The 55283-nt window shown below is 64.5% G+C and carries 59 protein-coding genes, 2 tRNA genes, 1 pseudogene and 1 riboswitch (1 of these 63 running past the window's edge); of the genes and pseudogenes, 30 read left to right on the forward strand and 32 right to left on the reverse strand.

Going from position 1 to position 55283, the window contains the following annotated elements:
• The first annotated feature begins 120 nt into the window (after window positions 1–120).
• Window positions 121–981: an SRPBCC domain-containing protein gene (locus BLS91_RS20675; protein ID WP_241982983.1), complete on the forward strand. Its 861-nt coding sequence runs from the start codon at window positions 121–123 to the stop codon at window positions 979–981.
• 201 nt (window positions 982–1182) lie between these two features.
• A complete protein-coding gene (locus tag BLS91_RS20965) occupies window positions 1183–1371 on the forward strand; it encodes a DUF4913 domain-containing protein (protein WP_338061590.1) in 189 nt (62 codons plus the stop codon).
• 28 nt (window positions 1372–1399) lie between these two features.
• On the opposite strand, the gene BLS91_RS19955 is transcribed toward BLS91_RS20965, so the two are convergent.
• Window positions 1400–1738: a YciI family protein gene (locus BLS91_RS19955; RefSeq protein ID WP_233197237.1), complete on the reverse strand. Its 339-nt coding sequence runs from the start codon at window positions 1736–1738 to the stop codon at window positions 1400–1402.
• A 145-nt stretch (window positions 1739–1883) separates the two neighbouring features.
• Here BLS91_RS19955 and BLS91_RS12550 point away from each other — a divergent pair, with 145 nt between their 5' ends.
• The 3 genes from BLS91_RS12550 to BLS91_RS12560 are packed head-to-tail and all read left to right on the forward strand — an operon-like array spanning window position 1884 to window position 4263.
• On the forward strand, window positions 1884–2216 hold the full coding sequence (locus tag BLS91_RS12550) for a YciI family protein (protein ID WP_092341111.1): 333 nt from the start codon (window positions 1884–1886) through the stop codon (window positions 2214–2216).
• The gene (locus tag BLS91_RS12555) at window positions 2201–3433 is read left to right on the forward strand and encodes an RNA polymerase sigma factor (protein ID WP_276326806.1); all 1233 of its coding nucleotides are present in this window, start codon (window positions 2201–2203) and stop codon (window positions 3431–3433) included. The genes BLS91_RS12550 and BLS91_RS12555 overlap by 16 nt, the downstream gene beginning before the upstream one ends.
• Window positions 3433–4263, forward strand: a complete 831-nt coding sequence (locus BLS91_RS12560) for an alpha/beta fold hydrolase (protein ID WP_092341112.1) — start codon at window positions 3433–3435, stop codon at window positions 4261–4263. The genes BLS91_RS12555 and BLS91_RS12560 overlap by 1 nt, the downstream gene beginning before the upstream one ends.
• 467 nt (window positions 4264–4730) lie before the next feature.
• Here the strand turns inward: BLS91_RS12560 and BLS91_RS12570 are convergent, their stop codons facing one another.
• The gene (locus BLS91_RS12570) at window positions 4731–5273 is read right to left on the reverse strand and encodes a Rossmann-fold NAD(P)-binding domain-containing protein (RefSeq protein WP_092341114.1); all 543 of its coding nucleotides are present in this window, start codon (window positions 5271–5273) and stop codon (window positions 4731–4733) included.
• A 236-nt stretch (window positions 5274–5509) separates the two neighbouring features.
• Between BLS91_RS12570 and BLS91_RS12575 the strand changes: the two genes are divergently transcribed.
• Window positions 5510–6409 (forward strand): arginase family protein, encoded by a 900-nt coding sequence (locus BLS91_RS12575; protein WP_092341115.1) that lies wholly within the window; start codon window positions 5510–5512, stop codon window positions 6407–6409.
• A gap of 282 nt (window positions 6410–6691) precedes the next feature.
• On the opposite strand, the gene BLS91_RS21055 is transcribed toward BLS91_RS12575, so the two are convergent.
• The 3 genes from BLS91_RS21055 to BLS91_RS12590 form a co-directional block, all read right to left on the reverse strand.
• Window positions 6692–6805, reverse strand: a complete 114-nt coding sequence (locus tag BLS91_RS21055) for an LOG family protein (protein WP_198412705.1) — start codon at window positions 6803–6805, stop codon at window positions 6692–6694.
• Between the two features lie 297 nt (window positions 6806–7102).
• On the reverse strand, window positions 7103–7507 hold the full coding sequence (locus tag BLS91_RS12585) for an NUDIX hydrolase (protein ID WP_092341116.1): 405 nt from the start codon (window positions 7505–7507) through the stop codon (window positions 7103–7105).
• Between the two features lie 358 nt (window positions 7508–7865).
• Window positions 7866–9050 carry an FAD-dependent oxidoreductase gene (locus BLS91_RS12590; RefSeq protein WP_092341117.1) on the reverse strand — a complete coding sequence of 395 codons (1185 nt, stop codon included), beginning with the start codon at window positions 9048–9050 and terminating at the stop codon, window positions 7866–7868.
• Between the two features lie 37 nt (window positions 9051–9087).
• On the opposite strand from BLS91_RS12590, the gene BLS91_RS12595 reads away from it, so the two are divergent.
• The 3 genes and pseudogenes from BLS91_RS12595 to BLS91_RS21315 form a co-directional block, all read left to right on the forward strand.
• On the forward strand, window positions 9088–9645 hold the full coding sequence (locus tag BLS91_RS12595; protein ID WP_159433856.1) for a TetR/AcrR family transcriptional regulator: 558 nt from the start codon (window positions 9088–9090) through the stop codon (window positions 9643–9645).
• Window positions 9646–9997: 352 nt separating this feature from the next.
• Window positions 9998–10384, forward strand: a complete 387-nt coding sequence (locus BLS91_RS12600; RefSeq protein WP_092341119.1) for a hypothetical protein — start codon at window positions 9998–10000, stop codon at window positions 10382–10384.
• 122 nt (window positions 10385–10506) lie between these two features.
• Window positions 10507–11321: pseudogene (locus BLS91_RS21315) on the forward strand (transposase); the annotation flags it as partial.
• 764 nt (window positions 11322–12085) lie between these two features.
• On the opposite strand, the gene BLS91_RS12610 reads toward BLS91_RS21315, so the two are convergent.
• Entirely contained in the window at window positions 12086–12292 is a 207-nt protein-coding gene (locus tag BLS91_RS12610) for a helix-turn-helix domain-containing protein (RefSeq protein ID WP_092341121.1), read from the reverse strand.
• 196 nt (window positions 12293–12488) lie between these two features.
• Window positions 12489–12564, reverse strand: a tRNA-Arg gene (locus tag BLS91_RS12615).
• A 69-nt stretch (window positions 12565–12633) separates the two neighbouring features.
• Between BLS91_RS12615 and BLS91_RS12620 the strand changes: the two genes are divergently transcribed.
• A complete protein-coding gene (locus BLS91_RS12620; RefSeq protein ID WP_092341122.1) occupies window positions 12634–13020 on the forward strand; it encodes a hypothetical protein in 387 nt (128 codons plus the stop codon).
• Window positions 13021–13051: 31 nt separating this feature from the next.
• Here the strand turns inward: BLS91_RS12620 and BLS91_RS12625 are convergent, their stop codons facing one another.
• Window positions 13052–14182 (reverse strand): 3-isopropylmalate dehydrogenase, encoded by a 1131-nt coding sequence (locus BLS91_RS12625; RefSeq protein ID WP_092341123.1) that lies wholly within the window; start codon window positions 14180–14182, stop codon window positions 13052–13054.
• 134 nt (window positions 14183–14316) lie between these two features.
• Between BLS91_RS12625 and BLS91_RS12630 the strand changes: the two genes are divergently transcribed.
• The 8 genes from BLS91_RS12630 to BLS91_RS12665 all read left to right on the forward strand — a co-directional run bounded on the left by BLS91_RS12630 (window position 14317) and on the right by BLS91_RS12665 (window position 22171).
• Window positions 14317–15765, forward strand: a complete 1449-nt coding sequence (locus tag BLS91_RS12630) for an aldehyde dehydrogenase family protein (RefSeq protein WP_233206078.1) — start codon at window positions 14317–14319, stop codon at window positions 15763–15765.
• Between the two features lie 27 nt (window positions 15766–15792).
• Window positions 15793–16566: an SDR family NAD(P)-dependent oxidoreductase gene (locus tag BLS91_RS12635; RefSeq protein ID WP_092341124.1), complete on the forward strand. Its 774-nt coding sequence runs from the start codon at window positions 15793–15795 to the stop codon at window positions 16564–16566.
• Window positions 16567–16809: 243 nt separating this feature from the next.
• A complete protein-coding gene (locus BLS91_RS12640; RefSeq protein WP_092341125.1) occupies window positions 16810–18099 on the forward strand; it encodes an ABC transporter substrate-binding protein in 1290 nt (429 codons plus the stop codon).
• A gap of 71 nt (window positions 18100–18170) precedes the next feature.
• A complete protein-coding gene (locus tag BLS91_RS12645) occupies window positions 18171–19061 on the forward strand; it encodes a carbohydrate ABC transporter permease (protein ID WP_158252779.1) in 891 nt (296 codons plus the stop codon).
• A complete protein-coding gene (locus tag BLS91_RS12650) occupies window positions 19058–19990 on the forward strand; it encodes a carbohydrate ABC transporter permease (protein ID WP_092341127.1) in 933 nt (310 codons plus the stop codon). Before BLS91_RS12645 ends, BLS91_RS12650 begins: the two co-directional genes overlap by 4 nt.
• A gap of 38 nt (window positions 19991–20028) precedes the next feature.
• Window positions 20029–20787, forward strand: coding sequence for an SDR family NAD(P)-dependent oxidoreductase (locus BLS91_RS12655; protein WP_092341128.1), 759 nt, complete (start codon window positions 20029–20031; stop codon window positions 20785–20787).
• An 11-nt stretch (window positions 20788–20798) separates the two neighbouring features.
• Entirely contained in the window at window positions 20799–21260 is a 462-nt protein-coding gene (locus tag BLS91_RS12660; RefSeq protein WP_092341129.1) for an RbsD/FucU family protein, read from the forward strand.
• 122 nt (window positions 21261–21382) lie between these two features.
• Window positions 21383–22171 (forward strand): IclR family transcriptional regulator, encoded by a 789-nt coding sequence (locus tag BLS91_RS12665; RefSeq protein ID WP_092341130.1) that lies wholly within the window; start codon window positions 21383–21385, stop codon window positions 22169–22171.
• 46 nt (window positions 22172–22217) lie between these two features.
• On the opposite strand, the gene BLS91_RS12670 is transcribed toward BLS91_RS12665, so the two are convergent.
• The 5 genes from BLS91_RS12670 to BLS91_RS12690 are packed head-to-tail and all read right to left on the reverse strand — an operon-like array spanning window position 22218 to window position 28816.
• On the reverse strand, window positions 22218–23651 hold the full coding sequence (locus BLS91_RS12670; protein ID WP_092341131.1) for an amidase: 1434 nt from the start codon (window positions 23649–23651) through the stop codon (window positions 22218–22220).
• 30 nt (window positions 23652–23681) lie between these two features.
• A complete protein-coding gene (locus tag BLS91_RS12675; protein WP_092341132.1) occupies window positions 23682–25451 on the reverse strand; it encodes a dipeptide ABC transporter ATP-binding protein in 1770 nt (589 codons plus the stop codon).
• The gene (locus BLS91_RS12680) at window positions 25448–26308 is read right to left on the reverse strand and encodes an ABC transporter permease (protein ID WP_092341133.1); all 861 of its coding nucleotides are present in this window, start codon (window positions 26306–26308) and stop codon (window positions 25448–25450) included. The genes BLS91_RS12675 and BLS91_RS12680 overlap by 4 nt, the downstream gene beginning before the upstream one ends.
• Window positions 26305–27252 carry an ABC transporter permease gene (locus BLS91_RS12685; RefSeq protein WP_092341134.1) on the reverse strand — a complete coding sequence of 316 codons (948 nt, stop codon included), beginning with the start codon at window positions 27250–27252 and terminating at the stop codon, window positions 26305–26307. The genes BLS91_RS12680 and BLS91_RS12685 overlap by 4 nt, the downstream gene beginning before the upstream one ends.
• A gap of 52 nt (window positions 27253–27304) precedes the next feature.
• The gene (locus BLS91_RS12690; protein WP_092341305.1) at window positions 27305–28816 is read right to left on the reverse strand and encodes an ABC transporter substrate-binding protein; all 1512 of its coding nucleotides are present in this window, start codon (window positions 28814–28816) and stop codon (window positions 27305–27307) included.
• Window positions 28817–29037: 221 nt separating this feature from the next.
• On the opposite strand from BLS91_RS12690, the gene BLS91_RS12695 reads away from it, so the two are divergent.
• A complete protein-coding gene (locus BLS91_RS12695; RefSeq protein ID WP_092341135.1) occupies window positions 29038–29796 on the forward strand; it encodes a FadR/GntR family transcriptional regulator in 759 nt (252 codons plus the stop codon).
• 17 nt (window positions 29797–29813) lie between these two features.
• On the opposite strand, the gene BLS91_RS12700 is transcribed toward BLS91_RS12695, so the two are convergent.
• Window positions 29814–30032, reverse strand: coding sequence for a thioredoxin (locus BLS91_RS12700; RefSeq protein ID WP_233206079.1), 219 nt, complete (start codon window positions 30030–30032; stop codon window positions 29814–29816).
• Between the two features lie 124 nt (window positions 30033–30156).
• Here BLS91_RS12700 and orn point away from each other — a divergent pair, with 124 nt between their 5' ends.
• From orn to BLS91_RS12720, 4 genes are all read left to right on the forward strand, one after another.
• Window positions 30157–30831 (forward strand): oligoribonuclease, encoded by a 675-nt coding sequence (gene orn, locus BLS91_RS12705; RefSeq protein ID WP_092341137.1) that lies wholly within the window; start codon window positions 30157–30159, stop codon window positions 30829–30831.
• A gap of 43 nt (window positions 30832–30874) precedes the next feature.
• A tRNA-His gene (locus tag BLS91_RS12710) sits at window positions 30875–30950 on the forward strand.
• A 39-nt stretch (window positions 30951–30989) separates the two neighbouring features.
• On the forward strand, window positions 30990–31340 hold the full coding sequence (locus BLS91_RS12715; RefSeq protein ID WP_092341138.1) for a metallopeptidase family protein: 351 nt from the start codon (window positions 30990–30992) through the stop codon (window positions 31338–31340).
• 24 nt (window positions 31341–31364) lie between these two features.
• Window positions 31365–32654 carry a D-alanyl-D-alanine carboxypeptidase family protein gene (locus BLS91_RS12720; RefSeq protein WP_092341139.1) on the forward strand — a complete coding sequence of 430 codons (1290 nt, stop codon included), beginning with the start codon at window positions 31365–31367 and terminating at the stop codon, window positions 32652–32654.
• A 2-nt stretch (window positions 32655–32656) separates the two neighbouring features.
• On the opposite strand, the gene BLS91_RS12725 is transcribed toward BLS91_RS12720, so the two are convergent.
• Genes BLS91_RS12725 through BLS91_RS12745 form a run of 5 tightly spaced genes read right to left on the reverse strand, consistent with a single transcriptional unit; the run spans window position 32657 to window position 36462 of the window.
• Window positions 32657–32917 (reverse strand): hypothetical protein, encoded by a 261-nt coding sequence (locus BLS91_RS12725; RefSeq protein WP_092341140.1) that lies wholly within the window; start codon window positions 32915–32917, stop codon window positions 32657–32659.
• A gap of 10 nt (window positions 32918–32927) precedes the next feature.
• A complete protein-coding gene (locus BLS91_RS12730) occupies window positions 32928–33497 on the reverse strand; it encodes an AAA family ATPase (RefSeq protein WP_233197226.1) in 570 nt (189 codons plus the stop codon).
• Complete coding sequence (locus BLS91_RS12735) at window positions 33490–34275, reverse strand: energy-coupling factor transporter transmembrane component T family protein (protein ID WP_174774944.1); 786 nt, start codon at window positions 34273–34275, stop codon at window positions 33490–33492. The genes BLS91_RS12730 and BLS91_RS12735 overlap by 8 nt, the downstream gene beginning before the upstream one ends.
• Before the next feature lie 5 nt (window positions 34276–34280).
• On the reverse strand, window positions 34281–35804 hold the full coding sequence (locus BLS91_RS12740) for an ABC transporter ATP-binding protein (protein ID WP_092341143.1): 1524 nt from the start codon (window positions 35802–35804) through the stop codon (window positions 34281–34283).
• A 4-nt stretch (window positions 35805–35808) separates the two neighbouring features.
• Window positions 35809–36462 carry an ECF transporter S component gene (locus BLS91_RS12745; RefSeq protein ID WP_092341144.1) on the reverse strand — a complete coding sequence of 218 codons (654 nt, stop codon included), beginning with the start codon at window positions 36460–36462 and terminating at the stop codon, window positions 35809–35811.
• 32 nt (window positions 36463–36494) lie between these two features.
• Window positions 36495–36604: riboswitch (TPP riboswitch) on the reverse strand.
• A 43-nt stretch (window positions 36605–36647) separates the two neighbouring features.
• Here BLS91_RS12745 and BLS91_RS12750 point away from each other — a divergent pair.
• A complete protein-coding gene (locus BLS91_RS12750) occupies window positions 36648–36914 on the forward strand; it encodes a hypothetical protein (RefSeq protein ID WP_092341145.1) in 267 nt (88 codons plus the stop codon).
• Between the two features lie 77 nt (window positions 36915–36991).
• Here the strand turns inward: BLS91_RS12750 and BLS91_RS12755 are convergent, their stop codons facing one another.
• From BLS91_RS12755 to BLS91_RS12780, 6 genes are read right to left on the reverse strand one after another with little or no spacing between them, the layout of a single operon-like run.
• Window positions 36992–37318, reverse strand: a complete 327-nt coding sequence (locus tag BLS91_RS12755) for a hypothetical protein (RefSeq protein ID WP_092341146.1) — start codon at window positions 37316–37318, stop codon at window positions 36992–36994.
• A gap of 25 nt (window positions 37319–37343) precedes the next feature.
• On the reverse strand, window positions 37344–38558 hold the full coding sequence (gene dinB, locus BLS91_RS12760; protein ID WP_092341147.1) for a DNA polymerase IV: 1215 nt from the start codon (window positions 38556–38558) through the stop codon (window positions 37344–37346).
• A gap of 33 nt (window positions 38559–38591) precedes the next feature.
• Window positions 38592–39392 (reverse strand): ABC transporter permease, encoded by an 801-nt coding sequence (locus BLS91_RS12765; protein ID WP_092341148.1) that lies wholly within the window; start codon window positions 39390–39392, stop codon window positions 38592–38594.
• A gap of 10 nt (window positions 39393–39402) precedes the next feature.
• Entirely contained in the window at window positions 39403–40329 is a 927-nt protein-coding gene (locus tag BLS91_RS12770) for an ABC transporter permease (protein WP_092341149.1), read from the reverse strand.
• 33 nt (window positions 40330–40362) lie between these two features.
• Window positions 40363–41562: an ABC transporter substrate-binding protein gene (locus BLS91_RS12775; protein ID WP_092341150.1), complete on the reverse strand. Its 1200-nt coding sequence runs from the start codon at window positions 41560–41562 to the stop codon at window positions 40363–40365.
• 39 nt (window positions 41563–41601) lie between these two features.
• Entirely contained in the window at window positions 41602–42648 is a 1047-nt protein-coding gene (locus BLS91_RS12780; protein ID WP_092341151.1) for an ABC transporter ATP-binding protein, read from the reverse strand.
• Window positions 42649–42767: 119 nt separating this feature from the next.
• On the opposite strand from BLS91_RS12780, the gene BLS91_RS12785 reads away from it, so the two are divergent.
• Together BLS91_RS12785 and BLS91_RS12790 are read left to right on the forward strand one after the other, a co-directional pair.
• On the forward strand, window positions 42768–43589 hold the full coding sequence (locus tag BLS91_RS12785) for a FadR/GntR family transcriptional regulator (protein WP_092341152.1): 822 nt from the start codon (window positions 42768–42770) through the stop codon (window positions 43587–43589).
• A complete protein-coding gene (locus BLS91_RS12790; RefSeq protein WP_092341153.1) occupies window positions 43586–44380 on the forward strand; it encodes a cache domain-containing protein in 795 nt (264 codons plus the stop codon). Before BLS91_RS12785 ends, BLS91_RS12790 begins: the two co-directional genes overlap by 4 nt.
• On the opposite strand, the gene BLS91_RS12795 is transcribed toward BLS91_RS12790, so the two are convergent.
• Genes BLS91_RS12795 through gatC form a run of 5 tightly spaced genes read right to left on the reverse strand, consistent with a single transcriptional unit; the run spans window position 44377 to window position 49101 of the window.
• The gene (locus tag BLS91_RS12795; protein ID WP_092341306.1) at window positions 44377–45480 is read right to left on the reverse strand and encodes a VIT1/CCC1 transporter family protein; all 1104 of its coding nucleotides are present in this window, start codon (window positions 45478–45480) and stop codon (window positions 44377–44379) included. The genes BLS91_RS12790 and BLS91_RS12795 overlap by 4 nt on opposite strands.
• A 2-nt stretch (window positions 45481–45482) precedes the next feature.
• The gene (locus BLS91_RS12800; protein WP_134505126.1) at window positions 45483–45749 is read right to left on the reverse strand and encodes a hypothetical protein; all 267 of its coding nucleotides are present in this window, start codon (window positions 45747–45749) and stop codon (window positions 45483–45485) included.
• 3 nt (window positions 45750–45752) lie between these two features.
• Window positions 45753–47258: an Asp-tRNA(Asn)/Glu-tRNA(Gln) amidotransferase subunit GatB gene (gene gatB / locus BLS91_RS12805; protein WP_167552438.1), complete on the reverse strand. Its 1506-nt coding sequence runs from the start codon at window positions 47256–47258 to the stop codon at window positions 45753–45755.
• Window positions 47255–48802: an Asp-tRNA(Asn)/Glu-tRNA(Gln) amidotransferase subunit GatA gene (gatA, locus tag BLS91_RS12810; protein ID WP_092341156.1), complete on the reverse strand. Its 1548-nt coding sequence runs from the start codon at window positions 48800–48802 to the stop codon at window positions 47255–47257. Before gatA ends, gatB begins: the two co-directional genes overlap by 4 nt.
• A 2-nt stretch (window positions 48803–48804) precedes the next feature.
• Entirely contained in the window at window positions 48805–49101 is a 297-nt protein-coding gene (gene gatC, locus BLS91_RS12815; protein WP_092341157.1) for an Asp-tRNA(Asn)/Glu-tRNA(Gln) amidotransferase subunit GatC, read from the reverse strand.
• A gap of 246 nt (window positions 49102–49347) precedes the next feature.
• Here gatC and BLS91_RS12820 point away from each other — a divergent pair, with 246 nt between their 5' ends.
• From BLS91_RS12820 to BLS91_RS12830, 4 genes are all read left to right on the forward strand, one after another.
• Window positions 49348–50283 carry a zinc-binding dehydrogenase gene (locus BLS91_RS12820; protein WP_198412700.1) on the forward strand — a complete coding sequence of 312 codons (936 nt, stop codon included), beginning with the start codon at window positions 49348–49350 and terminating at the stop codon, window positions 50281–50283.
• Window positions 50247–50336, forward strand: coding sequence for a hypothetical protein (locus tag BLS91_RS21185; protein ID WP_369827247.1), 90 nt, complete (start codon window positions 50247–50249; stop codon window positions 50334–50336). Before BLS91_RS12820 ends, BLS91_RS21185 begins: the two co-directional genes overlap by 37 nt.
• 39 nt (window positions 50337–50375) lie before the next feature.
• Complete coding sequence (locus BLS91_RS12825) at window positions 50376–51197, forward strand: aldo/keto reductase (protein WP_092341158.1); 822 nt, start codon at window positions 50376–50378, stop codon at window positions 51195–51197.
• Between the two features lie 241 nt (window positions 51198–51438).
• Window positions 51439–52581 (forward strand): glutathione-independent formaldehyde dehydrogenase, encoded by a 1143-nt coding sequence (locus BLS91_RS12830; protein WP_092341159.1) that lies wholly within the window; start codon window positions 51439–51441, stop codon window positions 52579–52581.
• A gap of 180 nt (window positions 52582–52761) precedes the next feature.
• Here the strand turns inward: BLS91_RS12830 and BLS91_RS12835 are convergent, their stop codons facing one another.
• A complete protein-coding gene (locus BLS91_RS12835; RefSeq protein ID WP_198412701.1) occupies window positions 52762–53274 on the reverse strand; it encodes a hypothetical protein in 513 nt (170 codons plus the stop codon).
• A gap of 217 nt (window positions 53275–53491) precedes the next feature.
• Window positions 53492–55283: the 3' portion of an NAD-dependent DNA ligase LigA gene (gene ligA / locus BLS91_RS12840; RefSeq protein WP_092341160.1), read on the reverse strand. It continues 470 nt past the right edge of the window; the window shows 1792 of its 2262 coding nt (coding positions 471–2262); its start codon lies beyond the right edge, outside the window — the gene reads right to left on this strand; the stop codon is at window positions 53492–53494.

Consider the following 55283-nt stretch of genomic DNA (forward strand, 5'->3'; position numbering starts at 1 on the left):
CTCGGCCGGGGCACTCGGCTGTGGGACGGCCTGCCCAGCCTCGACCTCACCCACACGGTAACAACGGAAGTGGCCGAGAGTGGCACGATCCACGTTAATTTCGCACGATAGGACGTACTCATGACGATCGAACGCCGACTCGCCCGCGCCGGGTTCACCCTGACCCGCGACTACCCCGTTCCTCTCAAGCGCGTCTGGGACGCGTTCGCCGAAGAGGACCAGAAGCGGGGCTGGTACGGCGCCGGCGACACCATTGAGCCCGGTGAGTGGGCGTTAGACTTTCGCGTCGGCGGACGCGACGTCGACGAGGGGACATTTCACGACGGTCTGGTCTCGCGGTACGAGGCCACGTACACCAACATCGTCAAGCACGTCCGCATCATCACGACCTACAACATGTGGCTCGACGGGGTCCACATGTCGACGTCGGTGGCGTCGTTGGAGTTCGAGACGCTCAACGCGGGCACCCGGTTCACGCACGTCGAGCACGGCGTCTTCTTCGACCAGTTCTGGGCCGATGGGCCGGGCCGAAAGGAAGGCACCCGGGGCCTGCTCGAGGCTCTGGGCAACTACCTCGCTGACGCACCTCACGCACTCAGAACCGGCGTTCCGGCTGCGCACACGATCCCCTTGGAAAGCCGTCGGCGCTTGACCAAAATGGAGGAGTCACTAGAGGTCCTAGTGACTCACAAATCAACCACCACCGCGGCGGCAACCACCTTTTCGCCGGTAAACCGGTCTACGTCCAGCGTCGGGAGCTCGACGAGCCGCACGCTGAAGGCCAGCTGCGGGTGCGCGCGCTCGGCCCCGAGCTGGTCTGACTCGCGCACGATCACGAGCCGTGGCGAACACGCATTGTCTGAGGCATCATGCCAGCGCTCTACGTGCCTCCCGGGTTCCGCGCCCATCACTCTTGGTTTCATCGACAAGGTTCCTCATGACATTTCATTCGACGACCTAACGAGCTGTCCCCGATCGTAAGGACCGATACAGCGCGCGTGGGACCTGATGAAAGCTCTTGTTTGATTGCTTTTAAACACGGAGACTTCCCGCTTCCAGACGAGAAACCAAAGGGTCTCTTCACAGGCGATGACCGCCTGCTGGCACTCCCGGCCGTTCCCACTTTCGTAAAGTCCTGCAATCTCGGATGTCGCGTTCTCGCAGGAGAGGGAAGCACTACGCCTGGAACCAACCTTCGGCATGAGCGTGTGGTGGCGCCACCACGCAGACCACCACATGCGGATGCTCCTGTCCCCGGAAGGACCGTTCGCGACCTCTCGGAACCGGAAGAGCGACGGTAACCCGCTCCCGCCCGCCCATCACTTCCGCCGGCATGTTCGCCAGCGTCCGCACGCTGGTCAGCTGATTTAATGACTTCCTACTGAACGATTTCAAGTCGCTAGAGCGGTGGCAAACCGAGGGCGCGCACTTCGACCGCCGCGTAGCGGGCTTCAACGAAGCGTGCAGCAATCTCGATCGCGCGATCTTCGCTTGCGACGTCGATGATGTAGTACCCGCCCACCCATTCGGTGGTTTCCGCGAATGGTCCGTTGGTTACAGAAAGACCGCCGTTAGTGCGAACCACTTTCGCGCCGGGGACTTCCAGCTCGTGCGTGTCGATCAACTCGCCGGTGGTTGAGAGCTCGCCGATAACTGCGCCGTGGGCGGCCTCGAACTCAGCGAGGGCTTCGCTTTGGATCGCAAGTTCGCTGGCTGCACTCGCGTGGATCAGAATCATGTACTTCAATGGGAACTCCTTCAGTGATGTGTTTCTTACTGCGACGTATAGCGAAAGACTATGAGGACACCGCGTTTTGGCGCGCTGTCCTGAGGTGCTCATCCCGTACGTCGAATTCACACAACGACAAGCAAAGGACCGACTTATGGAATACATGCTATTCATCTGCACAGACTCGACGGCGCCGACGACCGAACCGACTGTCCACACCATCGAGGAATGGGTAGCCGAAACCACTGATGGGGGCACCAGGCGTCACGGCGACCGTCTGCGCCCGGCGAATGATGCGACCACGGTAAAACTGCGTGGTGGGCGGCTCAGCGTCACTGCTGGGCCGTTCGCTGAAACGACGGAGTGGATCGCTGGATATGACGTGATCGAGTGCGGCGACCTCGACGCGGCGATTGAGATCGCGGCGAGGCATCCGATGGCCCAGCTCGGTCAGATCGAGATCAGGCCGATGTGGCCGATCGAGTAGCGGATGCTATCGCGCGTGCCTCTGCCGAGGAAACTGCGCGCATCATCTCCACTGTGATTCGGATGACCGGCGACTTCGCCCTTGCCGAGGATTGTGCACAGGATGCGTTTGTAAGGGCGTTCTCTGACTGGCGCAAAGGTGGTATTCCGGACAATCCTGGCGCGTGGCTGACCACGGTGGCCAAGAGGCGGGCGATCGACCTGCTTCGGCATGCGGGCGCGGAAGATCGCGCGCTTCGGCGGGTTGCCGTCGAAGAGTACGAACCGGTCGAGCCCGATCCGGACATTAGTGGAGATTTCGATGATCGTCTTCGTCTCATTTTCACCTGCTGCCACCCCGCACTTCCGATGGATGCCCGCGTTGCCTTGACGCTGCGAACGGTAGCGGGCCTCACTCCCGCGCAGATCGCGCGTGCCTTTCTCGTGACCGAACCGGCGATGGAAAAAAGACTGGTGCGTGCCAGGGCAAAGATTAAGCACGCCGGTATCCCCTACCGTGTGCCACCGCCCCACCTCATGCCGGAACGGCGCGACGGTGTGCTGGCGGTGCTGTACTTGTTGTTCACCGAGGGATACTCCGCTACCGGCGGGGCGGTTCTCATCCGAGTTCCTCTCCTTCGTGAAGCAATCCGGCTCACCCGGCTGCTCATTGAGCTGATGCCCGACGACGATGAAGTTCGCGCGCTCCTTGCCCTGATGTTGCTGCATCATGCGCGTACCGCAGCTCGCACCGACGCTGTCGGAGATATCGTCACCCTCGAAGAGCAAGACAGATCGTTGTGGGACCGGGATGCCATCACCGAGGCCCTCACCATCCTTCGGTCGCCGGTACCGCGCGCAGGCCGATATGGGCTGCAGGCCCACATTGCCGCCTGCCACCTCGAGGCTTCGGATGCTGCACGCACGAACTTCGCGCGCATCGTTGAACTGTACGACGCTCTCGCCGTCATCGATGCCTCACCGATCGTGGAACTCAATCGCGCGGTCGCGGTGGCGATGTCCCAGGGACCAGTAGTCGGCCTAGCCCTTATCGACGAGCTCGTCACCTCGCAGGGCATGGACGACTACTACTTACTCCCGGCGACACGCGCCGATCTGTTGCGCAGGATGGGTCGAAGGACCGAAGCCGCAACCGAATACGAGAAAGCACTTCAACTGGCCCCAGCAGAGGCCGAGAAACGCTACCTGGGCAGACGCCTGGCAGAAACGAGACGCTGATGCGCATCACCCTGACCGACGGGCGAACACTAGACGTTCACGACAGCACCAACGGAGTTCACGCTGCCCAAACCGTTGTCTGGCACCACGGCTCGCCACAAACCGGAGCAGCCCTCGAACCGCACCTGCGAGCCGCGGCGCTGCGCGGCATCCGCTGGATCTCATACGCACGACCAAGCTACGGAGACTCGTCAGCTCAACCCGGTCGCACCGTCATTAACGCCGCAGCCGACGTCGAGCAACTCATCAATGCGATGGGCATCGACCAGATCGCCGTCATGGGCGCTTCCGGGGGCGGCCCACACGCCCTGGCCTGCGCCGCGATTCTGGGTGACAGGGTGTGGGCTGTAGCAACGTTCGCGAGTCTCGCGCCCTTCACGACAGACTTCAACTGGTTCGTCGGAATGGCAGGCGGTGGGCCGTCCCTGCGTGCGGCGCAACACGGAGAAGATGCCCGCGTAATCTACGAACGAACTTCCAAGTTCGATGAAGAAAGTTTCAATTCGCGAGACTACGCCGCGCTGAAATCGGAGTGGACATCACTCAACGCAGACGCGGGGACCGCGACGGCAGCTGGCCCCGAGGGGCTGATCGCTGACGACCTTGCCTTCGTGAAACCATGGGGCGTTGATCTGTCACGCGTCCGGATACCCGTACTCCTCGCACACGGTGGCGACGACCGCATCGTCCCTCCCTCCCACTCCCAGTGGCTCCTCGAGCACCTCCCCAACGCCGAACTCTGGACCCGACCACGAGACGGCCACGTCTCAATTCTGAACGCAAGCACTTTGGCCATGGACTGGTTACGGCAACAGGCCGAAATGCACTGAGGTGCCCCCTTGCGCCCACCCGTACGCGCGCGGGACTGACCGGCGCATACGAGCTCGCGGATAAGACCGGTGCAGGAAGTTATGGCATCGTCAACGACGCCGGCATCCTCTGGCAAGTCGACGCTGACCCCATCATTTTGTGCATCCTTACTCGAACCAACAACCAGCACGCGGAAGGTAACAACGAAGTGATAGCCGAGAAACCGCGACTCACACGCACTATCCAAATCGTGCTCGCTTGGGCGGTCGGAGTAGTTGGAACCGTTACCACAGCCATTTCCTTGATCCCTTCGGTGGCCGTCATCGCCTCAGTAAGTGGCGTATCTTCCCTTGGATTCGCCGCTCCCCTACTGGTCGTGTCCATGATGTATCTCTCCGTTCCCATCCTCATCGCGTTGGCCATCGCGAATACCGGCCGCCGATGGCGGCTCTGGCTGACCATCGCAATAGCGGTCATCGTCTTGCTCCTAGTCGCCCGCTTCGCAGTGGGTTCGCTCGGTGTCTACTGGATTTCGTTTTGAGTCGCGGAGAGCCGTATGCCGCGCGACGTAGTCGCTGGCGCGCACCTCGACGGCGCTGATGTAGCCGGTGTCGTGGGCGGTGCTTATCTTCGCCCATCCGGCCCGGCGAATCAGTCCCTTGACTTCGGTGGTCGTCGCGGGAGAGTGTTCAGACATTGCGCCGGTCGGCGACCCATACGGGTACAGGTTGCCCATCACGACGTTCCGGGCGCCCATGGCGGATGCGGCGGCGATGGCCGCATCGAAGATGGACGGCCATTGTGCGGCCCAGTCGATGTATGGCGGATTCGTGCAGACAAAGATGGTCGAGGCATCCGTTGCAGCTTGCACAAAGGTGGCCGGATCACTGGCATCCAGTACCAGGGTGGTAGGGCCGACGGCGGTAGAGCCTGAGCGGGTCGCGATGGTCACCGTGTAGCCGCGCGCCGCGAGGCGTTCGGCGAGCGGACAGCCGATCAGGCCCGCTCCAACAACGAGGTGCTTGTTCATGGGTCCATTCGCTTCGTCGTCCCTGGCTTCACCTTGGAAGATTCGTCTATAAAATCCGATCGCATTGGCGGCGAGACTTTCGCGCACGTCGCCTGGGCGCTTGCGGACCTCTCGCGACAAATCACTCGTCTCGTAGTGGGTTCGGTTAACGGGCACTTCTGCTTCGGCGGACTTTTATACAGGTACGGCCGTCGGGAATAGTCGACGTCGGTATGAGGACCTGACAGTCTGGGGGCGTGATCACGCTACTATCTGCACCGTCCAACCTGGGGCTTCGACCTCCCGAGCCGGGAAGCGTGCCGGGCACGTCCAAGGCACCTGAGGCACTTCGAGAAGCGGGTCTGTTCCGTCGTTTGATAGTAGACGGCGCTGTCGACGGAGGAGCTGTCCTTCCCGGTCGGTACGTCGATGACGACATCACTCGCGCCGCCGGCCACGTGCGAAACGAAGCTCAGTTGATCTCCCACGCGCGTCGCCTCGCGCGCCGGATCGCTGGAGTCATCGCCAACGGCCGGGCGCCGCTGGTGATCGGAGGTGACTGCAGCCTTCTCGTGGCGGCTGGGCTCGCGCTCCAGAACAACGCGGGCCTCGTTCACATCGATGGGCACACAGACTTCCGTCATCCCGGAAACTCGGATCAGTGCGCCAGCGTCGCCGGAGAGGATCTCGCCGCGGCCGTTGGTCTGCACTGGCCGGCAGTCGCCAACATCGACGGCCGCGGACCGTACTTCTCGCCCGCCAACACCGTTCACATTGGATGCCGCGAGGACGACCAACATGTCGACGAGGTCCGACGCTTCCTCGGCCTCGTCCTACCCGCCCACCGATCGAACGAGATCGGAATGACCGAGACGGCGAGAGCCGCTCGAACCACCATTGGGAGCGCCGGCTACTGGCTGCACCTCGATGTCGACGTGCTCGACCCCATCTTCATGCCGGCCGTTGACAGCCCCGATCCTGGCGGGCTCAACCCGGAACAACTCGTCGAACTCCTTAAGGCGCTCGCCCCCGGAGCGATCGGAGGCCAAGTCACAGTATTCGATCCCGATCTTGATCCCAACGGACGCTACGCCACGCTTTTGGCCGAAATCATCGCAGTGGGCATGGCTGACCTGGGGCATCAAGTGAAGCGATGAAGGTTCGGCTTACGGGGTCGCCGAGTCAGATATTGAACGCCTGCATGGGCGCCACGGTCGCCTTATCACTCTCGGCTGTCGTTCGGCCGTTTGGTAAGACTTTACTGCAGAGGAACCACGGGTGGTGTGCCTCGTTCATTCCATTTATGCGGTGCTGGCTCCTCAGATCGTGAGCTGGTTGAGCAAGTCTTGAGCGTTGTCGGAAATGATCAGCGAGTCCCGGTAGGTCCTCCGGAGAAATCCTGCGTCCACGCCGGCATCGATCGTCGCGATGAGGGGACCCTAGAAGCCATCGATGTTGTACAGAGCGACTGGTTTATTGTGGATTCCTAGCTGCTGCCAGGTCCAGACCTCGAAGAATTCCTCCAGGGTCCCGGTCCCGCCCGGAAGAGCGATGAAGGCGTCGGACTACTCTGCCATGTGGGCTTTGCGCTCTGCATGGACTCAACGATTTCCAGTCGGGTGAGGCCTGGATGGGCCAATTCTCGGTCGACGAGAGATCCCGGCATAACGCCGACGACGGAACCAGCGTGGCTGACGGCCTCAGTCGCGATGACGCCCATCAAGCCAACATTGCCGCCGCCATAAACGATCCCGATTCCGGCTCAGCCAACGTGCGAGCGAGCCGGGCTGCACCTTCAGCAAACACTGGGCGGTGACCAGACGCGGATCCGGTGAAGATTGCGACCTGCATTAGGCAGCCAGAGCGGGAAACACGAATTCAAGGAGCAGCGGCGCGAGTGGAAAATCCAGTTCGGTCGTGACGGTGGGATCTACCCATCTCAGCTCAACAATTTCCGCCGACGCTACCGGCGCTATGACGACATCGCTACGATAATTGGTCGCGTCGACGATTGTGTCCAACTCGTTTGCGGCGGCGGCAGTCCAGCTGCCCAGCAGGGCGAGGTCTTCCTTCGCGACCGTTGCGCCCAGCTCCTCATAAACTTCCCGGAGAGCGGCCGCACCGGAAGTTTCCCCGGGCTCGGATTTGCCACCGGGCAGCATGAAAAAACTTGTACCACGCTTACGGACGGTGAGTATCCTGCCGGCGCCGTCGCGAAAGCACACCGCAGCGACAATGAGCGTTTGAGTAATCATCCCGTCACGCTATCAATCCTCTACCCTCAAGGCGCGCCCCGCAGAGGGTTCCCTTGTGACACAATTCCAGCTTCTTGAAGCGGTGGCCGGTTTCGTGCCCGAACTGCGTCGCTCACCGTCCGTGAAATGAAATTTGGGATTAAGAGTGTGGCGCTAGCCGACCCAGAAGTAGTCGGATTTCGAGCCGTCCTTTGCCCCGGTTGGCGCCTTTCCCGTGACGCCTCCCATTCGATCTGTAATCCTGCTCGAAATGACTTGCCCAGCTTAGTGATAGCTCCGTCCGCACTCAGTCCGGAACCGTCGGGCACTACGAGCACAGATCTTGCGTTTCAGGACAACGAGACTTGGTCTCACACGTTTAATGGATGTGCTCTGGCCTCGCGCCCAGTCCGACGAATCGCCCGGTAAGCCGAGCGGAGGAAGGGTGGTCCCGGAGGAGTTGTAGCGGTAGTGGCAACGGGGTCCCGGGCGCGTGCGTGGATAGCAGCGGTTCCTGTAGTCGGCGTTGAACCATCTGAGTGATGCGCGCCGGCCAGGATCGCCGACGCTGTACGCGTCGGAGGTCGGCGCGGCTGGGCGTTCCGCTGCGCAGCCCGGGTCCTAAGATGCGAGCGGTCGCGACGGCATCCTGAATCGCGAGGTTGATGCCGACGCCACCGGCCGGCGACATAGCGTGAGCTGCGTCCCCTATGCAGAGGAGCCCATCGACACTCCAGTGGCGCAGGCGTTCTAGCCGTACGTTCAGCACTTGCACGTCGGCGGCGGAGATGGCTGCAACGGCTTCCTGCATCCTCGGGGCGATGAAAGCTATGCGCTGTTTCATCTGAGCGATGTCGTCTTCAGAGCCGTTCCAGCTGCCGGCCGGGATCACATGAGCGATCTGGAAGAAATCGTCACGGTCGATAGTGATGATCATTCCGGCGCCCGCTTGGATGAACGGGTAATGCTCATCGGGCCGCTTCGACAGTCGAAACCAGAGCACATCCATTGCCGCCGCGACACCGACCGGAGTTAGACCGGCCTGGGCACGGACAACCGAGTCACGACCGGAGGCGTCGATGACGAGGCGACCACGGACACTCACGTCGCCGTCGGGCGCAGTGCCGGTGACCCCGACGATCCGACCTTCCTCGCTGGATAATGCGTCGATACGAGTCGATCGGAGAAGGCGGAACCCAGGATGCCTCGAGCACGCGTCAGCGAGCAGGTCGAGGAAGTCCCACTGCGGCATGAACGTCATGGTTTTGCGGCGGGTGGGAAGATGACTGAAGTCGGCCAGCACGAGCTCGGTACTGTACCAGCTGAGAGTCACGCGTTCCATGTCGGAGTGAGGTCGGGCGAGGAACTCGTTGAGAAGACCGAGTTCCTCGAGTAGTTCCTGGGTGGACGGGTGAATCGTGTCACCGCGAAAGTCGCGGAGGAAGTCTGCGTGCTTCTCAATCACAGTGACCTTCACACCATTACGGAGCAGCAATAGTGCCGTCGTCATTCCGGCTGGACCGCCGCCGACAATCACACAGTCGGTCTCGAAATTTTTATTCATGCGTACAGAATCCTCCTCAACATGCAATCATGCGAGTGTGGTCAATAACGTACGCGGACGACCCCTCGGTGGAGCCTTCGCCAGAAAACGCCTGCTCGATGCCGCACAGCGCCACTTTGAGGTCGGCGACCTGACCGAGATCTCTTCCCGTAACCTGGCGAATGAAGTCGGCGTCAGCCATACTCTGGTCAATTATTATTTCGGGTCAAGGGATGACCTCATTGCGGCGGCCGTTTCGTTGCGCGTAGCCCCTCACCACGTGATCGCCGCGGCAATAATGCCCGACGGGAAAATTGATCTCGCACGCCTCGCGCGCGGGCTGATAGCTGTATGGGAGCATCCTGAGCAAGGCGAGCAGCTCACCAAGTTCGCCCGCCAACTCATCGCTGGTGGCCCACACGCACAAGCGCTGTCGTCATACCTCCAGCACACCGTATTTGAAACGCTGACGGCGGAATTCGGCCAGCAGCGCGCCCGTCGCATAGCCACAGCGCTCATCGGTGTGATCTTCTCACGCTACGTACTCACATTGCCATCGATGACTGCGATGACCGAAGGGCAGGCCGCGACACATTTGCTGTCGATGATGCGCTGAACGATAGTCGCCTCGTGCGCGACTGGAGACTCAAGCAGTCGACCTACTTGTCAGCCAGAGCTCCGCCTGAGGATCCGCTAGAAGCAACGCACGTTCGAGGGATAGTTGCTGCAGGCTGCTGGCTGTCCAAGTACTGCGTCCCGTTGGGGTTAGTTCGCCTTGGGTAATTATCGAGGGCTGTGCAGCGCACGCGACAGTGCCGCTGCAGCGGCACGCGCCCCTCTCTGTCAACCTTGTTTGAGGCACCGGGACCGTCCCGAATAGTGTCGTAGAAGGCGGGAAAGAGTTCCCTTGACGAACGCAGTAATGACAGGACCCAGCTCGAGCGGGCAGGCTGTAGGGATGGAAAGGGATGGAAGATGTTCCCGATCCCCAAGTTCCCGAGCGTGCACGGCGGCGGACCTACACAGCCAAGTACAAACGCGACATTCTGACCGAGTATGACCGCCTCGATCGGCAGGGCCGCGGGGCGCTGCTCCGACGAGAAAAGCTGTATACCTCCTTGGTCAGCTCGTGGCGTGACCAGCGAGATAAAGGAGTGCTGGTTGCGCTGGCACGGCCGGCAGGAGCGCCACCTGCCAGCATCGCGGACAAGGACGCGGCCCGGCTGCTGAAAGAGAATCTCCGACTGTCGCGTGAGTTGGATACGGCGAGGCAGGTGATCGCGATCCAGGGAAAACTCTCGGCTCTGTTGGATCAACTCTCGACCAACAGCAGCGCGACGAAAACCAAGAAATAATCGACGCCACCATCACCAAACTCGTCCCGCTCGTCGGCACCAGGCACGCATGCCGAGCCGTGCGACGATCCCGGGCTACGCACTAGCGCCAGCACCCCCGCGCACCGCGGCCGCCCTCATCCCCGCGGCCCCGGCCGGAGCCGATGAAGCAGCCTCGGGCACTGACCGAGCCGGAGCGCAACGTCGTTCTGAAGGTCCTGCGGTCGAGCCGGTTCGTGGACAAAGCGCCGGCGGAGATCCAAGCGATCCTCCTCGACGAGGGCACCTACCTGTGCTCGGTGGCGACGATGTATCGCCTCCTCCGCGCTCACGGCGAGACCGGGGAACGTCGCGCTCAGCCGAGCACCCGGCACGCGTCAAGCCCGAACTCATCGCCACCGGACCCAACACGACCTGGTCGTGGGATATATCCAAGCTCAAGGGGCCGGCCAAATGGTCGTACTTCCATCTGTATGCGATCATCGACATTTACTCGCGGTACGTCGTCGGCTGGATGGTCGCGACCCGGGAATCTCACCAACTCGCCGCGCGGCTCCTGTTCGACACCATCGAGAAGCAAAACATTCGTCGAGACCAGCTGACAATCCACTCCGACAACGGGTCCTCGATGGCGTCAAAACCCGTCGCATTCCTGCTCGCCGACCTGGGCGTGACCAAGTCACACTCCCGCCCACATACGAGTAACGACAATCCATTTTCGGAGTCGCATTTCAAGATTTTGAAGTATTGGCCCGAGTTCCCCGACCGTTTCTACAGCCTCGCCGAAGCACGCTCATTCTGCACCGAATTCTACGACTGGTACAACGGCGAACATCGTCATTCGGGTATCGATCACCTCTGCCGCGAATTGCGGCACGGCGACGACCCGGTTCGACTCATGCGTTTTGGGATACGCCTGACGACGAAGCACGCCGGCGCCACTTTGCACGACGAGCGTTCCGCGGATGTGCGCCCAAGGCGGGTCGGCGGTCATATCTATGTCGCACTTTCGAAGCGCAAGCGTCTCGCCGATGCGCGTCGCCGGGCCGAGCATCACCTCGATCAGGTCCCGCACCTGCCCGTCGGGCTTGGGTCCCATCCTGCCCTCTGCTGTGCGCCAGTCGCGGGCCGCGAGGCGGATTGCGGCTACCTGATCCGGCGTAAGCGCCTTCGGGGTGTGCTGGGGCTTCTTCATCCGCGAGGTTTCCTTCACCGGATTGCGTGCGATGATTCCCCGCCGCACGGCAAACCCCAGCACCATGCTGAGGATCGTGCGGGAGTGCTTGGCCCGCGCGTACGAGATCGCGCGCTGCACCTTCAGGAAAAGCTCAATGCGGCCGACGGTCACTTCCCGAACCGTGAAGTGCTCGAAAAAGGGAAGCACAAGCCCGCGAAGCTCGTACTCGTAGACGGTTTTTGTACCGTTCGCGCGGTCGACGTCGAGCATCAGGTCCTCCAGCCAGGCCTCGGCCAGCATTCTGAACGGCGAGCGTGCGTTCGCTGAGTCGCCGACGTTACCGACGTTACCGACGCGCATCCGCGTGGCCAGCTCGACCTTGAGCGCGGTCTCCGCCGCGTTGCGACTCGAGCCGGTAGCGGTGACTTGCCTCGACTGACCGTCCCAGTCGCGAAAACGAGCCATCGCCCGGAAACGCCCTGCACCGACCTCGGTTGTCTTTATCGCGCCGAACGTGCTGATCGGCAGTCGGGGTCGGCCGGCCATCAGCGCTCGCCCCCGCGGCCGCCCATGGACGGGACGGGCTCGTGAAGACCGTCCAGCCACCGAAGAACATCGGAAACGCGATAGCGAATCTCCCGTCCGACTCGAATGCCGGATGGGCCGCGGCCATCGGTACGCAGGTCGTAGATCGCCTGCACGTGCACGCCGAGATACTTGGCGAGCTCGCTCGTCGTGAGTACGGGTTCCAAACCGAGCCCGAGAGACTTGTAGCATCCATAACCCGTAGGTGCCCAAGGTCACACTAGGTGAATCGAACTGGGTCGCGTACCTTCTTTCCGAGCACCCACAGGGGTCGGGCGCCGCGGAATAAACGTTGAATAAGCGTTGAGTGAATCAAGTCTTGCCCCATCAGTGAGGACAAGAAACCCTGGTCAGACTTTTTTTTGGTGCCCCCGGTAGGAATCGAACCTACGACAATCGGATTAGAAGGCCGGTGCTCTATCCACTGAGCTACGGGGGCGGGACTGGTCAAGGTTATCAACCCCTAGGCTGAGCTCACACCAACCGTCCTATCCACTCCAGGAGCACCATGACCAATCAGGCACACCGAAAGTCCGTTGACGGTCAACCGGCGGAGAAACCGCCAGGGAAACCGGCGGGGCCATCGAGCACACTCGGGTCGGTTCTCGGCACCAGCGCACTCCTGCTGCTCAGTGTCGGACTCGCGTGGGTGCTCGGCGTCATGGGAATCTTTCTGGCTGTGACAAACTGCTCAGCCGCCGACTGTACCGGGCTGACAATCGGCTCGGGCATCGCTACCTTCGGCCCAGCGTCAGTTGTTCTCATCAGCATCGTGATCTCGATCGTTCGGATGGTTCAGCGGCGCCGTGCGTTCTGGGTTCCGATCATCGGCATGGTCGTGGCTGTGCTCATGACGGTTCTTGGTGGCACGGTCGTATTCATGACCATCGGCTGACGGACCGCTCAACCACTCGGCGTTCCCCTCCTCAGCGCAGGGCGGCCAGGTCGTCCATGACGGAGTAGCCGGGCACGATCGGCACGGGCGCACTGCTGCGCACGAGCGACGCGATATCGCGGCCCAGCTCGGCGGTCGAGAAGCCCATACCCGGGCCGGCGGTCGCCGGCAACTGGGCCAGAACGTAGACGGCGGCGGCCTCGATGGCCCGCGCAGCGTCGGCCTCGCCGAGGTGGGCGAGGCACATGGCGGTAGACAGTATCGCGCCGATCGGGTTCGCCCAGCCGCGACCGGCTATGTCGGGCGCGGAGCCGTGAATGGCCTCGAACATGCTTGGTCCGGACCCGTCGAGGTTCAGGTTCGCGCTCGCGGCGACGCCGAGGCCACCCTGGATGGCCGCGCCGAGATCGGTAATGATGTCGCCGAACAGATTGTCGGTGACGACCACGTTGAACCGTTCCGGAGTGGTCGGCAGGTAAAAGCAGAAAGCGTCGACGTGCACGTAGTCCACGGGAACGGTCGGAAAGCGCCCGCTGAGGTCGTCGACCGTCGACTGCCAGAGGGTACCGGCCTCGACCAGGATGTTCTTCTTGTGGCACAGGGTCAGCGTGCCACCCCGACGCTCGGCCAGGCGAAATGCGAACTCGACCACGCGCTCAACGCCCATGCGGGTATTGACGGATTCCTGCACGGCCACGGCGTGCGGGGTACCGGCGTGCACGGTCGATCCCCGCCCCACGTAGGAGCCCTCGGTGTTCTCTCGCACGATCACGAGGTCGCAGCGTTCCGGGGTAAGGCCGGCGATCGGTGTAACCACACCCGGATAAAGCTTGACCGGGCGCAGGTTCACGGCCTGCTGAAAAGTGCGTCGCATCTCGAGAATGAACCCGCGTTCCAGAATGCCGGGCGCGACGGCGGGATCGCCCATCGCGCCGAACAGAATGGCGTCCTGTGCGCGGAGCTGCTCCCGCAGGGCCGGAGTCCAGAGTTCGCCGGTGGCCAGGTAGTGCCGGGCGCCGGCTGAGATCTCGATGAGTTCGGTGCTAAAACCGAACACCGACTCTGCTGCCACGAGCACGTCGAGGGAAGCATCAATGACCTCGGGGCCGATGCCGTCACCGCGAATCACGGCCAGCCGGTGGACTCTCGCTGTGCTGGTCATCGTTTCTCCCATTGATAGATTCGTGCCGAGGCAGGTCATTGACCTGATCATCGGCGCTCGATACTCTAGTTAGGTTACTGGTCAGACCAGTAGGAAGACCAGTACCTCCCGTCGCAATGACAGAAAGCGGTCCCGTGACTTTGTTCTCGATTCCCTACCCTGCCGGGCTCCCCATCGGCGAGCGCTGGGTGGATTGCCCCGAGCAGGCGGAAATCGTGTTCCCATTCGACGGCTCTCCCGTCGCGCTGTCGCCGGTCGGCACTGCGGCGCAAGCCTCGCTCGCAGTGGACGCTGCCGCCTCGGTGCGCGCGGAACTGGCCGGGCTGAGCACGGGCATCCGTCGTACCCTGCTCGTCGGTATTCATGACGCGCTCGCCGAGCGCACGGCAGAATTCGAGCAGCTGCTCGTGCTCGAGACCGGCAAACCGCTCGTGGACTGCCGCACCGAGGTGGCCCGCGCCCTCACAACATGGTCGGCGAGCGTCGAAGAAGTCGCGCACCAGCACGGCGAGACCGTTCCCCTTGACCTGCAGCCGAGCGGTGTGGGAATGATCGGCTACTGGACGCGGCGGCCGGCCGGAATCGTCGTGGGCATCACCGGCTTCAACTATCCGCTACTGCTGGCCAGCCACAAACTGGCCCCGGCGATTGCGGCGGGCTGCCCGATCATCATCAAGCCGGCACCGAACACCCCGCTGTCGACGCTGTGGGCGGTCGACCTGATCCGCGGCGTACTGCGCGAACACGGAGTGTCGTCCGCTGCCGTTCAGCTCGTCACCGGGGGCATCGATGTCGGCGAGGCGCTTGTGCGCGATCCGCGGGTGGCCGTGGTGTCCTTCACCGGATCGGCCGCCGTCGGGCACCAGATCGCCCGCTCGGCGGCACCGCGCAAGGTCGTGCTGGAGCTCGGCGCCAACACCGCCCTGATCGTGGCGAGCGATGCCGACATCGAGAAGGCCGTCGACGCGGTGATTCGCGGTGGTTTCTATGCCAACGGCCAGGCCTGCATTTCGGTGCAGCGCATTATGGTGCACGATGCGATCGCCGACGAATTCGAGCGGATGCTGCTGGCCCGCCTCCCCGAAGTGCTGGTTGGTGACCCGCGCGAGGACAGCACGCGGGTGGCGCCGGTCATCAATGAGGCCGCCACCCGGCGCATTCTGGCCTGGATCGCAGCCGTTCTGGCCGGCGGGGGCCGAGTGCTGGCCGGCGGTCACCTGGTCGAGCGCAGCATTGCGCCGACCGTGCTGGCCGACGTTTCGCCGGATGCCCAGGCCTGGTGCGAAGAGATCTTCGGACCGGTCGTCATTCTGCAGCGCGTCTCCGACCTCGGGTCGGCGATCGAACTGGTCAACCGCTCGCGCTACGGCCTGCAGGCCGCGATCTACACGAGTTCACTGCAACGAGCGTTTCGCGCCATCAATGAGCTCGATGTCGGCGGCGTCGTGGTCAACGAGATTCCCGGATTTCGCTCCGACATCATGCCTTATGGCGGCGTAAAAGACTCCGGCACGGGCCGGGAAGGACCGCGATTCGCCATCGAGGAGTTCACCGTCACCCGCATGGCAATGATCCGCCCGTAACCCGCAACCCATTCAGAAGGAATTACCGTGGACTACACCCAACTGTTCCAGTTTTCCGGTCGCCGCGTTCTCGTGATCGGGGCCGGCAGCGGCATCGGACGGGAGAGCGCCCTTGCCCTGCACGCGCACGGAGCCACGGTCATCTGCGCCGACCGCGATGCGCACAGCGCGGCGGCCACCGCGGCCAGCCTTGGCGACGGTTCGAGCTCGCTGCAACTCGACGTGCTCGACCAGGCGGCCGTTCAGGCCGTTGCTCGAGACCTGCCCGATCTCGCCGCCCTCGTCTTCACCGCCGCGACCAACGTGCGCAAACGCATCGCGGACTACACCCTCGATGAATTCGACCGCGTGGTGAACCTCAACCTGCGAGCCGCCTTCGTGCTCATCCAGGCCTTTGCACCGGCCATGGCCACCCGGGGCTGCGGCAGCATCATCGGCTTCGCCTCGATTCGGGCGGTCACGGTTGAGCCGGGCCAGGGCGTCTACGCTGCGACCAAGGCCGGGCTGGTGCAGTTGCTTCGCACGGCCGCGGCCGAATACGGACCGGCCGGGGTGCGCGTGAACGCGATCTCCCCCGGCGTCGTGGAAACCCCGCTGACAGCGCAGATCAAGAACAATCCCGACTGGTACAACGCCTACGCCGCCAAGAGCGCGCTCGGCCGCTGGTCGAGCCCGGGCGAGTTGGCCGGTGCCGTGGTCTATCTCGCCTCGGACGCGTCGCGGTTTGTCACCGGGTCGGTGCTCACCGTCGACGGCGGCTGGACCGCGGTCGACGGCCGCTTCGACCCGCCGAACGCTTAGCGCGCCAGCTGACCCACGGCCACCCGAATCAGTACGCCCGTGGACGACGACCGTGCCGCACTGCGGGCAGCACGGGTGGATTGTTCGCGCCGAAAAGGCGCGCCACAGCAGTGTCGAAACATTCGCAACTTCGCGCCCCCGTCTCTTGACAGGCGCCGGCGCATCCACTATTTTTTTACTATGTGCGAATGTTGCACAGGGTGTGCGAAGAACGCTCACTCCTGAATAAGTCAAGGAGGACTTATGCGGAACAAGCGGATAGCGACAGCAGTGGCCACAGCCCTCATCGCGGTGTCGATGACGGCGTGCACTCCAGCGCCGACCGATGCTGAGCGTGAGGCCACGATTCGGGTGTGGAATCCTCAGGATCAGTGGCGCAAGACGTCGTCCTTCTACCAGGACAACGTCGCCGACTTTGAGAAGAAGTACCCGAACGTGACCGTCGAGTACGTCGATATCCCCTACGGACAGTACGAGGCCCGGTATACGGCTGGTTTTGCCAGCGGACGGGACGCACCCGATATTTTCATGGGGCAAGTGTCGTACTACGGCGGCGCCCTGGGCATCGCCGCCGAAGCCCCCGACGACCTTCAAACGCTGTGGGACGACAAGCTCACTCCCGTCACGAGCAAGAACTTTCAGATCGACGGAGCCTGGCACGGCTACCCAGTCAGCACCGACTTGGGCATGCAGCTTTACTACAACCAGGACCAGTTCGTCGAGGTAGGGCTGGACCCGGCCGAGCCGCCCCAGACTTTTGAGGAACTGCGCGAGTATGCGCAGGCACTGGCCATCCGGGACGGCGACAAGGTCACACGCAACGGCATGGCGCTTCGTTATTCGGGCAACCCGACCGGAATCGTTGACAAAGCCCTCCCGTACATTCACGCTTTTGGAGGCCGCCTCTATGCCGAGGACCAGTCAACCGCAGAAGGCTTCCTTAACAGCGATGAGACCGTCGCCGGAATTCAGTACATGCAAGACCTCGTTGAGAAGGATCAGGTGTCCAGCCTTGAACTCGGCGTGCCGGACGACACCTTCGCCCAGGGGCTCTCGTCCATGACCTTTCGCGAAGGGTGGTACGAGGGCTGGCTGGAACAAAATGCGCCGCAGGTGAACTTTGCCGTCGTTCCCTATCCGGATGGTGAAGCAGGCTACCCGCAGGTGAGCCTGCTCTTCAACTGGGCCTGGATGGTCAACGACAACAGCCCCAACAAAGACATCGCCTGGGACTGGATGCGCACAGTCTCCGATCCGGAGCTCGACCTGGAGCTCGCCCAACTCGAGGGCTACATGCCGGTGTGGACTGAAAATTTTTCCGACCCGTGGGTGACGGAGCGCAGTGATTTCAATGCGGTCGAAAGACAGATCAGTGAGGGCGCCGGCCCGACCTACGATGCCCCGTACACAAACCAGATCGCCGTGACGATCGGAGCCGCCATCGAATCCGCTCTGCAGGGGGCCGACGTGCGAGAGAGCCTCGACGGTGCCGTAGCCGAGGTGGATTCACTTCTGGAACGCGGCGAGCGGTAGGGTGCGTCGTGGTCACGACGATCTCCCCCACGACAGAACCCTCCGTGGCACCGCCTTCGACCCGTCCAGCGGTGAAGTCCAGATCAGCCAAGTCACGTCGAAGTACTATCCGTGCCTATGCCTTCCTGGCGCCGACTCTCTTCTTCGTCGTCTTGTTGTTCATCATCCCGCTCGGTTACAACATTTTGATCAGCTTCTACGACTGGTCGGTTATCGGCCGGCGCGATTTCATCTGGCTGGACAATTACACGTCCGTCCTCACGAGTGATCGTTTTCTCAACGCAGCCGGGAACACCGTCTACTTCACATTTCTGACGGTACCAATCGGAATAGTCCTCTCGCTCGTCGTCGCGTTGGGTTTCAACGCCCTGACGATCACGAGGGGAGCAAGCCTGGTGCGCGCGCTCTACTTTGCTCCGGTCGTCGCCTCCCTCACCGCCGTCGCCTTCGTCTGGCTGTGGATCTTCAATCCCGCCTACGGCCTGGCAAACGACATCCTGGGCGGTCTGGGTATCTCCGGGCAGGAATGGCTCACGTCAGAAGCCCAATCTATCCCCTCCCTCGCCGTCATGTATGTGTGGGCACGGCTTGGATTCAACGTCATCATTCTGCTCGCCGGGTTGAACGCGATTGATCGTTCGTACTACGAAGCAGCCCGCCTGGATGGCGCGGGACCCATCAGATTGCTGTGGTCCGTGACCCTGCCACTGCTCAACCGGCAGCTGGTCCTGGTCGCGAGCGTCGAGGTGATGAATGCGTTAAAGCTGTTCGAACTTCCTTTCGTAGCGACGAGCGGTGGGCCGGTCGGCTCCAGCCGGTCCATGGTGATGGAAATTTACGAGCTCGCCTTTCGCCTCGATCGTTGGGGTGAGTCGGCCGTCTACGTTGTCGCGCTGTTCGTCTTCCTCGTGCTCGTCACCGGCATCATCCGCAAGGTCTTTACGAAGGACATCTCAGAGTGACCACCCCGACCGATCTCGCATCCGCTTCTCCGACAGCAGAAGGTCGCAGCACTAGTGCCGGAGCAGAAAAACGCGCCGTCAACGCTCCCCGCCGGCCTCGGCGCCGCACCAAGGGATCCATCAAACAGGTCGGCCTCTTTTCCGCCCTGCTCCTTGGCAGCTTCGTCATGCTCCTGCCTCTGGCATGGGTGGCCCTGTCGTCGCTCAAGGCTCCCGACGAGATCCTTCAGCTTCCAGTGAAGTGGCTTCCGGACAACTTCTTCAATTTCAGCAATTACGTGCAACTCTTTGCGCAATACGACTTCGGTCGATACATCGTCAACTCGTTCGTGGTCACCGGGATCGGAATCGTCACGAGCTTGGTTATCGCGCTCCTCGGTGCGTATGCCTTCGCCTACTTCACCTTTCCATTCAAAGAACCGCTGTTTCTCGTGGTGCTCGCGCTGTTCATGGTTCCGCAGGAAGCACTCGTGATTCCGATGTACCTGATGATCTCCGGCGCAGGCCTGACCAACACCTATGTCGGGTTGGCCTTTCCCGATCTGTTCACTGTTCTCGGGCTGTACCTTCTGCGCCAATTCATGGAGGGTATTCCCTACAGCTATGTCGAGGCGGCCCGGGTTGACGGTGCGAGCGACCTACGAATTCTGATCCGGATCATCACACCGATGGTGGCGCCGGCAATCGTGGTGTTCATCATCATCAAGTTCATGTTCACCTGGAATACCTTTCTCTGGCCGATGCTCGTGGCCCAGAACGAGTCGATGTATACCGTCACTGTTGGACTCGTCAACTTTGCCGGGGGCGAGTTCAACCAGTGGAACCTGATCAACGCCGCGACCATGATCAGCATGATTCCGACGATCATTCTGTTCATCACCCTGCAGCGGTACCTCGTCAAGGGTGTCGCGATGAGCGGCATGAAATAGCCACCCACATTTTCCAACCAACAGACAAAAGGAACACTATGACGCAGCTTCTCGAAAACAAGACCGCCCTGATCACCGGTGGGGGTGTCGGAATCGGTCGAGAGATCGCCCTACAGTTTGCCGATTCCGGTGCCCGGATCGCCGTAACATACCGTACGCACGCGCCAGACGATGATTTCGTCAATCGGATCGAGGCTGCGACCGGCTCGCCGCTCGTGGCCGTCGGCCTCGAGGCAACCGACGAAGGCGCGGTGCAGGCAGCCTTCGCTACGATTAATCGCGATCTGGGTGGCCTCGATATTCTCGTAAATAATGTCGGCGGTCTCGTGCAGCGTTCCAGCATTGGCGAGATGAGCTTCGAACTGTGGCGAACGGTTATGGCAACCAACCTCGACAGCACCTTTCTGGCGACCCACTACGCGATGCCGTTCATCCGAGATGGCGGGCGCATCATCAACGTCGCCTCTCTCGCGGGAATCAACGGTGCACACAGCGGTGCAACGGCTTATGCGGCGTCCAAGGCAGCCATGTTCGGATTCACCCGCGGATTAGCCAAGGAGGTGGCGCCACGGAACATCACTGTCAACGCACTGGCCCCCGGCTTCATCGAGGCGACCCCCTTCCACGACACGTTCACGACCGCGGAATCGAAACGGGTCACCCTCAGCACAATTCCGCTGCAGCGCGCCGGCATTCCAGCGGATGTGGCTGGTCCAGCTCTTTGGCTCGCGTCTGAGCTGTCAGCGTTCGTGACTGGCACGACCGTGAACATCAACGGCGGAGCGTACTTCGCCTAGGCGACGGCCTGATGATCACGTCGCGACTTATTCATCCACAGATTCTTGGCGCGCTGGCTGGAGCAGGCCACGGATCAACCGTGCTGATCACGGACGGGCATTATCCGGCGCGCACGGCCGTCGGTCCCAACGCCACGACGGTCCACCTCAATCTGGAGGCGGGAGTGCCCACCGTTCCCGATGTCCTATGCCTGATTCTAGAGTCGATCCCGGTGGAGAAAATCACCATGATTCGTCCTGCGCCCGACGCCATTCCGAGCCAGGTCCAGGACGAGGTCGTCGAAACCATCGCGGGGATGGTCACCGCCGATTTCGTGGATCGCTTCACGTTCTACACTGTTGCGCGATCACCCGACCTGGCCCTGTGCATCGTCACCGGCGACGTCCGACGGTTCGCGAACGTGCTCCTGACGGTCGGCGTACTGGGATCGACTCCCCGGTGGCGGCCCGAAACAGGGGCACCGACGCGGTGACGGTGAATCGGTAACATGAGGTGGAGCGGCACGATCGTCGTACCCGCACCGGGCACGCCCGGTGAAGGCAATAGCCATCAGTGATCCGGGCTGTCGGCGGAGTTGAATCGGGAGATGGACGGATGAGCCAAACAGTCAGGCGCGCTATCGAAATTCTCGAATTCTGCAGCGTGCACCCACGTGAACTCAAAGAGGTCGCTGCGGAAATGGGTGTTCATCGCACCACGGCGCTGCGTTTAGTGCAAACCCTGACCGCGGGCGGTTTCGTGCGCCGTGATGAACTCGGGCGGTACGGCGTGGGCTTTCGATTGGCAGGACTCGCACAACGTGCCCTCGACCAATTCGATCTGCGCAGCGTCGTTCATCCGCACATTGTTGCACTGGGCGATCGGCTCGGTCACACCATCCAATTCGCCGTCCCGCAAGGCGACCACATCATCTACGTCGACAAGATCGAACCGGCGCAGGCGATCAGTCTCAACACCCGGATTGGCGATTTCGTCGTCATCCACACCGCAGGCGTGAGTAAGGCAACGCTCGCCAACCTCCCGCCCGAACAGCGTGACGCCATCATCGCTCAAGCGACCTTTGAGAAGTTCACCCCGACCACTATCACGGCGAGGAAGGATTTCCTCGTCCTCCTGGAAACTGTGCGGGAGCAGGGATGGGCAACGGACGACGGCGAGTTTGAATCCTTCACCAATTGCATCGCAGCGCCGGTTTGGGACCATGCGAACGCCGTCGTTGGTGGCATTTCCGTCACGGCGTTCAAGAACAAGGCAGATCTGACTCAACTCAGAAAGCTACTGCCAGAACTCCTCGCGACGACAACGACAATCTCCAAGGAACTCGGGTGGCGCCCACCCGGAGAAACCGAGGAGACCAGCGGCCACCCCCTGACCGACGAATAGCCCCGTGGGCGGGGCTCCTCGAGGCCAGCCGAAGGGAGCCGGTCGGTTAGTGAGCCGGCTCGTGAACGGTGTGAAACGGCCAGAGCGGGTCGGACGACGCCGGCCGCGACTGCTCGTACCAGTGGGTGGCCCGCAGAACCGCCAGATCTTCGAACCGGCGCCCGGCAATGTGCAGCCCGATCGGGCGACCGTCGGCCGTGAATCCGCAGTTCACCGAGCTGGCTGGTTGCTCCGAGAAGTTGTACGGCGCGGTAAACGCGATGTGGTCGAGCGAGGTGGCCGCATCATTGGTCGGCATCGGCCACTCCGCCGGAAACGCGGCGACCGGTGACACCGGCGACAGCACGACGTCATACGGCGCCGTGGCCGCGACGGTCGCCGCGCGCAGGTCCTGAATGCTCTGGTAACACCGCACCACCTCGGTGCCCGACACGCCAGCGCCACCCAGCACCCAGTCCCGAATGAAGTCGAGAACCATCGCCTGCCGGGCCGGTTGGAGCACCTCATAGTCGGCGAGGGAACGCACCCGCAGAAACAGGTCGAGGTCGGCGAGGTACTTCTCGGTCATCGGCGGGGCGATCTCCTCCACGATCGCGCCGGCCGCTGCGAAGCGTTCCACTGCCTGCAAAACGGATGCCGCCACCTCCGGGTCGGTCGCCATACCCGCTCCGCCGGCCAGGTGGTACCCGACCCGCAGTCCCGCGACCCCGTCGCCGCCGCAGTGCACGTCGGTCCAGTCCAGGTTCTGCTCGCCGAGACTGGTGTAGTCGCGCGGGTCTGGCTGGGTGAGCACGCCCATGAGCAGGGCGGCGTCATCCACTGTTCTGGTCAGCGGCCCGGCCACCCGGCCCATGTACGGCGGGTCAACGGCGATGCGGCCGAAACTCGGTTTCAGGGTCACGAGCCCCAGCCAGGTGGCCGGCAGTCGCAGGGAGCCGCCGATGTCGGAGCCGGTGTGTAGCGGACCGATTCCGGCCGCGGCCGCAGCGCCCGCGCCGGCGCTTGACCCGCCGACGGTCCAGGCCGGGTTCCACGGGCTGCGGGTGATTCCGTGCAGGCTCGACACGCCGGAGGAGAGCATGCCGTAGTCGGGCATGACCGTGACGCCGAAGATGACCCCGCCGGCCTCGCGGATGCGCGCGGCGCTCGGCCCGTCTTCGGTCGCGACGACGGCGTCGAACTTGGCGGCGGTGCCGGACGGCTGGCTGAAGCCGCGCACGGCCACATTTTCCTTGATACTGGTGGGTACGCCGTCGATGGTGCCGAGCGGATGCCCAGCGGCCCAGCGCCGTTCGCTGGCCGCGGCCGCATCGAGCGCTCCGACCCGATCGAGGCCCCAAAAGCAGTTCAACTCGGGCTGCAGCCGCTCGGCTTTGTCGACTACCGCAAGCGTCACCTCCACCGGAGAGAGGTCGCCGCTGCGGTAGCGCGCTACGAGCTCGGTCGCCGACAGGCATTCGATTGGCGCGGTATTGGTCATGCTGGCAACTCCAATGGGTCAGGTGCGGGTTCAGGGAGCGACTCGGCGTGCCAGCTCGTGCATAGACGGCGTGGCGCTGACCAGTTGGCGCGTGTACGGGTGCAACGGACTGTCGTAGACGTCGGCGGTGGGCCCGCATTCGACGATGCGACCGTCGGAGATGACGGCCACGGTGTCGCAGAGGTGGCGAATAACACCGAGGTCGTGCGAGACGAACACGAGCGTGAGCTGGTATTCGTCGACCAGGTCGGCGAGCAGGTTCAGCACCTGGGCGCGCACCGACACGTCGAGGGCGCTGACCGCCTCGTCGGCCACCAGAACCCGGGGCCTGGTGATGAGGGCCCGTGCAATGGAGATGCGTTGCCGCTGGCCGCCGGAGAACTGGTGCGGATGCCGGTTCATCACATCGGCGTCGAGCCCGACCGCATTGAGCTGGGCCTCCACCCGGGCAAGGGCCTCGGCCCGATTGACATTGCGCAGGGGTTCGGCGACGATGTCACGCACCTTCATGCGCGGATCGAGGGACCCCATCGGGTCCTGGAACACGATCTGCACCTGGCTGCGAAAGTCGCGCAGGTGCCGTTCGGAGGCTCCCGCGATGGGTTGCCCGAGCACGTCGACCGTGCCGGTCGTCGGTTGGTCGAGGGCGCAGAGGATGCGCATGAGGGTGGATTTGCCGGAGCCGGACTCCCCCACGATGCCGAATCGCTGACCCTCGGCCACGTCGAAGGACACGTCGCGCAGACCATGCACGATGGGTGCCGTTGCGAACAGTCCGCCGCCGCGTCGTCGGTACTGCCGGCTGAGGTCGCGCACCGAGATGGCGGGCGCACCGGTCACCTCGTTGAAGATCACCGGAGGATCGCCCGGCTCGAGGCGCTGGTGGACGGCGCGGTGCGGCGGCCGGATTACCGCGGCGGCGGCATCCGTGTGAATCTGACGGGGCGCGGATACTGCCGCGGGTGGCCTGCCGACGACCGGCATCGACATGGTGTGCAGGCGGCCGCGGTCATCGACCGAGGAGAGGTCGGAGGCCGCGATCAGTTTTTGCGTGTACGGATGCTGCGGCGCGGTCAACACGCGCCCCACCGGCCCGTCTTCGACGATCTCGCCCCGGTACATCACGAGCACCCGCTGGCAGACTTCGGCGACCACGGCGATGTCGTGGGTGATCAGCAGCAGCGCGGTGCCGCGCTCGGTGACGAGGTTGCCGATGAGCTTCAGCACCTCGGCCTGCACCGTGACGTCGAGGGCCGTGGTCGGTTCGTCGCAGAGCAACAAAAGCGGGTCGTTGGCCATGGCCATCGCCAGCATCACCCGCTGGCGTTGCCCGCCGGAGAGCTGGTGCGGAAAGGCGAGGGCCGCTTCGGCAGGGTTGGGTAGTTTGACCAGGGCCAGTAGCTCAACGGCCCGCTGCCGAGCCTGGCGCCGCCCGGTTTCGGTATGGTGCACGGTCATGATCTCGGCAACCTGGGTGCCGACCCGCATGAGCGGGTTCAGGGCAGTCATCGGTTCCTGAAAAACCATGGCCATGGTGGTGCCGCGCAATTGGTTCAGGCGGCGTTCGGGCGCGGTGAGCAGGTCGGCGTCGACCCCGTTCAGCCGAATCGTGCCGGTGGCCGTGAGGGTTTCCGGCAGCAGCCCCATTACGGAGGTCGCGGTGAGCGACTTTCCCGACCCGGATTCCCCGATCAGGCCCACCCGTTCGCCGGCGGAGATGTCGAAGCTGATGCCGTGCAGCAGGTCGGCGAAGGGCGAGGCAACCCGTAGGTCGTTTACGCTGAGGGTAGGCACGGTCATCGATTCACCTGCATTCTGGGGTCGAAGCGATCGCGGAGGCCATCCCCGAGCAGGTTGAAGCCGAGCACCGCGATGGCGATGGCGATTCCCGGCCAGACGATGAGCAGCGGTTCAATGAACAGATAACCCTGGGCATCCTGCAGCATGCGGCCCCACGACGGGGTCGGCGGCGGGGTGCCGAGCCCCAGATAGGAGAGGGCTGCTTCGGCGAGAACGGCGATGCCGAAGGAGACCGACGCCTGCACGATGAGCATGCCGCTGATATTGGGCAGAATGTGCCGCATGCCGATGAAGAGGCCGCTCTTGCCCGAGGCGCGGGCGGCCTGCACGTATTCACGGCTCATGATCTGCATGGTGCCGCTGCGGGCGATGAGGGCGAACGCCGGTGCCGTGCCGATGCCGAGGGCCACCATGGCCGTGACGGTGCCGGCGCCGAAGATGGCACCGAAGATGATTGCGAGCAGCAGGGCCGGGAAGGCGAGCGAGATGTCGTTGCCGCGCATCATGAACTGGTCGAGTCGGCCCGGATTCATGCCGGCCACGATACCGAACGGCACGCCGAGCACGGCCGCGATCCCGACCGCGACCGTACCCACGAGCAGTGAGATCTGTGCGCCGCGCAGAATGGAGCTGAAGACGTCTCGCCCGAAACTGTCGGTGCCCAGCAGATGTTCGGCGCCGGGCGGGCGCAGGATGGAATCGGAGAAGACGCCTTCGGGATCGAACGGGGTCCAGAAAGCCGAGACGACGGCGGCCAGCACGACGAGGCCGATGAGCACGAGTCCGGCCCAGAGCGTGGCTCGGCCGCTGTGACCGGCAGCACGTCGCGTCGGCGTCCTTGGCTTGATGGCGGTCATGTGGCGCTCCGGAGTCGGGGATCGATCACGGTGAAGGCGAGGTCGACCAGAAAGTTCAGCGCCAGCACGAACACGACCAGTACGAGCACGATGCCCTGAACGGCGGGCAGGTCGCGCAGGGCGACCTTGTCGAGCAGCAGGCTGCCGAGGCCGGGAATGCTGAACACCCGCTCGATCACGACGGCGCCGACCAAAAGGGTGGCAATCTGCAGGCCGAGCACGGTCATCACCGGAACGGCAGCGTTCCGCAGCCCGTGCCGAAACAGTGCCCGCCCCGCGCCGAGGCCTTTGGCCCTGGCGGTGCGGATGAAGTCTTCCCGCATGACCTCCAAAACGGATGAGCGCACGTAGCGGCTGAGCACGGCACCCTGCACACTGCCGAGGGCGATCGCGGGGAGGATCAGGTGCTCGAGGAATCCGCCGAAGTCCTCGCCGGGGTCGACCCAGCCGCCCGCCGGTAGCCAGCGGAGCGTCACGGCGAAGACGGTGACGAGCAGCATCCCGGCCAGAAACCCCGGCACGGCGACGCCGATCTGGCTGATGCCGGAGAGAATCGCTCCGTCGGGCTTTCGCTGCCTGACTGCGGTCAGGATTCCGAACGGGATCGCAAACAGCAGGGCGAGCACGACGCTGGTCAGCACCAGGATCACGGTGATGCCGAGGGCATCCGTTATTTCGGGCCCGATCGGCTGACGCGACACAGTGGAGGTGCCGAAGTCGCCGATGAGCACGTGCCCGAACCAGTCCAGGTAGCGCACGATCGCGGGGCGGTCGAGACCCATCAGTGTGGCTTGCGCTGCAACATCCGCTTCACTCGCCTGCACGCCCAGGGCGATGCGTGCGGCGTTGCCGGGCAGAATCGACAGCATCAAAAACGTCACGATTGAGGCCACGACGACCGTGGTGGCGAACACGCCGATGCGGCGCAGAACCACAAGAACCATAACTTTCCTCTGCCTGTTTCACACCAACCGTACGCGTTCCGGCAACCTCGCCCTATCGTGCGATGGTCGACAGGTCCAGCGCGAGGCTCGGCGTGTTCTTGGGCACCCCGAGCAGGTCAGCGTCGGCGAGGGAGATGGCCGGCTGCAGATAGAGCCAATCTGCGGCGGCTTCCTCGGCCATGGTGGTCGTGGCCTCCTTCATCAGTTCGATGTAGGTGGCCGGGTCGGCGGCATCCGCTTCGGCAAATTTGGTCATCACCTCGGGCGAGTTGTACCCCGCGTAGTAAGTGGGGGCGGCGAAGACCGTCACGTCACGCGGTTCACTGTGCATGATGAGCGACATGTCGTAGTCGTGGCCCGAGAAGACGTCATCGAGCCACACGGCGGGAAATTCGAGGGCCGTCACGTTGGCGGTGATGCCCACCTTGGCGAGCTGGTCCTTGACGACCTGCGCCCCGGCCACGGCGTACGGAAGGTTGGGAATCTTGAAAGCCACAGTCAGGTCGCTGACTCCGGCTTCGTCGAGCAGTTCGGTGGCTTTCTCGGGGTCGTAGGGGTACAGATCGGCCAGACCCTTGTCGTACCAGGGGTCGGTCGGCGGCACCATGGAGCCGATCAGCAGGCCGTAACCGCTGTTCGCCGTGTCCATGACGGCCTGACGGTCGATCGCATACATGACCGCCTGCCGCACCTGAACGTCACTGAATGCGTCGCTCGCGTTGTTCATCGACAGGGTAACCTCGCCCGTGCTGGCGCCCTCGAGCACCTGGAAGTCGGCGTTGGCCTTGAACTGGTCGACCAGCTGAAACTGCGAGATGCCCGAGATGAGGTTGATGTCGCCGCTCAGCAGGGCATTGGTCTGCGCTGTTGCGTCCGTGAAGTAGCGCAGGGTGACGTCGGTCATATAGGGGGCCTCGCCCCAGTAGTCGGTGTTGGCGGCAAGCACGAGGCTGTCCCCGGTTTTGAACGAGCTGACCGTGTACGGCCCGGTGCCTACCGGGGCCGTGGCCAGGTCAGCGATTCCGGATTCGGTGAACATCGTGCCGACCGGACCAGTCATATTGAAGAGCCAGCTGTTGCTCGGCTTTGACAGGGTGATGCGGGCCTCGGTGTCGCTGACGGCCTCGATGCTGGCGATCGGATCAAGGTAGGCCGGCCCGTTGGCGGTCCAGTTGTCCTTGACCCGTTCCAGGCTGAACTTGACGCTCTCGGCCGTGAACGGCGACCCGTCGGAAAAGGTCACGCCCTCGTGCAGCAGAAAGTCATAGACCAGGCCGTCGTCGCTGACGGTCCAGGATGTGGCGAGCAAGGGGATGATGGTGCCGTCGTTGTCGAGTTTCACCAGTCCCTCGTAGACGTTGTAGAGCAGTGCTTGTGGAATGGCGGCACCGGCGGTCGTGGTGTAGTCGAGGTTGCCGGGCGTGGCCAGCAGACCAACGGTCAACGATGTGTCCGGCTCCCCCTCGGCGGTCGTCGAACCGGTGGAACAACCGACCAGGGCCATCGACGCAACCATGACCGTGGCAATGCTGGCGAACAGGCTTCGCCGGGTGTGTGCCCTCATTCGAACGTGCCCCTCTGGTTCGGCTGGCCCGAAAACGAGCGGCCAGAAATACTGTGGAAATGTGCTGTCCATACCGGAGAAATACATGGTCAGACCAGTACACTCTGTACCAAAGTCAGCTTTACATGTAGATCTCAGATCGTCAAGATCGACCCCGATATTGACACCGCTTCAATTGGCGCCAGTTCTATGACGCCGGTCGCAACCTCGAGGGAGTGCCAATGACTCGCAAAGCCGCATTTACCGCCGTGAAAACTGTCAAAGCCTACGAACGCGTCGTCGAGCAGATCGAGTCAGCCATCAGCACACGCGACCTCCGCCCCGGCGATCGCCTGCCAAGCGAGCGCGAACTGATGCTCACCTTCGAAGTGAGCCGGTCGACCATCCGGGAGGCGCTGCGCGTACTCGAGAGCACAGGGCTGGTGCGCTCGCGGCCCGGCGACCCGCGCGGACCGGAGGTTCTGCAAGCGTCTCCGGCCATTCTCACCAAGACCGTGAACCGTTTGGTGCGCCTGGAAACCATCGCACTGTCGGAGCTCGTGGAGTTTCGCATCATGCTGGAGGACGCCGCCTGCACCCTGGCCGCGCAGCACCGCACCGAGGAGCAGCTGGAGGCGATGCGCGCCGCCGTAGACGCCATGCAGGCAGAGATCGCGCACGGTCCGGTCGCCTTCAGCCGAGCGGATGTCGCGTTCCACGCCAGCGTGTGGGCCGCCAGTGACAACCAGCTCATGCAGATCTGTGGGGAGGCAACCCGCGGCGCGCTCATCGACATGGTCACCGGCGGACTCGATCGTTCACCCGACTCGGCGGCCAAGATGGAATTGTCGCTGGCCCACGACCTGGAAATTCTGGCCGCGATCTCCGCGGGTGACGGGCCCACGGCCGGCCGGCTGGCGCGGTCATTCGTGATCGAGTACTACGGCGATGTGATCTCTCCGGAGGGCCGGGCAGTGCAGGGCGGCGTAGCGGGAGCGTGACCAACGAGCCGTAAACGTCAGAGCGCCTTGGCGGCCGCGACGAGCACCTGCGCGAGGGTGGGAACACCCGCCGCACGAAAAACCTCGGCACCGGCACCGTTGGTGATGATGACCGTGGGAGTGTTGCGAATGAGCAGCGCCTCGGCCTGCTCGGGTTCACCGGCCACGTCGATCTCGCGCATCGTCGCCCCGGGAACCAGCCGTTTCGCCTCGGCGAGGACCGCTCGCGTTTGCATGCACGGTTCGCAAAATGACGACGAATACAGTGTGAATTCCATCAGGGCCTCGCAGGTGGTGCGTTGAACATCGGTAGCCCTCAAGTTTACAGGCCCTGTCGCAGGCCACCGGTAGACTCGACGAATGACGAACAGCACGACTGGTACAGCACCGACAACATCCCCCGCGACCTCCCCGACGTCGAAAAGTCCCGACCGACTGGTTTGGATCGATTGCGAGATGACCGGGCTCGACCTGGACCGCGACGAACTCGTCGAGATTGCCGTCGTCATCACCGACTACGACCTCAATGTGCTTGACCCCGGCCTTGACATCATCATCAAGCCCAATGACTCCGCCCTCGAAAACATGGGCGACTTCGTGCGCAATATGCACACCTCCTCTGGTCTGATCACCGAGATTCCGGGCGGCGTCAGCGCCGCCGAGGCCGAGTTCCAGGTTCTCGAATATGTCTTGAAGTTCATCCCGTCCGAGCAAAAGGCTCCGCTGGCCGGCAACTCTATCGGCACCGACCGGGCCTTCCTCACCCGTTACATGCCGCGCCTTGACAACCAGCTGCACTACCGCAACGTCGACGTGTCCTCAATCAAGGAGCTCGCCCGACGCTGGTACCCGCGGGTGTACTTCAACGCCCCGGCGAAAGACGGGGGCCACCGCGCCCTCGCCGACATTCTTGAATCAATTCGCGAGCTCGCGTACTACCGTCAGACGGTGTTCGTGGCCGACCCGGGCCCGACCAGTGACGAGGCCAAGTCGCACGCGGCCGAAGTTGTGCACTTATTCGCCTCCGAGGTGTAATAGGATTGCTGAGTTGCCCCGCGTGAAATCGTGGGGACGCATGGTGGGTATAGCTCAGTTGGCAGAGCGCCTGGTTGTGGTCCAGGAGGTCGCGGGTTCAATCCCCGTTACTCACCCCAATGAAACACTGGCTTGTCGGGCGTCGAAGGCAGGCCGCGATGTTACAACTTGACGCGTCCGCATTCGAGCGCCTCGTCGTTGACGAACTCGATCTTCTGCCCGACGACATGGTCGACGGGCTCGACAACGTGATCTTCGTGGTCGAAGACCGTCCCGAAGACGGCACCCTCAACATCCTGGGCCTGTATGACGGGGTCGCCCTCACCGAGCGCGGCCAGTACGGCTTTGGTGAGATGCCCGATCGTATTGTGCTGTATCGTGAGCCGCTTTTGGCGATCTGCGAAACCCTGGACGACCTGCACGATGAAATTCACATCACCCTGGTGCATGAAATCGCCCATTTCTACGGCATTGATGACGACAGGCTGCACGAACTCGGCTGGGGCTGACTCCGAGCGGTCTAGCCTTGAAGAATGAGCTCCTTCCGTCCCGGCCGTCTCGTTGGCATTCTGGTCGGAACCGTGGTGATCCTCGGTTTCGGCGTCTACGGCCCCGCGACGCTGCTGGGGCCCCTGCCACCGGTCACCGCCTTCACGGTCACGCCCGCCGCCACGGCCACGGCACCCACTCCCCCGGTGCTTCCCGCCAACGGCGCGAGCGCAATCACCGTTCTCGCCGCCACGACCAGCGACGCGTCCGGCACGACGTCAACCCGCGCGGAGGGTTCGCAACCTTCGGCGCCGATCGCGGTCGCGGGCACGGCCGAGGCGCTTCCCCTGGCCTCCATTGCCAAAGTGGTGACCGCCCTCGTCGTTCTCGACGCGAAACCGATTGTGGCGGGCGAGTCTGGCCCGATCGTGACGCTCACGGCCGCCGATTTTCAGAGCTACCTCGACTACGACAAGGCCGGAGCGCGCTCGGTCGCTGTCTTCGCCGACGAGCAGTGGGCCGAACTCGAGCTACTGCAGGCGCTGCTGCTCGGATCGAGCAACAATCACGCCGATACCGTGGCCCGCTGGGCGTTCGGTTCGGTCGACGCCTACGTGGTGGCTGCCAACGCCTGGCTGTCCGACAACGGGCTGACCGGCACCTCCGTCGTCGACGCCACCGGGCTGCACGATGCGAGCGCCGGAACCGCCACCGATCTGGCCCACCTCGCCGGCCTGGCCGCGACCGACCCGATCGTGTCTTCGATGCTGGCCAGTCCTGCAACCGCTTTGGCGAACCGTCGCGGAGTGCAGAATACGACGTCGTACTTGCCCGAGGAGGGCATCACAGGCGTTTCGCGCAGCTATACGGATGCCGCCGGGGTCTGCTTTCTGTTCACCGCCACGGTCAGTGACGGCGCCTCAAGTTTCACGTTCTCCGGTGCGTTTATCGGTGAGCCGACCTATGATGCGCTCACGGCAGACCTGACCGCCCTCATGGCGAGCGCGCGGGCTGGCGTGGGACCGCTGCCGGTTCTGGCCGCCGGCGATGCCTATGCCACGTTCGAATCGGCGTGGGGCGATGAGGCCTCGGCCGTGGTCGGGGTGTCGCGCACCCGCTACGCCTGGCAGGCCACGACTCCCGAGGCCGCAACGGTCGAGCTCAAGGACTTCGCCACGGCCCGCACCGGCGCGAACGTGGGCCAGGTGCGGCTCACCGTTGCCGGGGAGAAACTCTCGGCGGCGCTGAAACTGGACCAGGGCATCGCCGACCCGGGGCCGGGCTGGCGGCTGCTGCATCCGATCGTGATGATCACGGCCCTGCTCGACCAGTAGTTCTACAGCGGCTCAACCTCGGTGTCGATGGGGTCGCTGTCGCCCTGGTCGAAGGCGTACCGTACGCGGAGTTGCCCGCTCACGTCACGTTCGTCGACCTCGTCGTACCAGAACACCGACTCGAGGCCGCCGACGGCGGCAACCATGCTGATGCGGGGCGCGTGTTTTCCCCGCACGAGCGCGCGGGAATCGATCTGACCCTCAAGCGGGCCGTCGATGAACTCGGCGATGTACAGGGTCGGGGTGTCACTGTCTGGGCTCATGGAAGCCAATCTAGTCCCGTGTGGCCTGCAGGCGAACCGTTGCCCGAATCTCGGGCGTTTCCCGTGAGAGGTAGCTGGCCCATTCCTGCTGCCACTGGTCCCAGTGGCTTCGAAAGGCTTCGCCGTCGCGACCCAGCGCGCGCCGTTTGCGCAGCTCGTCGTCCGCCGCAAGCCAGACACGCACGTCGCTGAGCGCTTCGTGCCGGGCGGCGAGGGTTCCGCAGCCCTCCACGATCAGCGGTCGGGCGGCGTCAAGCGGATGCCACTCCGCCGGCTCGTTCACGGCCCAGTCGTAACGCTGCCAGGCCGCGGGGCTTCCGCTGTATCGGGGTAGGAGAATGCACCGGTGCAGGTGCTCGACCGCCGCGTCGAGGCCGTCCCAGCCTGGGTAGATGTCGTCCATCCGCACCAGCTGCGGCGTGTTCGCGCCCGGCCAGTGGGCCACGAGGGCCTCGGCGAGGGTGCTCTTGCCGGCGCCGCTCGGCCCGTCGAGGAGCACGACCGGGTTCGGTCCGGCCGCGGCCAGGGCTCGCAGCAGCGGTGCCAGCAACGAGTTAATATTGGGGCTGGCTTCAGGCAAGAATAAAGCTCCAGGTCTCTGCCCACACCGCGACGCCGATGGCGATGCCGGCGATGGCAAATCCAATGGCGACGAGAGCGGCATCCGCTGCCCGAACGCGCGATGGCCTCGCCCACGTACGGGGCTCGTCGCTGCCGAAGCCGCGGGCTTCCATGGCCGTGGCGAGCTTACTGCCGCGTCGCACCGAGATGACGAGCAGGGAGAAGGCCGGGCCGAAGAACCGGCGGGCGGCGCCGCGCAGACCGCCGCCATCGCCGACCCCGCGGGCTCGCCGGGCAAGTCCGAGCGAATGCCAGTCGTCGATGAACATGCCCACGAGTCGCAGCCCGGCCAGTCCGCCGAGTACGAACCGAGCTGGCAGGCGCAGTACCTGGGCCAGGCCGTCGGCGAGATCGGTCGGGTCGGTCGTGGCAAGCAGAACGATGCCGGGCAGGCCGATCGCGAGCACTCTCAGCCCGATGGCCAGACCCAGCTGGGCGGAGCCCTCGGTCACCGAGATGAAGCCGAACTGCCAGAGCAGCGCGCCGGAGTCTTCACCGTAAAGAATCGTCGTGATCGATGCCATGGGCGCTGCGATCCAGACCGGCGCCGTGCGCAGCCAGAAATGGCGGGCGCTCAGGCCGCACCAGGCGAGTAGCACGGCCTCGAGCAGCAGGGCCACGCCCGCCGACACCCAGTCGATCGACAGCAGCAGCGCACAGCTCACGATGAGGGCAACGGCGAGCTTGGCCACCGGGTTGAGGCGGGCAACCACGCTGGGGCGGATGCTGGGGGTCATCAGGCTCACGGCTTGGCCACCCCCAGAGTGATCGGCGTGCCGAGTCGATACTCCTCATCTGCGAGAGCGCTGACGAACTGGGCGTCGTGGGTGACCGCAACGATTGCGGTGCCTTCGTCGAGCAGCTCGGCGAGCAGGCCCACGAGTTCCTGCCAGGTGCGGGAATCCTGCCCGAACGTCGGCTCATCGAGCACGAGCAGGCGAGGGCGGGTGGCGAGAACGGTGGCGACGGACATCCGTCTCTTTTCGCCGCCGGACAGGGTGAACGGGTTGGCGTCGGCGAGGTAGTCGAGCCGCAGCCGGTGCATGAGCTCGTCGACGCGGCTGGTCTGCTCAGCCGGGCTCAGTCCGAGGGCGTGCGGGCCGATAGTCAGGTCGCCGCGCACCGTGGCGGCCAGAAACTGGTGCTCGGGGTCTTGGAAGACGGCACCGATGCGGGTGAGCAGCTGCCGGGAGCGCCACCGGTGCGGCTCAGCCGGGATGCCAGCCGCCAGGCTGTCGCTCGCGCGCAGCGTTCCGCCGGCCGGTTTCAACAGACCGGCCAGGGTCAGGACGAGGGTGGACTTGCCGGCGCCGTTCGGCCCTGTCACGACGGTCGCCCTGCCGGCGTCGACGGAGAGGGTGATTCCGTCAGCGACAACGGATGCCGCGCGTCGGCCAAACGGAACACGCCCGACCGCGAGTCCCTCGGCCCGCAACAGGCTCTGAGGATTGCTGATCGGGTGCCGCACCGGAAACCGGGGTGGCAGGGCTGGCACCCAGACGCCGGCCTGAGCCAGCCGCTCGCCCTGGATGGCGAGAATCTCGCGCGTCGGCCCGTCGGCCAGCGCACCGCCGGTCGGGTCGAGCACGATGACGCGGTCGACGACGTCCTGCCAGACCTCAACGCGGTGTTCGATGACGACGAGGGTGGCCCCGGAATGGTCGAGAGAGCGCACGACGGCGTCACGCACCTCGATGACCCCGACCGGGTCGAGGTTCGCGGTCGGTTCGTCGAGCAGTAGTAGTCCGGGCTGCATGGCCAGCACACCGGCCAGGGCCAGGCGCTGTTTCTGGCCGCCACTCAGGCTCGACGTGGGATGGTCGAGCGGCAGGTTCAGACCGACCTCGGCAAGGGCACGCCGCACGCGCGGCCAGATCTCTGCCCGCGGAACAGCCAGGTTCTCGCAGCCGAACGCCACGTCGTCGCCGACCCGGGCGAGTACCACCTGGGAGTCCGGGTCCTGCAGCACGAGTCCGACCCGACCCCGCGCCGCGGCCGCGCGCCTGCCGTCAATGAGCAGACTGCCCGTCTCGTCGCCGTCCTCGGCGTCGCCGAGCACTCCGGCCAACGCGTGCACCAGGGTGCTCTTGCCGGCGCCGCTGGCCCCGAGCAGCAAGACCCGTTCGCCGGGCTCGATCCGCAGGTCGAGCCTCGACACCGCTTGGTTGTGGCGTCCGGCATGGCGCCAGCCCCAGCCTCGGGCTTCGATCTGCACGGGCCGAATCTGCGGGCCGCGAGCGGACGCGTGCGACGAAGGGGCTGGCATCCGCTTAACTGATCGCGGCGGGTGCGCGCGAACCTTCCCGGCCGGCGGCGAATCGGTTGAGCGCGCCGGTGCGGGCCAGGCCGCGCACGGCGAGCCAGGACAGCAGCCCGGCGAGCACAGTGCCCGATACGACGGCGGATACGAAGTAGACGGCCTTGAAACCGATATCCAGTGCCGCATAACTGACGGTCGTGTCGAGCAGCCCAACGGCCACGCCGGCGCCGGCGCCGGCGAGGAGGGCGACGCCGAGACGCCAGTTGGCGTACAAGAACAGGGCCAGCACGATCTCCGCGCCGAGGCCCTCGACGATGCCCCAGATGAGCGTGGAGAAGCCCCACTGGGTGCCGATCAGCATCGACACGACGGCCGCGATGACCTCGGTGTAGAGGGCCGCACCGGGCTTGCGAATGATGAGGCCGCCGAGCACTCCGGCAAACAACCAGCCGCCGGCCAACAGGCCTTCGAGGCCGGGCGTGAACGTGAGGATCGCGCTGAGCGGCGACCAGGCGAGGCCCCAGGCCCAGAAGATGACGCCGCTCGCCACGCCAATGACGCTCGCGACGACGATGTCGACGACGCGCCAGCGAAAGTTGCGCGGCTTTTTCGCCGTCGATGCGTCGCGGCTGGACTGATTGAATGATGTCGTTGTAGCGTGCACTGTTCGTGCCCTTTCCGTAGGTGAATACAGGGCACGGGATCGAGAAGCCTCCCTGCGCTGGCATGATCCAGATCAGGTTCGACGGTCGAAGCTTGGTCAGCTTCCTCTCAGCCCGGTGTACCGGACTCCCGTGATCGTGACCAATTCTAGTGCCCCGCTTAGACTTGTGGCATGGGGATCACGAGATGAGCATCGGCATTCTGCTCGTGCTGGCAGGGCTATACCTCGTATTGATGCGCCGCTTCATTCTGCGCCGCCGTCGTATCGCTGCGGGCCTACCGGTGAGCGGCCCGTGGCACTTTCCGGCTTGGCTGCGGCGTCGGCTGCCACGCTGGCTGCGCCGTCGGTTCACGCAGGGCGGGTTCGCGGGTCGGTTCGCGCGTCGGCCGCGCTGGCCGCGCCGCATCCGCTCTGCGCGCAAGCCGCGCGGCACTCGCCCGGGCCCACCTTAGGACCACGGGCCCAGTCTATAAACTGGGCCCGTGGACGGGGCCCGGGCCCCGTCCACGGACAGCATCAGCAGGGGCGGCTACTTCTTCAGGGCCCGGATCACCCGGGCCAGGGCGCGGCCGGCCACGAGCAGGAACGGCGCGCCGACGGCGAGCAGCGCGATGACATTCGGCTCGAACCGGGCGGTACCACCCGACTTCACGTAGGCGCCGATCGGCAGCGACACTCCGCCCCCGCCTCCGCCGGATCCGGCACCGCCCTCACCGGCGTCGCCGCCGCCGAAGCCGTAATAGGTGAGCGCAACGGGTACGAGGGTGACGCCGTCGATTTGCACGGGGTCACCGTACGCCGATTTCACACCGGCGGAACGGAACGTTTCTGCGAGTTTTTCCGGGAGGCTGGTCATTCCAACAGGGTAGTCGACTCGTGCCTTATGGGCGAGGTTTGAAGAACGAGGCCGGACGCACGATTCCCGCCCCGAATCGCTCGGTCACGGAGTCGACCGCCAGCTCGGCGCCCCGCCAATCCTCGTCAGGATCCCACAGCCCCACCGATCCCGACGCCGTACCCAGCTGCTCGGCCCGCACCCCGATCAGGCGCACGCGGATGCCCGCCGCGGCCAGTAGGTCGAACGCGGCCACGGCCTCCTCGTAGATGCGCCGCCCGACATTGCTGGGCTCGGCGAGGGTGCGCGAACGGGTGACCGTGCTGAAATCGGTGTAGCGCAGCTTGAGTGACACGCGCCTGGCAACCAGATCGCCCCTCCGCAGCCGTGCCGCAACGAGGTCACACTGCCGCAGCAACTCGCTGCGCAGTCGGTCAATGTCGGTCACGTCGTGCTCAAACGTGACCTCGTGGCCGACGCTCTTCTCCTCCCGCTCGAGCGTCACCGAACGCGGGTCACGCCCCCAGGACAGCTCGAACAGCTTGTGACCGGATGCCTCCCCGAGCGTCCTTTTCAGCACGTCCAGCGGCGCGTGCGCGATGTCGCCGATGAGTTTCAGGCCGAGGCGGGTCAGGGTCTGCTCGGTGGCCGCCCCTACGCCCCACAGGGCCGTCACGGGCAGCGGATGCAGGAACTCGATCGTTTCGTCGGCCGGAACGACGAGCAGCCCGTTGGGTTTGGACAGGCCGGAGGCAAGCTTGGCGACAAACTTGGTCGACGCCGCGCCCACCGAGCAGACCAGCCCGGTCTCGGCGAGCACCCGCGCGCGGATGAGTTCGCCGATCACGGCCGGGGAGCCGAACAGATTGGTTGCGCCGGCCACGTCGAGGAAGGCTTCGTCGATGCCGAGCCGTTCCACGAGCGGGGTGACGTCGTCGAAAATGCTCATCACCCGGGTGGAATAGTCCCGGTAGAGGCCCATGTGCGGCTCGAGCACGATCGCGTTCGGGCACTGCCGCAGGGCGAGTGCCATCGGCATCGCTGAGTTCACGCCGTAGCGCCGCGCAATATAGTTGGCCGCCGTGACGACCGACCGACCCCCGCGGTGGCCCACGATCACCGGCAGGCGTACGTATTCGGGGTGCGACAGCAGCTCGACCGACACGAAGAACGCATCGAGGTCAACGTGCAGCACCGTCGCTGAACGGTCATCGACGTCGTCCGCCGAAATCTGCCGCCCACTGCCGTCCTGTCTGCCCACCGAAAAACCCTAACCCGTTCCGGTCACGAACGGCTAGCGCACAACCTTTTCGGCGCCGGCAATGCGCTGCGCGAAGTAGATGGGAATGATCGAAACCAGCACGAGCACCACGGCGATGACATTGACGACCGGCGCCTGGTGGGGCCGGAACAGGTTGTCCAGAATCCACAACGGCAGGGTCTTCACACTCGATCCGGCGGTGAACGTCGTCACGATGATCTCGTCAAAGCTCAGGGCGAAGGCGAGCAGGCCGCCGGCGAACAGGGCTGACCGCAACTGGGGAAAGGTCACCAGGCGAAACGTGGTCCAGATTCCGGCGCCGAGATCCGACGAGGCATCTTCGAGGCTCGTGCCGAGGCGCCGCAGCCGGGCGATCACGTTGTTGAACACGGTCACGATACAAAACGTGGCGTGGGCGATGATGAGCGTCAGAATCGACAGTTGCACGCCGAGTCCGGTGCGGAAGGCATTGTTCAGGGCGATGCCGGTGACGATGCCGGGCAGCGCGATCGGCAGGATGACCAGCAGGCTGATGGCATCCCGGCCGAAGAATTCGAAGCGTTGCAGCCCGAGCGAGATGAGCGTGCCGAGCACGAGCGCCACCGCCGTCGAGGCCAGGGCCACTTGCAGGCTGGTCAGCACCGCGTCAAGGGCACCGTCGCTCTGAAACGCCTTGGCCCACCATTCCAAGGTGAAGCCCGGCGGCGGCCAGGTGAGGTTCTGGCTGGTGCTGAAGGAGTTCACGAAGACCACGAGCAGGGGCAGATAAATAAGGGCCAGCACCACGGCCGTGATGGCCGCGAGCAGACCACGGGCGGGGCGACTCAGACGCATGGCAGGGCTCCTACAGGTTGTTGAGTGCGCCCGTGCGCCGCACGGCGGCGAGGTAGGCGAAGATGATCAAAATGGGAATGAGCGCGATCGCGGCCGCGAGCGGCAGGTTGTTCGCGGCCCCCACGTTGGTGTAGACGAGGTTGCCGAGCATCTGGTTGGCCCCGCCGACGATATTTACGGTGATGTAGTCACCGAGCGACAGTGAGAAACTGAAAATCGACCCGGCAATGATCGCCGGCCAGATCATGGGCAGTACTACCAGGCGCAGCGTCGCCCAGGTACCCCCGCCAAGATCACCGGATGCCTCCAGCAGTGAATCCGGCACCCGCTCCAGTCCCGCATAGATCGGCAGAATGACGTACGGCAACCACAGGTAGGACAGGGTGATGATCGTTGCCGGCAGACCGTAACCGGGACTGTGCCCGCCAAACGGCGACACCAGCCATTCGAAAATTCCACCCTGGGAGAGCACCGATCGCCAGGCGTACGCCTTCACCAGGTAGCTCGCCCAGAGCGGCATCAGAATGGCGATCACAAGAATCCGCTGGGCGCCAGGGCTCGCCACCTTGGCCATGTAGAACGCGATTGGAAGCGCGATCACAATGTCGATGATCGTGACCAGCAGCGCCACGCCGACCGTGCGCAGCGTGACGGTTTGGTAAAGCGAACCTGTGAGCACCGCCACGATGTTGTCGAGGGTCCAGGTTTGCGAAATCTGCCCGGTGAACGAGTCCACCGTCCACAGGGCGGTGATCAGCAGTGCGGCGAGGGCCGCGACGTAGACCAGGCCGAGCCAGAACAGGGGGGCACTCAGCAGCAGTGACAGCCGCAGTCGTGGGTGCCGGCTGAGAAAGACCGAGCCCCGCCGGGCGATGGTGCGACGGTGCTGGGGCACCACCGCCCGACGGGTGGGTGGCGCGGGAGCGTCAACCGTCATGATTCTTCCTTCTGTCTGACTCGAGCAGGCGGATTAGCCCTTGATTTCTTGCCAGGCGGTGGTCCAGTCGGAGTAATCGGTGCACTGCACGTCGGTGCGCCCGTCGAGGCACTCCGCGATCGGTGTCGACCAGTACCAGATCTGCGCCGCGTAGTCGGCGTCGCCGGCGTGGTAGCTGGCACAGTGGTCGGGGTTGACCGTGAAGTCGCAGGCTCCGGCGTTGGACGGTGCCTCACCGAAGTACTCGGTGGCTTGCGCGTTGGCTTCGGGGCTCGCGATGTAGTCCAGCCAGGCGTAGGCGCAGTTGGGGCTCTTCGCGCCTGCGGCGATCATCCAGGTGTCCGACCAGCCGGTCGCGCCTTCCTCGGGCAGCACGACTTCGGCCGGGGTACCCTCAGCGAGCGAGTTGCGAATGACCTGCCAGGTGGTACCGACCACGGTGTCGCCGGTTTCGAAGGCCTGCACCTCCTTGAGGTAGTCCGACCAGTATTCGCCCACGTTGATGCGCTGGTTCTTGAACAGCTCAACGGATGCCGCCAGCTGCGTTTCGTCGAGCGCGTACGGGTTCTTAATTCCCAGTTCCGGCTGGTGCGCCATGAGGTAGACCGCGGCATCCGCTATCGAAATCGGCGAATCGTAGGCGGTCACCGCACCCTTGTAGTCGGACGACTTGTCGAAGACGACATTCCACGACGTGGGTGCCGGGGTCACGACCTCCGTGTTGTACATGAGCAGGTTGGCACCATAGCCGTGCGGAATGCCGTAGGAGACACCGTCGACGCTGTTCCAGGACTGCATCTTCAGAAAGTCGAAGATGCCCGCGTAGTTGGGAATGAGGTCGGTGTTGACCGGCGCCACGTCCCCCGAGGCGACAAGCCGCAGGGAGGCATCACCGGAGGCCGCGACGACGTCGTAGTCACCGGTCTTCATGAGGCTGAACGCTTCGTCGGAGGTGCCGTAGGTCTTGCTGGTGACCGTGCAGCCGGTCTTCTCTTCGAAGGCGCTGACCCAGTCGACCGTTGGATCGTTGCTGCCGTCTTCGACGTAGCCGGGCCAGGCCAGCAGCGAGACGCTGCCTTCCATCTCGCCGAGCTCGGCCTGAGCCTCGGTCGGCGCAGCGGTGCCGCCGCCCTGGCTGGTACCGCAGGCGGTGAGAAGAAGGGCAACCGACACGATCGCGACGCCGCTGAGGGCGCCAGCGGTGAAGCGGGTACGGGTAGAACTGCGTTTCATGACTTTCTCCATTCGTGAGGTGCGGTCAGGGATGTGCGGTCAGGGGTGGGAAGTGAGTACTGGTGGGGCGAGGGTGACGATGTCGGAGTCGTTCCAGCCAACGGTGACGCGTGCGCCGCGCCCGTTGGTCGCCACGCGGTGCGCATCGTTCTGTTCGAGCACGACGACCCGCGTGCCGGCGTCGAGGTCGACGATGAGCTGGGTGCTGCTGCCGACATAGATCACCTCGGCGAGAACGCCGGCGGCCGTTCGATCGGCTGAAAGCGGCCGGTTCTCGGTGGTCACGCTAACCTTCTCCGGGCGCACCGAGTGGGTGCCAGCGCGACCGAGAAGCGTCTGCGACACGGTGTCATCGAAAATGTTGGAGGTGCCCACGAACGCCGCGACGAACGGTGAAGCTGGGCGCTCGTAGATCTCGGCCGGGGTGCCGAGCTGTTCGATTTTGCCCTCGTTGAACACGGCGATGCGGTCGCTGAGCGTCAGGGCTTCCTGCTGGTCGTGGGTGACAAAAATGAAGGTGATACCCAGGGTGCGCTGCAGTTCCTTGAGTTCGACCTGCATCTGCTCGCGCAGTTTGAGGTCGAGTGCGCCGAGTGGTTCGTCGAGCAGCAGCACCTTGGGCTGCACGACGGTAGCCCGGGCCAGGGCCACCCGCTGGCGCTGCCCGCCGGAGAGCTGGCTGGGCTTTCGATCGGCGAAACTGCCCAAACGCACGGTATCGAGGGCTTGACGGGCCTGTTCGTGCCTGGCGCGCTTGGCGACGCCGCGCACCCGCAACCCGTAGGCCACGTTGTCGAGCACGCTCATGTGCGGAAACAACGCGTAGTCCTGAAACACCGTGTTCACGTCGCGGTCGAACGGCGCCCGGTCGGTGACGTCCTGCCCGAGCAGCGAAATCGTTCCGCTGGTCGGCTGCTCGAAACCGGCAATCAGGCGCAGAACCGTGGTCTTTCCGGATCCCGACGGGCCGAGCATGGAGAAGAACTCCCCCTCGATGATATCCAGGTCGACGCCGTCGACGGCATGGACGCTTCCGAAACTCTTGGTCAGACCGGTCAGACGGATGGCGGGCTGCACACCGGTCACGAGATCTCCTCACTCATTCAACGACTCCCTGCTCACTCACAGGCTAATCATATGGAGTTAGATGTCATAAATGTGCGCCGGGATGTTACGGTCGTGTCACAACCTGAAATGAGCCGCCGATGCCGCAGTCCATCCGAGCCGGATCGGGAACGCGCGCGGCCATTTTCGCCCCGCTTGACGGCGCTGGCCGGGCCGAGCTGGTGTTGCAGCGGCTGACCGATGCGATTGTGCTCGGGGTGCTGCACGACGGCGAACGCCTGCCGAGTGAGGCCGAGCTGGCCCGCCAGCTGGGCGTGGCCACGGTCACCGCCCGCGAAGCCCTGGAAATTCTGCGCCGGAACAAGCTCGTGCACACCAAGCGCGGCCGCGACGGCGGCAGTTTCGTCACGTTCGCCGGGCGGGGTGCGACCGACCTGCAGGATGAACGCCTGGTGGCCTGGTCCCGGGTGCAGGTTCGCGACCTGGGCGTGCATTATTCCGCGATCGCAGGTCTCGCTGCCGAGCTCGCCGCCGACCGGGCCAGCGCGGCCGATATCGAGAACCTCGAGCGTATCCTCGACCGCGCCGATGCCGGCACAGCGGATGCCGCGCGCCGCGGTCAGGGTACCTTCCGTCTCGAGGTGGCCGCGCTCAGCCAATCCGCCCGGCTCGTGCGCGAAGAATTGCGTCTGCAGGCCGAGTTCGGTTCCCTGCTCTGGCTCAGCCTGCGGGACGCGAGCCGCCGCGAACGCTGCCAGGCCGTGCAGCGCGCGACGGTCGCGGCCCTCATCGCCGAGGACGGCGCTCGCGCCCGACAGCTGACCGTGACGCAGATCATCGAGTCCATCGAGTGGCTTATCGAGGCGAAATCACTCCTGGAACTGAAGGGCAGGTCAACGATGACCGACAGCACAGCGACAGTGAGCACCACCGCGGTACTTCCCACGGGTGCACCCGCATGACGCCCGAAACGCTCACTCCCGAGCACGATGGGCCGCAGACCGCGGCCGGTTTTTCATCCGTTGCCGCCGTCTTCGACCCGGTCTTCGCTCGGCTGGAACACTGGGCAGACCTGGTGGAACGCTATGCCGCGCGGCCGGATCGTATCGCCGACCGGGCCGACCTGGATCCCCTGATGGAATCTCTGGTGCGCCGCGAGTTCACCGACTCCGAGGGGTGCGTCATCGGAGCCGGTTTTGTGTCCGCGCCGAACTTTCTGGGCTGGCACCTGGCCTGGTGGCTGGGCGGCCAGAACCCGGCCGTGTCGGGGCTGCCCGCCACCGGCATCCGCCATCTGGAAACGGTCGAAGACCCTCTCGATGAGAGTTTTCGGGACTACACCGCGCTGGAATGGTGGCGGGTTCCAGAACAGACGGGACGCCGACACATTACCGGCCCCTACGTCGACTACCTGTGCACGGATGAGTACACGCTCACTCTGACGCTTCCGGTGTATCGAGCCGCCGAGCTGATCGGGGTTGTCGGCATCGACCTCTCGGTCGACGAGATCGAACGCGGCCTCATACCGCGCCTCGGCGCAGACGGCGTCTCGGTCACGGTCATCAACTCCAGTGGCCGGGTGGTGGTCTCGACCGACACTCACCTCGCGACCGGCGCGCTGCTGCGCCTGCCCGGTCTATCGGAACACCTCAACGACCAGTCCGGCGGGGCACCAGGCCTGCCGGCCGGTCATACGTTCCAGTGGTGCGGACAGACTGGACTGGCCATCGTGGCCGGGCCGGCGCCGAGCTAGCCGATCGAGGTGCCGAACACTAGCCCGAGCAGGTACGTGACGGCGGCCGCGCCGAGGCCGATGACGAGCTGCCGCAACGCTCGTTTCAGCGGCGGACCACCGGAGAGCAGCCCCACGACAGCCCCGGTGGCGAGCAGGGCCACGCCCACCAGTACAGTCGCGACGATGATGGCCGCGTAGCCGCTCAGACCGAACAGGTAGGGCAGCACCGGCAGCAGTGCGCCGGAGGCGAAGAAGCAGAAGCTCGACAGGGCGGCGCCGGTGCCCGTTCCGATGGCCTCGTGCTCGTCGGGCTCCGGCGCCGCTTTGGTGACCGCGGCAATCGGTCCGGTTGCCGCGTACGCGGTGGCCAGCACGCCGCGGGCGTAGGTTTCAGCTTTCTCCTCGGACATGCCACGGGCGCGATAGACCAGGGTCAGCTCGTTGGCGGCGAGGTCGAGGTGGGAGAGCACGCTCTTGGCGGGAGCCGCGGGGCTGGATGCCTCGAGCAGTTCTCGCTGGGACCGCACCGAGACGTATTCGCCGGCCCCCATCGACAGCGCCCCGGCCAGCAGCCCGGCAATGCCGGTGAACAGAATGGTCGCGGCCGGCACACCGGTGGCGCCGATACCGAGCACGAGGGCGAGGTTACTCACCAGCCCGTCGTTGACGCCGAACACGGCGGCCCGAAAGGTGCCGGAGAGGCGTTTGCGGCCGCGGGCGGCGAGACCGCGCACGACCTCTTCGTGCACGGTTTCGTCGGCGGCCATGGCGCTGGTCGCGTCGGCATCCGCTTGATAGGGCGAGCGTCCCTCGGCCCGCTGGGCGAGGGCAAGCACGAACACCGAACCGAACCGGCGGGCCAGCAGACCAAGAAATCGGGTGCGCAAAGCACCGCGCCGCGGTGAACCGACGTCGCTGCCGAGCAGGTTCCGCCAGTGTTCTTCGTGCCGGCCTTCGGCGTCGGCGAGGGCGAGCAGAATTTGCCGCTCTTCGCCGGCGCGACGATTGGCGAGGTCGCGGTAGACCGCGGCCTCGGCCTGTTCGTCGGCGAGGTATTGCCGCCACCGACGGATGTCGCGGGTCGACGGCGCGCGTCCGTCCTGCTCCGGAGCAGTCACGTTCACGCCTCCGGCGCCGCTTCCAGGAAGCTCTGCGGAATGCGCGCGGACTCGTGCGGACCCGACCCGTCGAGGCCGACGAACGGCTCCTCGAAGGCCACGACCCAGAACTTCTCGCGCTGCACGGTCGGTGCGTAGAGCCCGGAGCCCTCCGACTCCCCCGGCGCGACGATCACGCCGATCGGGTCGTCGATGAGGGAGTCGGGAAAGCGGGTGCGGTCGAGGTGCACCACGACCTGCACGCCCACTCCGAAAGCCTGAGTTGTCACCGGCTACTCGATTGCGGCGGCGCGTTCGAGCACGAGTTCGCGCACGCGCGCGGCATCCGCTTGCCCGCGCATGGCCTTCATAACGGCGCCGATGACGGCGCCGGCGGCCTGCACCTTGCCGTCACGAATCTTGACGAGCACGTCGGGCTGGCCGAGCAGTGCGGCGTCGATCGCCGCGATGAGCGCGCCGTCGTCGGAGACCACGGCCAGTCCCCGGCTTTCGATGACCTCGGCCGGGGTTCCTTCGCCGGCGATGACGCCTTCGAGCACCTGGCGGGCCAGGCGGTCGGTGAGGCTTCCGGCTTCGACCAGTGCGATGAGCGCGGCGAGCTGCACCGGCGTCACGAGCGAGTCGGCGGCGACGCCGGCCACGTTGGCGAGCCGGGCGATTTCGCCGGTCCACCACTTGCGCGATGCCTGAGCGGATGCCCCGGCGGCGACGGTCGCCTCGACGGCGTCGAGCAGGTCGGAGTTCACGACGTCCTGGAACTCGAGGTTCACAAAACCCCAGGCCGCCTGCAAGCGCTTGCGACGGGCCGCGGGCGGCTCGGGCAGGGTCAGGCGCAGCTCTTCGACCCATTCGCGCGACGGTGCCATCGGCAGCAGGTCGGGCTCCGGAAAGTACCGGTAGTCGTCGGCGTCGCTCTTAGGCCGACCGGCGCTCGTGATTCCGGTGTCCTCGTGCCAGTGCCGGGTCTCCTGCGTAATGGTGCCTCCGCCGGAAAGCACGGCCGCCTGACGCTGGATTTCGTAGCGCACCGCGCGCTCGACGCTTCTCAGGGAGTTGACGTTCTTGGTCTCGGTGCGGGTGCCGAGCACGTTCGACCCGCGCGGGCGCAGGGAGACGTTGGCGTCGCAACGCACGTTGCCCTCTTCCATGCGAGCGTTGGAGACGCCGAGCGCCTTGGCGATCTCGCGAATGGCGGCGACGTAGGTCTTGCCGATCTCGGGGGCGTCGTGTTCGGCGCCCTCGATCATCTGGGTGACGATCTCGACCAGTGGCACACCGCCACGGTTATAGTCGACGAGCGAGTAGTCGGCGCCCTGGATGCGTCCGGTCGCGCCACCCATGTGGGTGAGCTTGCCGGCGTCGTCTTCCATGTGCGCACGTTCGATCTCGACGGTGACCAGGCGGCCGCTCTCGAGTTCGATCGTGATCGATCCGTCGTGGCAGATCGGGTCATCGTACTGGCTGGTCTGAAAGTTCTTCGCCGTGTCGGGGTAGAAGTAGTTCTTGCGGGCGAACCGCGAGTGTTCGGCGATCTCACACCCCAAAGCCAGCCCCAAACGGATGCTGGATTCCAGCGCCTTCTTGTTCACCTGCGGCAGTCCGCCGGGCAGGCCGAGGCAGGTCGGGCAGGTGTTCGTGTTGGCGCCGGAGCCGAACTCGTTGGCGCAGCCGCAGAACATCTTGGTCTTGGTGTTGAGTTCGACGTGCACCTCGAAGCCGAGCACCGGCTCGAACAGTTCGAGTGCCTTATCGAAGTCCATCAATTCAGCCTTCATCAGACGGCTCCCTCTTCGCTGGCAAACATTTCGGTCGGGGTCAGGGCTGGAGCCTGGCTGAGCATGGTGTGCCCCCAGCTCGCTTCGAGCAGCTGCTCGATCGCGGCGCCGACGGTGTAGAGGCGGGCATCCGCTTTGGCGGGGGCCATGATCTGCAGGCCGACGGGCAGGCCGTCTTCGGGCGCGAGCCCGATCGGGATGCTCATTCCGGGCACACCAGCCAGGTTCGCCGGGATGGTGGTCACGTCGTTGATGTACATAGCCATCGGATCGGCCAGCTTCTCACCAAACTTGAACGCCGTGGTTGGGGCGCTCGGCGACATCAGAACGTCGACCTGGCCGAACGCGGCGGCGAAGTCACGCTGAATGAGCGTGCGCACCTTCTGCGCGCTGCCGTAGTACGCGTCGTAGTAACCGGCGCTCAGGGCGTAGGTGCCGAGGATGATACGGCGCTTGACTTCGGGACCGAAACCGGCCTCTCGGGTGGCGCTCATCACGTGCTCGCTCGTGAGCGAACCGCTTTCCGGGTTGACGCGGATGCCGAATCGCACCGAGTCGAAGCGGGCCAGGTTACTCGACGCTTCGGCGGGCAGAATCAGGTAATACGCCGCGACGGCATACTCGAAGTTCGGTGCGGAGACCTCGATGATCTCGGCGCCAGCGGCGACGAGCAGCGCGAGGGTTTCGTTGAAGCGCTGGGTGACGCCAGCCTGGAATCCGTCGCCGGAGAGTTCCTTGATGACGCCGATGCGCACGCCCGTGAGGGCGCCGTCCTTGAGACCGTCGCGCGCGGCGGCGGCCATCGACGGCCAGCTGTCGGTCAGCGAGGTGGAGTCGAGGGGGTCGTGGCCGCCGATGACGTCATGCAGCAGGGCAGCGTCATAGACCGTGCGGGAGACCGGTCCGACCTGGTCGAGGCTGGAGGCCAGGGCGATCGCCCCGTAGCGGGAGACTCCGCCGTAGGTGGGCTTGACGCCGACCGAGCCGGTGACGGCGGCGGGCTGGCGGATGGATCCGCCGGTGTCGCTGCCGAGGGCGAGCGGCGCCTGGAAAGAAGCGACGGCCGCGGCCGAGCCGCCACCGGAGCCACCGGGGATACGGTCGCGGTCCCAGGGGTTGCGAGTAATTCCGTAGGCGGAGTGTTCGGTGGAGGACCCCATGGCAAATTCGTCCATGTTGGTCTTGCCGAGCGGCACGAGGCCGGCCGCACGCAGTCGGGCAACGACGGTCGCGTCGTAGGGCGGAACCCAGCCTTCAAGAATTTTCGACCCGGCGGTGGTGGGCATGTCTTGGGTGGCCAGCACGTCTTTGATCGCGATCGGAACCCCGGCGAGCGGGTTCAGCACCTCGCCGGCAGCGCGGCGGGCGTCAATCTGGGCGGCGGTCGCCAGGGCGGCCTCGCCCGCCACGTGCAGAAAGGCGTGCAGGTCGGTGTCGACGGCCGTGATGTGGTCGAGGTGCGCGCTGGTCGCTTCGACGGCGCTGACCTGCTTGCTGACCAGCAGCTCGCTGAGCGCTGCGGCGGAGAGCTTGGTGAGATAGGTCATGGTTACTCCTCGTCCAGAATGGCGGGCACGCGGAATTTGTCACCGGCGCGGTCGGGGGCGCCGGACAGGGCCTGCTCGACGGTCAGTGATGGCACGACGACGTCTTCACGGTAGACGTTGGTCAGCGGCATCGGGTGGCTCGTGGCCGGGGTGTCAGCGGTGGCTACCTCAGAGACCTTGGCAATCGAGTCGACGATCTGGCCGAGGTCGTGGGTGAGATTGGTGATCTCGAGGGGGCTGAGGTCGATCCGAGCAAGGTATGCCAAATGGGCAACCTGCTCAGCCGTGATTTCCGACATGGAACTCCGATACGCATTGGGGTGGATACCCCAATCCTATTCGCCAGCCGCCGCGAGCCCGATCCGCCGACCGCACCAGGTGCGCACCCGCGCCCCTGGCGTCCGTGTCCGTTGCCTGGACCGGCACCGGCACCGGTGGGCCATTCGCTTTGATCCTGTGAAGCCTGGCATCGCCAACGAGGAGAAAAAAGTCTCCTGGAGCCAGAATTTCAGCGGGAACTAACCGCGTAAGAACACACTTTAGATATGAGAGCACTTGTTGTTGAGCAGAACCTGGGTGGTTCCGTGCTTTCGATGCGCGATCTGCCGAGCCCTGAACCGGGCCCGCGTCAGGTAAAGATCCGTGTGCGGACTGCGTCGTTGAATCGTGCCGACCTTGCCCAGCGCGCCGGAACCCACCAACCGGTCAGCCCGGGCAGCGCACCGGTCGTTGTGGGGCTGGATGCCGCGGGCGATGTCGTCACGGTGGGATGCGAGGTCAAGGGAGTACAGTTCGGGGACCGTGTCATGGCCACCGTCAGCGGCGGTTTGAGCGAGGAAATCGTTGTCGACGCTGCGCTGGTCGTACCGATTCCGCGGGCGTGGTCCTACGCGGAGGGTGCCGCTGCCATCCTCGGGTTGATGACCGAGCACAACGCGCTCCGCACCGCGGGTGGCCTCAGGCCGGGCGAAACGGTGCTGATTCATGCGGCTGCCTCATCGGTGCGTCTTCAGTACGTACAGTTGGCAAAATACCTGGGCGCTGGAGCGGTTATCGCAACCGTTCGCACGGACCGGGCAACTGACCTGCTCCGTTCCCAGGGTGCCGATCACGTGGTCGACGTTAACGAGGCCGGTTTCGCTGATCGGGTTTTGGAACTGACGGATGGCCGCGGGGTCGACGTCATCATCGACCATGTTGGTGGCCCGTATCTTGCGGACAATATTCGCTGCGCCGCACTCCTGGGACGCCTGGTCGGTGTGGGGCGCCTCGGCGGTGCCCACGGTGTTCTTGATTTGGAAGCACTGGCGTTTAAACGATTGAGCATCATTGGGGTCACCTTTCGCACCCGCGACGCTGCGGAAAAAAAGCCGAGATCGTCGCCGCGCTGCGCGCCGAGGTCGACCCGGCTTTCGAAGCACTACGCCCATCGATTGATCGGATTCTGCCCTGGACCGAAGTCCAACAAGCGCAGGACCTGATGGCCGGGAACTCCCACCTGGGCAAGATCGTTCTGAGTCTTGAGACTACGTAAGCCAGACCGTCTGGATATGCACACGACGCAAGGAACCGCATGCGCGAAACCGACTTCTTGAACGGCGTTCGGGTACCCGTCATTGGGCAGGGAACCTGGCATCTCGGTGAAGACCCCGCGAAGCGAAAGACCGAGGTGGCGGCCCTGGGCGCCGGGATCGACGCCGGCCTGACCGTGATCGACACCGCCGAAATGTATGGCGACGGTGCCTCGGAAGAACTCGTCGGCGAGGCCATTCGAGGGCGACGCGATGAGGTCGTGCTGGTCAGCAAGGTCTACCCACATAATGCGAGCCGCAGCGGTGTCGTCGCTGCGTGCGAGCGCAGCCTGCGCCGGCTCGGAACCGATCGACTCGATGTCTACTTACTGCATTGGTCCGGCAGTATTCCACTCTCCGAGACCGTCGACGGGTTCGAACACCTCCGTGCCGCTGGCAAGATTCGGAGTTGGGGGTTATCGAATTTCGACCTGGATGATCTGGAGCCAGTACCCGAGGGATGTGCCACCAACCAGGTGCTCTACAACCTCGGCAGTCGGGGCATCGAGTTCGATCTGCTGCTTTGGCAGCAACACCAGCGTATGCCGCTTATGGCCTATTCGCCGCTCGGGCAGGGACCGTCCCTGTTGGAACATCCGCTGCTGGCCGAACTGGGAAAATGGCACGGGGTGACTGCTGCCCAGATCGCCCTGGCCTGGGTTATCCGGCAACCGGGCATCATCGCGATCCCCAAGGCTTCGTCTCTCGAGCACGTGCGCCAGAATGTCGGCGCGGGCGCGGTGGTTCTCGATGCTGAAGATTGTCTGGCTCTCGATAACGCATTTCCGGTGCCTCGCGGAAAGCAACCGCTCGATATTCTGTGACGGCGTCCGCTCGTTCCTGAAGCGCACTCCGGTCAGGTCGGGTTCTCTGAATTTGGTCACCGTCCGGACAGCCACCTCCACGAGGTGCGCAGTGGCAGATCATGTCCGATCGTGATAAAACTGAGGCATGCTCATTTTCCGCACAGTCTAGAACTGTCGGGACATTCATCCATTCAATACCTCCGAAAGTGAAGACGGATCTTCCGCAGCCACATTCAAAAAAGTCAAGGAGTGAAAAGAAATGAAGGCAGTCGTTTACAAGGGCCCAAATGAAGTCAGTGTTGAAGACGTTCCGGACGCCAAGATCGAACGTCCCACTGATGTTTTGGTTCGCATTACGGCAACAAATATCTGCGGTTCAGATTTGCACATGTACGAGGGGCGCACCGACTTCGAAGTTGGACGCACGTTTGGCCACGAAAATATGGGCGAGGTCATCGAGATCGGTAACGGCGTCGACGCGGTCAAGGTCGGCGATCGGGTCGTGTTGCCGTTCAATATTTCCTGCGGATTTTGCAAGAATTGCGAACGCGGTTTTACCAACTATTGCATGACCACTCAACCAGACCCGGTCGGCGCGGGCGCCGCTTACGGCTTCGCGGGAATGGGTCCGTATCCCGGCGGTCAAGCCCAAATGCTGCGTGTGCCCTACGGCGACAGCAACTGCCTGCGCTTGGGTGAAGACGCGATAGAAAAGCAAAACGATTACGTGATGCTGTCGGACATCTTTCCGACGGGTTATCACGCTACCGAGATGGCCGGCGTTATCCCCGGTGACACCGTGGTGATTTACGGTGCGGGTCCGGTCGGGCTCATGGCCGCCCTGTCCGCGACGATCAAGGGCGCGAGTAAAGTCTGGGTTGTGGACCGACGCCCGGACCGGCTGGCCCTCGCCGAGCAGATCGGTGCAATCGCCGTTGATGATTCGAAGGTGGATCCGGTTCAGTTCGTGCTGGACCAGACCAAGGGTATCGGCGCGGATCGGGGTTGTGAATGCGTGGGCTATCAGGCCCACGATCCACAGGGCACCGAAGATCCCGCTATGACTCTGAATCGGCTGATTCAGTCCGTGCGCATCACCGGGGGCATTGGCGTTGTCGGCGTCTTTCTGCCGGCAGATCCCGGCGGCTTCGACGAGAACGCTAAGCAGGGCAAGCTGGCCATTGACTATGGCCTGCAGTGGCTCAAGGGGCAAAGCATGGGCAGCGGCCAATGCCCGGTGAAGAAATACAATCGGCAATTGCGCGACCTGATTGCCGTGGGCAAGGCCAAGCCTTCATGGATCGTTTCGCACGAGGTCCCGCTCAGCGAAGCCGTGGATGCCTACAAGAACTTCGGCGACCGCAATAACGGGTGGACCAAAGTCATCCTCAAGCCCGAGTAGACCACTGTCGAACTAACTCGCCGCGGCGCGTTCACCGCTCGGACTCGAACGTGGAAGGAGTGAACACGAGTTCGTCCAATGATCCAACCGAAAGCGCAACCATCACAGGCACCGACATGGTCGCCGAGTTCGGCGGGGCGGCATTCGCGGGTGCCGCCCCTGATCAGCCGGACGACCCGTTCACCGGGACCCGTTCACCGGGACGGCGCGTTCAGCGGGACGGCGCTTGCCGCCCGAAGCCCCACAGGGTAGCGGCGACAACAACCCCATATGCCAGTGCGGGGCGATGTCGCTGGCCCAGTCTTTGGCGGTCCAGGTGCGGGGGTCGGTCACCCCGAGAACCGTCATCGGCACGTTGCCGCCAATCAGCGCGCCAACCGTGGCCGCCAGTCCGCTCATCACCGGCGCGGGTCGCCAACCGGCAGAGCGGAAGAGTCCGAGCAGTGCACCAACACCCACGCCCACGATCACACCGGTCATCGGCCCGATGCCCGCGATCCGATTTTTTCTCACCACGTCAGATCCGGGGATTGTGAGCTGGGCGACGTCGGCAAGTTTCTCGACGGTGGCCTGCGGAGTGGAGCTGGCCGGTCTGCCTTTGAGCGCCATCCCGAGGTAGCTCACGGCGTTGAGCGCGGTGGTGCCTGCCGCGCCAGCCGCCGCGCCGCCCAGGAACCCACGGAGCAGGCTCATGGTCGACGAACGAGTTCGGCGGAGAAATAGTAATCGCATGTGCTGGGCATGGCACTCCTTCGAAAGAGGCGACAACGCATCGGCCTGATTTCGGCTTACACCGACAGCAGCCGCATTTCAAGAGGACTGGCTGTAGTGGCCCATTACGAACAACGTCGGACGCTCGGTGCGCGGCCGGTGGAATTTCACGCAAAACCAAGGAAACCTGTGCGGCAGCCTACGTGGATGCAGGTGAGGACGCGGGCGCCAACCCGGCCGGCCCCTCCGCGAGCAGGGTACGAAACTCGTCGGCGTCGAGAATGCGGATGCCGAGGGTTTCGGCCTTGCCGAGCTTGGATCCTGCGCCCGGCCCGGCGGCGACGAAGTCAGTGTTCTTCGACACGCTCGACGCGCTCTTGCCGCCGGCGGCGATGATCGCCTCCTGGGCGCCCTCCCGCGTGAAGCCCTCGAGCGAGCCGGTAGCGACGACAGTGAGCCCGGCGAGCACTCCTCCGGCGGCCTCGGCCGCGCCAGGACCTGGATGCCCCAGCGTGGCGAATTGCACGCCGGCCGCGGCCCACTGGGTGATGATTGCGACGTGCCAGTCCACCAGGAACCAGGCGAGCACCGCGTCAGCGATAATGCCGCCGACGCCGTCGACCTCGGCGAGTTCCTCCCGGCTGGCCGCGCGAATGGCGTCGAGCGAACCGAAATGGTTCGCCAGTGCGCGGGCGGCGACCGGGCCGACGTGACGGATGTTGAGCGATACCAGGATGCGCCAGAGCGGCTTGGTCTTGGCTTTCTCGATCTCGGCGAGCAGTTTGAGGGCACTCGCCGAGGGCTGCAAACCGGTCAGGCCCGCCTTCTTCTCGGCGGGGTTCGGATTGCGCGAGAACGGCATGCGGATTTTTGCGACCCCGTCGTCGTCTTCCTTCGGCAGTCCGGTCTCGGCGTCGCGCACGATCACCTGGATCGGCAGCAGGTCGGCAAGTTCAAGGTCGAACAGGCCTGCCTCAGTCGACAGCGGCGGGTCGGCCGGCACGGTCGGCTGGGTGAGCGCGGAGGCCGCGACCTCGCCGAGCACCTCGATGTCGAGGCCGCCGCGGCTGCCGATGTGTTCGACCCGACCGCGCACCTGGGCCGGGCAGCTGCGTGCATTCGGGCAGCGCAGGTCGATATCGCCCTCCTTCGCGGGGGCGAGCGGGGTGCCGCATTCCGGGCAGTTCAGGGGCATGACGAATTCGCGTTCGGTGCCGTCGCGCAGCTCGACGACCGGGCCGAGCACCTCGGGGATGACGTCGCCGGCCTTGCGCAGCACGATGGTGTCGCCGATCAGCACGCCCTTGGCCTTGACGACGTCCTGGTTGTGCAGGGTCGCCTGGCGCACCTCGGAACCGGCCACGAGCACTTTTTGCATCACAGCAAATGGGGTGGCGCGGCCGGTACGGCCGACGCTCACGACGATGTCGAGCAGTTTCGTGTTGACCTGCTCCGGCGGGTACTTGTAGGCGATGGCCCAGCGCGGTGCCCGGTTTGTGGCGCCGAGTTCGGCGTGCAGGGCCAGTTCGTCGATCTTGATGACGATGCCGTCGAGTTCGTGCACCACGCTGCCGCGGTGGGCTCCGTAGTACTCGATGAACTCGGCAGCCTCGGCAACCGACTCGACCACCTTGAAGTAGCTGCTGGTCGGCAGTCCCCACCCGTCGAGCAGGCCGTAGACCTCGGATTGCGTGCTGACGGGCGGGTTCTCCCAGGCGCCGATGCCGTGCACGAGCATGCGCAGCCGCCCCAGGCGGGCCTTCATGAGGCGCAGTTGGTCGGTGTTCTTGCCGGCCGCCTTCTGGCGCAGCGACCCGGCCGCCGCGTTGCGGGCATTCGCGAACACTCGCTCGCCCGCTGCGGACTGTGCGGCATTCAGCTCGTCGAAGGCGGCAGTGGGAAAGAACACCTCGCCACGCACCTCCATCAACGACGGATGCCCGGTGCCGTCCAGGCGAGACGGGATGCCGGGCACGAGGTCTATGTTCTCG

The sequence above is a fragment of the Cryobacterium flavum genome (assembly GCF_900103805.1).
Taxonomy (GTDB): domain Bacteria; phylum Actinomycetota; class Actinomycetes; order Actinomycetales; family Microbacteriaceae; genus Cryobacterium; species Cryobacterium flavum.

What these genes read in the sequence shown, in the direction of transcription:
- BLS91_RS12725 (WP_092341140.1), bottom strand. Translation starts at nt 32,917, where the DNA reads ATGAGCCCAGACAGTGACACCCCGACCCTGTACATCGCCGAGTTCATC.
- BLS91_RS12685 (WP_092341134.1), bottom strand. Translation starts at nt 27,252, where the DNA reads ATGGTTCTTGTGGTTCTGCGCCGCATCGGCGTGTTCGCCACCACGGTC.
- orn (WP_092341137.1), top strand. Translation starts at nt 30,157, where the DNA reads ATGACGAACAGCACGACTGGTACAGCACCGACAACATCCCCCGCGACC.
- BLS91_RS19955 (WP_233197237.1), bottom strand. Translation starts at nt 1,738, where the DNA reads ATGATTCTGATCCACGCGAGTGCAGCCAGCGAACTTGCGATCCAAAGC.
- BLS91_RS12700 (WP_233206079.1), bottom strand. Translation starts at nt 30,032, where the DNA reads ATGCAAACGCGAGCGGTCCTCGCCGAGGCGAAACGGCTGGTTCCCGGG.
- BLS91_RS12755 (WP_092341146.1), bottom strand. Translation starts at nt 37,318, where the DNA reads ATGACCAGCCTCCCGGAAAAACTCGCAGAAACGTTCCGTTCCGCCGGT.
- BLS91_RS12625 (WP_092341123.1), bottom strand. Translation starts at nt 14,182, where the DNA reads ATGACCAGCACAGCGAGAGTCCACCGGCTGGCCGTGATTCGCGGTGAC.
- gatC (WP_092341157.1), bottom strand. Translation starts at nt 49,101, where the DNA reads ATGTCGGAAATCACGGCTGAGCAGGTTGCCCATTTGGCATACCTTGCT.
- BLS91_RS12735 (WP_174774944.1), bottom strand. Translation starts at nt 34,275, where the DNA reads ATGACCCCCAGCATCCGCCCCAGCGTGGTTGCCCGCCTCAACCCGGTG.
- BLS91_RS12590 (WP_092341117.1), bottom strand. Translation starts at nt 9,050, where the DNA reads ATGAATAAAAATTTCGAGACCGACTGTGTGATTGTCGGCGGCGGTCCA.
- BLS91_RS12660 (WP_092341129.1), top strand. Translation starts at nt 20,799, where the DNA reads ATGATCACGTCGCGACTTATTCATCCACAGATTCTTGGCGCGCTGGCT.
- BLS91_RS12560 (WP_092341112.1), top strand. Translation starts at nt 3,433, where the DNA reads ATGCGCATCACCCTGACCGACGGGCGAACACTAGACGTTCACGACAGC.
- BLS91_RS12835 (WP_198412701.1), bottom strand. Translation starts at nt 53,274, where the DNA reads ATGAGCCTGCTCCGTGGGTTCCTGGGCGGCGCGGCGGCTGGCGCGGCA.
- BLS91_RS12600 (WP_092341119.1), top strand. Translation starts at nt 9,998, where the DNA reads ATGGAAGATGTTCCCGATCCCCAAGTTCCCGAGCGTGCACGGCGGCGG.
- BLS91_RS12550 (WP_092341111.1), top strand. Translation starts at nt 1,884, where the DNA reads ATGGAATACATGCTATTCATCTGCACAGACTCGACGGCGCCGACGACC.
- BLS91_RS12695 (WP_092341135.1), top strand. Translation starts at nt 29,038, where the DNA reads ATGACTCGCAAAGCCGCATTTACCGCCGTGAAAACTGTCAAAGCCTAC.
- BLS91_RS12825 (WP_092341158.1), top strand. Translation starts at nt 50,376, where the DNA reads ATGCGCGAAACCGACTTCTTGAACGGCGTTCGGGTACCCGTCATTGGG.
- BLS91_RS12620 (WP_092341122.1), top strand. Translation starts at nt 12,634, where the DNA reads ATGACCAATCAGGCACACCGAAAGTCCGTTGACGGTCAACCGGCGGAG.
- BLS91_RS12740 (WP_092341143.1), bottom strand. Translation starts at nt 35,804, where the DNA reads ATGCCAGCCCCTTCGTCGCACGCGTCCGCTCGCGGCCCGCAGATTCGG.
- BLS91_RS12750 (WP_092341145.1), top strand. Translation starts at nt 36,648, where the DNA reads ATGAGCATCGGCATTCTGCTCGTGCTGGCAGGGCTATACCTCGTATTG.
- BLS91_RS12790 (WP_092341153.1), top strand. Translation starts at nt 43,586, where the DNA reads ATGACGCCCGAAACGCTCACTCCCGAGCACGATGGGCCGCAGACCGCG.
- BLS91_RS12670 (WP_092341131.1), bottom strand. Translation starts at nt 23,651, where the DNA reads ATGACCAATACCGCGCCAATCGAATGCCTGTCGGCGACCGAGCTCGTA.
- BLS91_RS12640 (WP_092341125.1), top strand. Translation starts at nt 16,810, where the DNA reads ATGCGGAACAAGCGGATAGCGACAGCAGTGGCCACAGCCCTCATCGCG.
- BLS91_RS12830 (WP_092341159.1), top strand. Translation starts at nt 51,439, where the DNA reads ATGAAGGCAGTCGTTTACAAGGGCCCAAATGAAGTCAGTGTTGAAGAC.
- BLS91_RS12820 (WP_198412700.1), top strand. Translation starts at nt 49,348, where the DNA reads ATGAGAGCACTTGTTGTTGAGCAGAACCTGGGTGGTTCCGTGCTTTCG.
- BLS91_RS12720 (WP_092341139.1), top strand. Translation starts at nt 31,365, where the DNA reads ATGAGCTCCTTCCGTCCCGGCCGTCTCGTTGGCATTCTGGTCGGAACC.
- BLS91_RS12690 (WP_092341305.1), bottom strand. Translation starts at nt 28,816, where the DNA reads ATGAGGGCACACACCCGGCGAAGCCTGTTCGCCAGCATTGCCACGGTC.
- BLS91_RS12655 (WP_092341128.1), top strand. Translation starts at nt 20,029, where the DNA reads ATGACGCAGCTTCTCGAAAACAAGACCGCCCTGATCACCGGTGGGGGT.
- BLS91_RS12665 (WP_092341130.1), top strand. Translation starts at nt 21,383, where the DNA reads ATGAGCCAAACAGTCAGGCGCGCTATCGAAATTCTCGAATTCTGCAGC.
- BLS91_RS12715 (WP_092341138.1), top strand. Translation starts at nt 30,990, where the DNA reads ATGTTACAACTTGACGCGTCCGCATTCGAGCGCCTCGTCGTTGACGAA.
- BLS91_RS12680 (WP_092341133.1), bottom strand. Translation starts at nt 26,308, where the DNA reads ATGACCGCCATCAAGCCAAGGACGCCGACGCGACGTGCTGCCGGTCAC.
- BLS91_RS20675 (WP_241982983.1), top strand. Translation starts at nt 121, where the DNA reads ATGACGATCGAACGCCGACTCGCCCGCGCCGGGTTCACCCTGACCCGC.
- gatA (WP_092341156.1), bottom strand. Translation starts at nt 48,802, where the DNA reads ATGACCTATCTCACCAAGCTCTCCGCCGCAGCGCTCAGCGAGCTGCTG.
- BLS91_RS12585 (WP_092341116.1), bottom strand. Translation starts at nt 7,507, where the DNA reads ATGATTACTCAAACGCTCATTGTCGCTGCGGTGTGCTTTCGCGACGGC.
- BLS91_RS12570 (WP_092341114.1), bottom strand. Translation starts at nt 5,273, where the DNA reads ATGAACAAGCACCTCGTTGTTGGAGCGGGCCTGATCGGCTGTCCGCTC.
- BLS91_RS12765 (WP_092341148.1), bottom strand. Translation starts at nt 39,392, where the DNA reads ATGCGTCTGAGTCGCCCCGCCCGTGGTCTGCTCGCGGCCATCACGGCC.
- BLS91_RS12675 (WP_092341132.1), bottom strand. Translation starts at nt 25,451, where the DNA reads ATGACCGTGCCTACCCTCAGCGTAAACGACCTACGGGTTGCCTCGCCC.
- BLS91_RS12785 (WP_092341152.1), top strand. Translation starts at nt 42,768, where the DNA reads ATGCCGCAGTCCATCCGAGCCGGATCGGGAACGCGCGCGGCCATTTTC.
- BLS91_RS12775 (WP_092341150.1), bottom strand. Translation starts at nt 41,562, where the DNA reads ATGAAACGCAGTTCTACCCGTACCCGCTTCACCGCTGGCGCCCTCAGC.
- BLS91_RS12770 (WP_092341149.1), bottom strand. Translation starts at nt 40,329, where the DNA reads ATGACGGTTGACGCTCCCGCGCCACCCACCCGTCGGGCGGTGGTGCCC.